This window comes from Phenylobacterium sp. (assembly GCF_041919955.1).
GTDB lineage: Bacteria > Pseudomonadota > Alphaproteobacteria > Caulobacterales > Caulobacteraceae > Phenylobacterium.
Genome location: NZ_JAYRSU010000030.1, coordinates 1 through 41,102, shown reverse-complemented (window position 1 = coordinate 41,102; position 41,102 = coordinate 1). Strand labels below are relative to the sequence as shown.

Genomic DNA, 41,102 nt, shown 5'->3' with positions numbered 1-41,102 from the left:
CGATCGCCGACAAGGCGGGCCTCAACAAGGCGCAGGCGAAAGACGCTCTGGAAGCGTTCATCGACAGCGTCACGGCGTCGCTGAAGGCGGGGCAGGAAGTCCGACTCGTCGGTTTCGGCAGCTTCGTCCCGGTGACCCGCGCCGCCGGCACCGCGCGCAACCCGCGCACGGGCGAGACGGTGAGCCGTCCGGCTTCGAAGACGGCGCGCTTCCGCGTCGGCGAAGGCCTGAAGAGCTCGCTGAACTAAGGACCGCCCTGCGGTACAAGGTTCAAAGGGCGGCCTCCCGACCAGGGAGGTCGCCCTTTTGCATTCTATGAGGGCGGCTAGCTCAGCTGGTCAGAGCACCTGGTTTACACCCAGGGGGTCGGGGGTTCGAACCCCTCGCCGCCCACCAGCCTTCGCCCGTTCCACGGGCTACGGCTCGGCAAGCCCTCTCCAGGGCGAAGGCTGCCGCGCCGAAGCGCAGCGAAGGCGGGCTTCTGGGCTTGAAGGTTTCCACGACCCGTTCCACGGCTACGGCTCGGCAAGCCCTCTCCAGGGCGAAGGCTGCAAGGCCAAAGATCTATGAAGTACGTCTACATCCTGGAATCGATCGCCGAGCCGCAGCGCTTCTATGTCGGCTTGACCGCCGATCTAAGGGTCCGCCTGCATCGCCATAACGCAGGCGAAGTCCCTCACACGTCGAAATTCGCGCCCTGGCGCGTGAAGAGCTATTTCGCCTTCAGCGACGAACAGCGGGCGGTGGAGTTCGAACGCTATCTGAAGACGGCGTCTGGCCGCGCCTTCGCCAAGAAGCGGCTCTGACCCATGCTCCACCGCGCCCTCGGCCGTACCGGCTTCTCCGTTTCCGAGATCGGCTTCGGCTGCGCCAGTTGGTGGGGGCAGAGGGCGTTCGACGAGCGCTCCGCCCTGGGGCTTGTGCACGCCGCGCTCGACCACGGCGTCACCCTATTCGACACCGGCGCGGCCTATTCGGGCGGGCAGGCCGAGCCGCGCCTGGGCCGGGCGCTGAAGGGCCGATCGACCGACGCCCTGGTCATCGCCACCAAGGCCGGCACCTTCCACGACGGCCGACGCGTCCAGCGCGACTTCCGCCCGGCGTCCATCGAGGCCAGCGTCGTCCGCAGCCTGAAGAACCTTGCCCTTGACGCCTTGCCGCTGCTGCAGCTGCACGGCCCGGCGGCGGCCGAGCTGAACGACGAAATGCTGTCGATGCTCGAGGGTCTGAAGCGCCGGGGCCTGGTCCGCGCGCTGGGCGCCAACAGCTTCGATCCGGCGGTGATCGACCACATCGCCGCCCTGCCGGTCTTCGACGTCGTGATGGTGGACTACAACGTCCTGCGGCCGGAGCGGGCGCCCCTGATCGCCCGGGCGGCCGGGCAGGGGAAGGGGGTCCTGGCCGGCATGCCGCTGGCCATGGGCCACATCGCGGGCCTGCGCCTGCGCGCGCCGCGCGACGTCTGGTACGCCCTGCGCGCCCTGAAGAACCACCGCGCCGACCTGGCCCGTGGCCGCCGCTTCGCCTTCCTGCGCGCGCTGCCGGACATGAGCGCCTCCCAGGCCGCGCTCGCCTATGTGCTCGCCGACGCCAATGTCGCCGCCGCCGTGGTCGGCGCCACGCGCATGGCGCACCTGCTGGAAAACCTCGCCACGTCGGGCATGACCCTGGACGCCGCCACGCTCGACCGTATCCGAACCGCCCAGGAGAGCCTCCGGTGACCGACGAAGACTATCTGAGCCAGGCCGTCGCGCTCGCCGACGCCAATGTCCGCGAGGCGGGCGGGCGACCGTTCGGAGCCGTGGTGGTCAAGGGCGGCCAGGTGATCGCCACCGGCGTCAACGAGATCGGCGCGACCGGCGATCCCACCGCCCACGCCGAGCTTACCGCCATGCGAAAGGCCGCCCAGGTCCTGGGAACCCCGCGTCTCGACGGCTGCGTCGTCTACGCCAGCGGCCAGCCGTGCCCGATGTGCCTGGCCGCGATGCACATGACCGGCGTCGCCGCCGCCCGCTTCGCCTATTCCAACGCCCAGGGCGAGCCCTTCGGCCTCTCCACCGCCGCGGTCTACGTCGAGATGACCAAGCCGCTCGAGGCCCAGGCCCTGGACGTTCGTCACACCCCCATGGGCGATCCGGCCATCTACCGCGCCTGGAAGGGCCTGGCGCAAAGCTGACCTTGTCCGGATTCCGAAAAGTGATATCACTTTGAAATCGGATTTTCGGAGGCGCGCCATGAGCGACACCCAGAAGATATCGCAAACCGTCGAGCGGCCGGCGGCGACCGGCGACGGCGGGCTGATGCTGCTTGTGGCCCTGGCCCTGCTGGGCCTTGGCGTCGCCGCCGCCCAGGTCGGCGGGCTTCTTGGCGGGCTCGGCGGCCTGATGATCGCCGCCGGGGTTCTCACGATCACCGGTCTCTATTCGCTGCAACCGAACCAGGCCGCGGCCGTCACCCTGTTCGGCTCCTATGTCGGCACAGACCGAAAGACCGGCCTGCGGTGGGTCTGGCCCTGGTACATGCGCAGGAAGATCTCGCTGCGGGTGCGCAACGTCACGAGCGAGATGCTCAAGGTGAACGACAAGCGCGGCAACCCGATCGAGATCGCCGCCAACGTGGTGTGGCGGGTGTCGGACACGGCCCAGGCCCTGTTCGACGTGGACGACTACGCCTCCTTCGTGAACATCCAGATCGAGACCGGCCTGCGCGAAGTAGCGCGTCAGTACGCCTACGACCATGGCGAAGAGGACGAGCCGACCCTGCGCACCGACGCAGAGATCGTCGGCGAACGCCTGCGCGAGGATCTCCAGGCCCGGATCGCGGTGGCGGGCGTGCGGATCGACGAGGCGCACCTGATGCACCTGGCCTATGCGCCCGAGATCGCCGGGGCGATGCTGAAGCGCCAGCAGGCCGAGGCGGTGCTGGCGGCGCGCGAGAAGATCGTCGCCGGAGCGGTGCGCATGGTCGAGGGCGCCTTGTCGCAACTGGCCGAGCGCGAGGTCGTGGTGCTCGACGACGAGCGCCGGGCGGCCATGGTCTCCAACCTGCTGGTCGTGCTGTGCGCCGACCGCGAGGCCCAGCCCGTGGTCAACACCGGCACGCTCTACGGCTGATCCTTGGCCAGTCCCGGCAAGCGCGCGTTCCTGATGCGGGTCACGCCCGACCTGCTGGACGCGATCGAGCGGCTGGCCGCCGCCGAACTGCGCAGCACCAATGCGCAGGTCGAGATGCTGCTGCGCGAGGCCCTGGCCAGGCGCGGCGTCGCCGTCGCCCCGGGCAAGCGCACCGGCCAGAACCGAACTTAGTTTGGATTCAAAGGCTTATTGTCGCCCGCGCCGGATTGGGTTTTGATCCCTTCAAACGGCGTCGGCGACGGCGGTTCCGCCCGGGTCAGGCGCCGATCACGAGGGAGATCGCGCTATGGCTGACGGCGCCATGAAACTGGCCGACGAGGCGCGGGCGCGCGCCTATTCCATGCCGCTGGACGAGTTCCATCCCGGCGACCCCGAGCTGTTCCGCACCGACACGCACTGGCCGTTCTTCGAGCGCCTGCGCCGCGAGGACCCGGTGCACTGGTGCAGGGACAGCGAGTTCGGCCCCTACTGGTCGGTGACCCGCTACAACGACATCATGGCGGTCGACACCAATCACCAGGTGTTCTCGTCGGCGGCCGCCCTCGGGGGCATCACCATCCGCGACGTGCGGCCGGACCTGCGCCGGCCCAGCTTCATCGCCATGGACCCGCCGAGGCACGACGTGCAGCGCAAGACCGTCAGCCCGGTGGTCTCGCCCGCCAACCTCCAGGTGCTGGAGCCGCTGATCCGCGAGCGCGCCGGCCGCATCCTCGACGCGCTGCCCGTCGGCGAGACCTTCGACTGGGTCGACGCCGTGTCGATCGAGCTGACCACCCAGATGCTGGCCACCCTGTTCGACTATCCATTCGAGCGGCGGCGCGAACTGACCCACTGGTCGGACGTGGCCACCGCCATCCCGATGCCGGGCGGCCTGGTCGAGACCGAAGACGCCAAACAGGCCGAGCTGATGGAATGCCTGGCCAGTTTCACCGAGCTTTGGAACCAGCGCGTCAACGCCCCGCCGGCGGGCGACCTGATCTCCATGCTGGCCCATGGCGAGGCGACGCGGAACATGACCCCTGACGAGTATCTCGGGAACGTCATCCTGCTGATCGTCGGCGGCAACGACACTACCCGGAACTCGATCAGCGGCGGCGTGCTGGCTCTGAACCAGAACCCGGATCAATACGGCAAGCTGCGGGCCAATCCGGCTCTGATCCCCTCCATGGTGTCCGAGATCATCCGCTGGCAGACCCCGCTCGCCCATATGCGACGCACGGCGTTGGAGGATGTCGAGGTCGGCGGCAAGACCATCAAGAAGGGCGACAAGGTCGTCATGTGGTACGTCTCGGGCAACCGCGACGACGACGTCATCGCCGAGCCGAACCGCTTCATCATCGACCGCGAGCGCCCGCGCCAGCACCTGTCCTTCGGCTTCGGCATCCACCGCTGCGTCGGCAACCGCTTGGCCGAACTCCAGCTGAAGATCGTCTGGGAGGAGATCCTGAAGCGCTTCTCGTTCGTTGAGGTGATGGGCGAGCCGCGCCGCGTCCGCTCCAGCTTCGTGAAAGGCTACGAAACCCTGCCCGTGCGGCTGCACGCCCGCTAGTTCCTCTTGGGAGCGGATCGCACAAGCCAGGTGACATCCCGGCTTCGGCGCAGCCGAAGACCGGGACCCATTGCCGCCTGATCTTCGGATGACACCACGGCCCCTTCCTTCTCCCACAAGGGGAGAAGGGCGGGCGCCGCCGCCGCGCGCGCGTTCGCAGCTCCGGCCCCAGCCTGCAAGTCCCTTCCGCGACGGCGCCCTTTTCCTGGAATCTCAGAGGCGTAGTCTCACCTGAAAACGACGAGATAATTCAGGGCGGAGACGAGACATGGCGGGCCAGGTGGACCTCGGGCCTCTCGACCAGGCGTTGGAGACGGCGCATCTGCCCTCGCTCTCCGCGGCCCTGGTGCATCTGACCGGCGACCGGTCCTGGCTGCGGCCCGAATGGCGGCCGACCTATACGCCGCTGTCGAAGGGCGAAACCGGCGTGCCGGAGGTCGAGCAGGCCCGGATGCGCGCCGCCGCCAAGGCCGCGATCACCGACTACCTGACCGGCAATGTCCCGATGGCCGCAACGCCGGGCCCCGATCTGGTCCGCGAGATGATGGGCTTCGTCGCCGGCGCCGACATTCCCGACGGCTATGGCGAGTTCCTGACCGACGAACTGGCCCTCGACGGCCATTCCTCCAAGGATCCCGACTGGTCGCCCGAGCTGAAGACCGTCGCGCGCCGCCTTCATACGCTGGTGATCGGGGCGGGGATGTCGGGCCTGCTGGCGGCCATCCGTCTGGAGCAGGCCGGCGTACCTTTCGAGGTGGTGGAGAAGAACACCGATGTGGGAGGCACCTGGCTGGAGAACACCTATCCCGGCTGCCGGGTGGACTCCTCCAATCACATGTACTCCTACAGCTTCGAGCCCAACCACTTCTGGCCCCAGCACTTTTCCACCCAGCCGGTGCTGCTGAACTACTTCCAGGACGTCGCCGCCCGGCACGACCTCAGGAAGCACATCCGCTTCGGCGTGACCGTCGAGGAGATGGCCTGGGACGAGCGCCGCGCGGTCTGGAAGGTGAAGCTGCAAACCCCCGAGGGACCCCAGCAGGTCGAGGTTAATGCGGTCATCACCGCCGTCGGCCAGCTCAATCGCCCGCGCTATCCCCAGATCACGGGGCGCGAGCGGTTCGCCGGCCCGGCCTTCCACTCGGCCGAATGGCGCCACGACGTCGACCTGACCGGCAAGCGGGTTGCGGTGATCGGCACGGGCGCCAGCGCCTATCAATTCGTGCCGGAGATCGCCGGCAAGGTCGGCCGTCTGACCGTCTTCCAGCGCACCCCGCCGTGGGGCTTCCCGGTGGCGCACTATCACGAGGACGTGCCGGCCGGGATGAACTGGCTCATGGAGCATGTGCCGTTTTACGACAAATGGTACCGGTTCTGGATGTTCTGGATGGTGACCGACGGGCTGCTGCCCATGGTCACCGCCGATCCGGGCTGGAACGGGCCCTCGACCGCGGTCAGCGAGCTCAACCAGGGCTTCCGCGACATGATCGCTATGGCCATTGCGGCCCAGGCGCCGGATCGGCCCGATCTGGTGGAGAAGGTGATCCCCACCTATCCGGTCGGCGGCAAGCGATCGCTGCTCGACAACGGCGTCTGGATGGCCGCCCTGCAGCGGCCCAATGTCGAGCTGGTCACCGAGGGAATCGCCGAGATCACCGAGACCGGCGTCGTCACCGCCGACGGCCAGGCGCGCGACTTCGACGTCATCATCTACGGCACCGGCTTCCACGCCTCGAAATTCCTGTGGCCGATGAAGATCCGCGGGCGCGGCGGCGCCGACCTGCACGAGACCTGGGCCGGCGATCCGCGCGCCTATCTGGGCATGACCACGCCGGGCTTCCCGAATCTCTTCATGATTTACGGGCCGAACACCAACATCGTCGTCAACGGCTCGATCATCTTCTTCTCCGAGTGCAGCGTCCGCTACATCCTTGGCTGCCTGAAGCTGCTGGCGCAGACTGGCGCCGTGGCCATGGAGCCGAAGCGCGAGGTGCACGAGGCTTTCAACACGCGCGTGGATGAAGGCAACCGCCTGATGGCCTGGGGCGCTCCGCAGGTCGCCAGCTGGTACAAGAACGAGGCCGGCCGCGTGACCCAGAACTGGCCCTTCGCCTTGGTCGACTACTGGCGCGCCACCTTGACGCCCGACCCGCAAGACTTCGTACTGACCAAAAGCGCCGAACTCGTCGGCTGACTTTGGGGGAGGGACTATGAGCGAGCTTCAGGGCGGCTGCGCCTGCGGCGCCGTGCGCTATCGGATCGCCGGCGCGCCGGTGGGCGTCGGGGTCTGCCATTGCCGCCAGTGCCAGTACAGTTCCGGCGGCGGGCCAAACTACGTGGCCTTGGTCATGCGCGACGGCTTCGAGGTCACCAAAGGCGCGCCCAAGGCCTTCGCCAGCCCGGGCGGCAGCGGCCAGGACGTGGCCCGGGCTTTTTGTCCCGACTGCGGCACGCCGCTCTATTCCGATCCTGTGGTGTTGCCCTTCGTGGCCGTGAAACTGGGCGGGCTGGACGATCCGTCCGCCCTGTCGCCCGGCATGCACATCTGGACGGTCGATGCGCCAGCCTGGCACCAGATGACGCCGGGCCTGCCGACCTTCGAGCGCGGCCCGCCGGGGTGAGGTCCTGTTTGAGGCGCCCGGTGGCTACGTCGTCGGCCTCGGGCGCATCGGACTCGCGCGGCCGGACATACCTCGCTAGGCCGGGGCTCTCGCCGCGAGGTGATGAGTCTGGAGAATTTCTATGTCGCTGAAGCTCAACGTCGTTGTCTGTTCGACCCGTCCCGGGCGTGTCGGGCTTTCCATCGGCCGCTGGTTCGACGCCTATGCCAAGGCGCACGGCGGCTTCGAAGTCGAGCTGGTCGACCTGGCGGACTTCGCCCTGCCGGTGTTCGACAAGCCGCACCACCCGCGCCTGCGCCAGTACGAACACGCCCACACCAAGGCCTGGAGCGCCAGCGTCGAGTCGGCCGACGCATTCGTGTTCGTCACGCCGGAATACAATTACGGCCCGCCGCCTTCGCTGCTGAACGCGATGAACTATCTGGTGCACGAGTGGCGCGACAAGGTCGCCGGCTTCGTCAGCTATGCGGGAGTCTCGGGCGGCTTGCGCGCCGTCCAGGCCGAGAAGCTGATCATGGCCAATTTCAAGATCATGCCCCTGCCCGAGCAGGTGACGATCCCGATGTTTCCTCAGCACATGGACGCCGAGAAGAACTTCAAGCCGAATGAGATGCACGAGACCTCGGCCAAGGCCATGCTCGACGAACTGGTCCGCTGGGCCAGGGCGCTGAAGGCGATGCGCGCCGGGGCCTAGCTGCGCCGCCGCGCCAGCAGGCGGTCGATGAGCGCGAACACGAGGCCCAGCGCGATGAAGAACGCGCTCATCGCCGCCATGTTGACCAGCACCGCCCCGAATCCCAGGCTCGTTACGTCGAGGAACGGGTAGGGGTAGAAGCCGGTCAGCGGCCCGCGGATCATGGTGTAGACGCCGAACCCCAGCGGGAAGGCCAGCCAGGGGAGCACCGAGCGCCAGCTCAGCGCGCCCCGCGGCGTGAAGGCCAGCCAGTCGATCAGCATCAGCGCCGGCGTCACATAATGCAGCGTGGTGTCGGCGACCCACTGGGCGCCCTGCGGGCTCCAGAGGCGCTGGAGGATGGCGATGTAGGTCGCCGCGGTGACGGTGGTGTAGAGCGTCACCGCCGTGCGCACGCCGGGCCGTGCGAAAAAGCGTCCCAGGCCGCTCTGCGGCGCGGCGAGCGGGGCCGTGAAGGCCAGCGCCGCCAGGAAATTGCTCAGGATCGTGAAGTAACTGACGAAATTGCCGGTCCGTCGCAGCGCTTCGTCCAGCGGCTGACCCTGGATCATCAGCACGTATTGCAGGGCCGGCCCTGCCCAGGCGACCAGCGCCGCGATGGTCCGAAAGGCCCGCATCCCGTTTCCCTCGTCTCCCCGAGCAGAAGAGATCGCTTCGGGCGCGGGATGGTCAAGCCCGGAGGATCGGCGGGTTTGTGGAGGAGGGGGCGGAAAACCTGCCGATAGCGGCGTAAACGCCAGCAACCTGCCGATGGTCGGGTTTTGAGCTATCTGATTGTCTGGAAAGGAAGAAGTGGCGCGAATGACGGGGCTCGAACCCGCGACCTCCGGCGTGACAGGCCGGCGCTCTAACCAACTGAGCTACATCCGCGTGACGGCGACGTCGCCGCGAGGGGCGTCTGATATGACCGACCCTGAATCGTGTCAACGGCCAATCTCGCTCAGCTGTGGATAAACCGTCGCATCCCGCGTTTTTCCTGCGCCTGGCCTTTGTGGCCTGGATGGGGCGGAGAATGGGTATTTTTAGTATTGAGAATTATTATCAATAAAAGCGTTCCATCTGGCGAAGTTCCGTGAGCCTGACTCACGGTCGCAAGCTGCGGAAATCACAGACAATGCGCTCTGCGCGCATTTGCGATACCGCTGGTCGCACCACGCCGTTTGAACCCTGCGCAATGCTGGTCTAGAAGGGCGCGCGACTCCTTCGAGGAATCCATGAACGCCTTTCTTTTGCAGTATCTGCCCATCGTGATCTTCCTTGGGATCGCGACCGTCCTGGGCCTCGCCTTCATCGTGGCCTCTGCGACTCTCTCGCCGCAGGCGCCCGATCCTGAGAAGCTGTCCACCTACGAGTGCGGCTTCAACGCCTTCGACGACGCGCGGATGAAGTTCGACGTCAGGTTCTACCTGGTCTCGATCCTGTTCATCATCTTCGACCTCGAGGTGGCGTTCCTGTTCCCGTGGGCCGTGTCGCTCATGAAGCTGCCCCAGGAGCTGGGACAGTTCGCCTTCTGGTCGATGATGACCTTCCTGGGCGTGCTGACCGTCGGCTTCATCTACGAATGGAAGAAAGGCGCCCTGGAATGGGAGTGATCGTTCCCGCGGGTTCGGCCGGCCGTTCGACGGTCGAAGGCTACGACCCCAAGCTCCATGACCCGTTCTTCGACGGCATTTCCGGTGAGCTGGCCGACAAGGGCTTCATCACTGCGGCCGCCGACGACCTCATCACCTGGGCGCGCACCGGCTCGCTCATGTGGATGACGTTCGGCTTGGCCTGCTGCGCGGTGGAGATGATGCAGGCCTCGATGCCGCGCTACGACCTGGAGCGCTACGGCTTCGCACCGCGTGCGAGCCCGCGCCAGTCGGACGTGATGATCGTCGCCGGCACGCTGTGCAACAAGATGGCCCCGGCGCTGCGCAAGGTCTACGACCAGATGCCTGAGCCGCGCTACGTCATCTCCATGGGTTCGTGCGCCAATGGCGGCGGCTACTATTACTTCTCCTATTCGGTGGTGCGCGGCTGCGACCGCATCGTGCCGGTCGACATCTATGTCCCGGGATGCCCGCCCACGGCTGAGGCGCTGGTCTACGGCGTGCTGCAGCTGCAGAAGAAAATCCGCCGCACGGGGACGATCGAGCGATGAGCTGGCCCGTCACCGAAGACGCTCTGCAAGTCCTGGGCAATGAGATCCTGACCTCGTCGACCGGCGCGATCGCCGGCGCGCACGTGGCCTATGGCGAGCTGACCCTGACCGGGCCGGCGAACCGTATCGTCGAGGCCTTGACCCAGCTTCGCGACCAGTTCGGTTTTCACCAGCTGATCGACCTCTGCGGCGTAGACTATCCGGACCGCGCCCAGCGGTTCGACGTGGTCTACCACCTGCTGTCGATGACCCGGAACGCGCGCGTGCGGCTCAAGGTGCAGACCGACGAGGATACCCCGGTCCCGACTGTGACTGGGGTCTTCCCTTGCGCCGACTGGTACGAGCGCGAGGCGTTCGACATGTACGGGGTCTTCTTCGAAGGCCACCCGGACCTGCGCCGGATCCTCACCGACTACGGCTTCCACGGCCATCCGCTGCGCAAGGACTTCCCGATGACCGGGTATGTCGAGCTGCGCTACGACGACGAGCTCAAGCGCGTGGTGTACGAGCCGGTGAAGTCGGTCGAGTTCCGCAACTGGGACTTCATGAGTCCGTGGGAGGGCGCCGAGTACGTCCTGCCGGGCGACGAAAAAGCGGAGGCTAAGTGATGGCTGACGACGCTTCGAGCCCGGTCACCCTGCCGGAAACCCCGGTCCGCAAGTTCAACATCAACTTCGGCCCGCAGCACCCTGCGGCCCACGGCGTGCTGCGCCTGGTGCTGGAGCTGGACGGCGAGGTCGTCGAACGGGTCGACCCGCACATCGGTCTGCTGCATCGCGGCACCGAAAAGCTGATGGAATACCGGACCTATCTGCAGAACGTCCCGTATTTCGACCGCCTCGACTATGTGGCGCCGATGAACCAGGAACACGCGTTCTGCCTGGCCATCGAGAAGCTGCTGGACATCGAGGTGCCGATCCGCGGCCAGGTTGTCCGGGTGATGTTTTCCGAGATCGGCCGGATCCTGAACCACCTGCTGAATGTCACGACGCAGGCCATGGACGTCGGCGCGCTGACCCCGCCGCTGTGGGGCTTCGAAGAGCGCGAGAAGTTGATGGTGTTCTACGAGCGCGCCTGCGGCGCTCGCCTGCACGCCAACTACTTCCGTCCGGGCGGCGTGCATCAGGATCTGCCTGAGGCGCTGGTCGACGACATCCGCGGCTGGGCGGTGGCGTTCGAGAAGCCGCTGCGCGACATCGACAATCTGATCACCGGCAACCGCATCTTCAAGCAGCGCAACGTCGACATCGGCGTGGTGAGCCGTGAAGCCGCCATTGAGTGGGGCTTCTCCGGCGTGATGGTGCGTGGCTCCGGCATCGCCTGGGATCTGCGCCGCAGCCAGCCTTACGAGTGCTACGACGACTTCGAGTTCGACATTCCGCTCGGCGTCAACGGCGACTGCTACGACCGCTATCTTTGCCGAATGGAAGAGATGCGGCAGAGCGCCAGGATCATCATCCAGTGCGCCGACCGTCTGAAGAAGACGCCGGGCCCCGTGCTGACTGAGGACAACAAGTTCGCGCCGCCGCGGCGTGGCGAGATGAAGCGTTCGATGGAAGCGCTCATCCACCACTTCAAGCTCTACACCGAGGGCTTCCGCACGCCGGAAGGCGAGGTCTACGCGGCCGTCGAGGCCCCGAAGGGAGAGTTCGGCGTGTTCCTCGTGTCGGACGGCTCGAACCGCCCGTACCGCTGCAAGATCCGCGCGCCGGGCTTCCCGCACCTGATGGCGATGGACTGGCTGAACCGCGGCCACATGCTGGCCGACGTGTCGGCCATCCTCGGCTCCCTCGACATCGTGTTCGGGGAGATCGACCGTTGACCTATCAGCCAGGCCTCTCCAACGCCGACGTCGTCACCGGGCAACTGGACGCCTACAACGCCCAGGATCTGGACGCCTTCTGCGCCTACTACGCCGACGACGCGGCGCTGGCCGACTTCAACGGCGCGGTCTTCGCGCAAGGGATCGACGCGATCCGCGAGCGTCACGCCAAGCTGTTCGCCGACTTCCCGCAGAACAAGGCCGTGCGGATCAACCGCGTCGAGGTCGGCCAGGTCGTGATCGACCACGAGGACGTCTTCCGCAGCCCGGACGCCACGCCGTTCCAGGTGGCGGCCATCTACACCATCGCCGGCGGCAAGATCGCCCGCGTCGACTTCGTGAAGTGAGGATCGCTTGAGCGTTCGCCGCCTCTCTCCGAACCAGCCCGCCAGCTTCGAGTTCTCTCCGGAGACCCGGAAGAAGGCGGAGTGGTGGATCTCCAAGTTCCCGGCCGGCCGCCAGCAATCGGCGGTCATTCCGATTCTGTGGCTGGTGCAGAAGCAGGAAGGCTGGGTCTGCGAACCGGCCATCCGTCTGGTCGCCGAGATGCTGGGCATGGCCCAAATCCGGGTGCTGGAGGTCGCGACCTTCTACACCATGTTCATGCTTGAGCCGGTCGGCAGCCACGCCCTGGTTCAGGTCTGCGGCACGACGCCCTGCGCGCTGCGCGGCGCCAACGACCTGATGGCTTACTGCAAAAAGCGGCTTGGGCCGAAGGATCACCTGTCGGCCGACGGCAAGTTCTATTGGCAGGAAGTCGAGTGCCTGGGCGCGTGTTCGAACGCGCCGATGGCCGCGATCAACGACTACTACTACGAGGACCTCACGGTCGAAAGCCTGGGCGAGATCCTCGACGAGTTCGCCGCCGGCAAGCCGCGGGCGCCCGGTTCGGCCATCGGCCGCCAGGGCTCCGCGCCCGAGGGCGGCCCGCTGACGCTGAGCGACGCCTCGCTCTACGACGGCACGCGCGCCAAGCCGGTCAAGTCGCTGCCCAACGCGCCCAAGCCGTCGAAGGGCGCCAAGGAGCCGGCCCAGTGAGCGGAATGAACGCCATCGCGCGCGCCAACGGCGCGGACAAGGGAGTGTAGGGGCCTTGGTCGGTATTCTCGAGGACAAGGACCGCATCTTCACCAACCTCTACGGCCTGCACGACTGGGGTCTGGAGGGAGCGAAGACGCGTGGGGCCTGGAACGGCACCCGTGAAATGCTGAAGCAGACGCCGGAATGGCTCTGCGACCAGATCAAGGCGTCGGGTCTGCGCGGCCGCGGCGGCGCGGGCTTCGGCACCGGCCTGAAGTGGACCTTCATGCCCAAGCAGGAGAGCGAGCGGCCGCACTATCTGGTCGTCAACGCCGACGAGTCCGAGCCGGGCACCTGCAAGGACCGCGAGATCATGCGAAATGATCCGCACCTGCTGATCGAAGGCTGCCTGATCGCGAGCTACGCGATCCGCGCCCACACCTGCTACATCTACATCCGCGGCGAATACGTGCACGAGCGCGAACGCCTGGAGGCGGCGATCCGCCAGGCCTACGAGGCCAAGCTAATCGGCAAGGGCAACGTCCACGGCTGGGATTTCGACCTGCACGTCACTCACGGCGGCGGCGCCTATATCTGCGGCGACGAGACCGCCCTGATGGAAAGCCTGGAAGGCAAGAAGGGCCAGCCGCGCCTGAAGCCGCCGTTCCCGGCCGGCGCCGGCATCTACGGCTGCCCGACCACCATCAACAACGTCGAGTCGATCTCGGTCGTCGGCACGATCCTGCGCCGCGGCGCGGAGTGGTTCGCGGGCTTCGGGCGGCCGAACAACACCGGCACCAAGCTGATGGCCATCTCCGGCCACGTGAATAAGCCGTGCGTCGTCGAAGAGGCGATGTCCATCCCCCTGAAGCAGCTGCTGGAAGACCACTGCGGCGGCATCCGCGGCGGCTGGGGCAATCTGAAGGCCGTGATCCCGGGCGGATCGTCGGTTCGGATGATCCCGGCCCACGAGGCCGAGACCGCGCTGATGGACTTCGACAGCCTGTCGGCGCTGAAGTCGGGCCTCGGCACCGCCGCGGTGATCGTGATGGACCAGTCCACCGACATCGTGAAGGCGATCGCGCGCCTGTCGTACTTCTACAAGCACGAGAGCTGCGGCCAGTGCACGCCATGCCGCGAAGGCACCGGCTGGATGTGGCGGGTCATGGAGCGCATGGTCACCGGCGAAGCCGAGATGCGCGAGATCGACATGCTGCTGGACGTCGCCAGCCAGGTCGAGGGCCACACCATCTGCGGCCTTGGCGATGCGGCCGCCTGGCCGATTCAGGGCCTCTTCCGTCACTTCCGCCACGAGGTGGAAGACCGGATCACTCAATATCGGGCCGGAAGGCCGCATGTGCAGGGTGCGTCCCTGCAGGCGGCGGAGTAACCGCGAATGGCCAAGGCTAAAGTCAACGGCGTCGAGGTCGAGTTCGAACCCGGCATGACCGTCCTGCAAGTGGCGGAAATGGCGGGGGAAGAGATCCCGCGCTTCTGCTACCACGAGCGCCTCAGCATCGCCGGCAACTGCCGCATGTGTCTGGTCGAGGTGAAACCCGGCCCGCCGAAGCCCCAGGCTTCGTGCGCACTGCCGGCGGCCGAAGGCCAGGAGATCTTCACCAACACGCCGATGGTGAAGAAGGCTCGCGAAGGGGTGATGGAGTTCCTGCTCATCAACCACCCTCTCGACTGCCCGATCTGCGACCAGGGCGGCGAGTGCGACCTCCAGGACCAGGCCATGGGCTATGGCCGCGATGACAGCCGCTACGCCGAGAACAAGCGGGCCGTCGAAGAAAAGCACATGGGTCCGCTGATCAAGACGGTCATGACCCGCTGCATCCAATGCACGCGCTGCGTCCGCTTCATCACCGAAGTGGCCGGCGTGCCGGAAATCGGCCTTATCTCCCGTGGCGAAGACGTTGAAATCACGACCTATCTCGACAAGGCCGTGGCGTCCGAGCTGTCGGCCAACGTGATTGACCTCTGCCCGGTCGGCGCGCTCACCTCCAAGCCATACGCCTTCAACGCCCGTCCGTGGGAGCTGAAGAAGACCGAGAGCGTGGACGTGATGGATGCGCTGGGTTCGGCCATCCGCGTCGACAGCCGCGGCCCGGCCGTGCTGCGCGTGCTGCCGCGCCTGAACGAAGAGATCAACGAGGAGTGGATCAGCGACAAGACGCGCTACGCCGTCGACGGGCTCGCGCGGCAGCGCCTCGACCGGCCGTTCATCCGCAAGGGCGGCCGCCTGCAGCCGGCGACCTGGGGCGAGGCCTTCGAGCTGATCGCCCAGAAGGTCAAGGCGACGAGCGGCGATCGCATCGGGGTCATCGCCGGAGATGTCCAGGACGCTGAATCGATGAAGGCGGCCAAGGACCTGTTCACGGCGCTCGGCTCGGCGAACATCGACTGCCGTCAGGACGGCATGGTCCTGGGCGGCGGCCAGCGCGAGAGCTGGCTGATGAACTCGACGATCGCCGGCATCGAAGAGGCCGATGTCATCCTGCTGGTCGGGACCAATCCGCGCCTCGAAGCGCCGGTGTTCAACGCCCGCCTGCGCAAGCGCTGGGGCGCCGGCGCCCTGCGTGTCGGCGTGATCGGCGAGCAGGCCGATCTTACCTACAAGTACGACTATCTCGGCGCCGGGGCTGCGACCCTCTCGGGTCTGACCCGAGCGAAGAGCGACTTCGTCAAGGCGCTGAAGGAAGCCAAGAAGCCGGCGATCATCATCGGTGCGGGCGCTCTGTCGCGCGATGATGGTCAGGCGGTTCTGGCCGCCGCCGCCGCGGTCGCCAAGAGCTTCGGCATGACCTGGAACGTGCTCCACACCGCCGCCTCGCGCGTCGGCGGCCTCGACCTCGGCTTCACGCCGGGCGAGGGCGGCAAGAGCGCCAAAGAGATGGCGCAGAAGGGCGCGCTGGACGTGCTGTTCCTGCTGGGCGCCGATGAGATCGACGCCGCGGGCAGCGACGCCTTCAAGGTCTATCTGGGCACCCACGGCGACGCCGGGGCGCACACGGCGGACGCGGTCCTGCCGGGCGCGGCCTACACCGAGAAGGACGGCATCTACGTCAATACCGAGGGCCGCGTGCAGTTTGGCTACCGCGCTGTGTTTCCCAAGGGAGAGGCGCGCGAGGACTGGTCGGTGTTCCGGGCCCTGTCGGACCGTCTCGGCGCGACCCTGCCTTACGACACCTTGGCTCAACTGCGGGCCAAGCTCTTCGCAGACCATCCGACCTTCGGCCAGATCGACTACGCCCCCGGCGCCGCCGGCGCGGCGGTCGACTTCGCCGCCCTTGGCGCGAAGGGCGACCTCGCCGACGCTCCGTTCGAGAGCGCGGTGAAGACCTTCCACCTGACCAACCCCATCGCGCGCGCCAGCGTGACGATGGCCGAGTGCGCCGCCGTCGCTTCCGGCGCCGCCAAGATCGCGGCGGAGTAGGGGCATGGACGCGAATTCCTTCTGGGCCACCCCGGGCGGCTGGACCCTGATCACCGTCGCCCAGATCATGGCGGTGGTCCTGCCGCTGCTGGTGGCGCTGGCCTTCTTCATGCTCGCCGACCGGAAGATCTGGGCCGGCGTGCAGATGCGCAAAGGGCCGAACGTCGTCGGCCCCTTCGGCCTGCTGCAGTCCTTCGCAGACCTGATCAAGTTCGTGCTGAAGGAAATCGTCATCCCCGACGGGGCGGACAAATTCGTCTTCCTGCTCGCGCCGGTGCTGACCTTCGTCCTGGCCCTGGTCGGCTGGGCGGTGATCCCGTTCGCGCCGGGCTGGGTCGTCTCCGACATCAATGTCGGGGTGCTGTACCTGTTCGCAATCTCGTCACTGGGCGTCTATGGCATCATCATGGGCGGCTGGGCTTCGAACTCGAAGTACCCGTTCCTGGGCTCGCTCCGCTCGGCCGCGCAGATGGTCTCGTACGAAGTCTCGATCGGCTTCGTGATCGTCACCGTGATCCTACTGGCCGGCACCATGAACCTGCAGAAGATCGTCGAGCTCCAGGCCGGCGGCTTCTGGAACTGGAATGTCTTCGGCGGGGGCCTCAAGAACCTGCCCATGGCCCTGGTCATGATCCCGATGGCGGTGATCTTCTTCATCTCGGCCCTGGCCGAGACCAACCGCCCGCCCTTCGACCTGCCGGAAGCCGAGTCCGAACTCGTGGCCGGCTATCAGGTCGAGTACTCGTCCAGCCCCTTCCTGCTCTTCATGATCGGCGAGCTGGTGAACATCGTGCTGATGTGCGCCCTGATCTCGATCATGTTCTTCGGCGGCTGGCAGGCCCCGATCGACCTGCCGTTCGTGCACGACTGGCCGGCGACGGTGCAGAGCTTCTACGGGCTGATGTGGTTCGTGGTGAAGATCTGCTTCTTCTTCTTCCTGTTCGGGATCGTGAAGGCGATCGTGCCGCGCTATCGGTACGACCAGCTGATGCGCCTGGGCTGGAAGGTGTTCCTGCCGACCTCGCTGGTGGCCGTGGCCATCGTCGCGGCCTGGCGGGTCTTCGGACCGGCGGGCGCATGAGGACGCTGATGGCGATGTCCTTGATCCTGACGCTCGGCGCCTGCGCCAGCTCTGCCGGCGGCCCGTCCGTCGCGGGCGGCGTGGCCAGCTACGATGCGCTGAAGAGCGCCCGGCAGGCCTGCCTCGCCAAGGGCGGCGAACTGGTCCGCAGCGAGGAAGGCTCGGGCAAGCGCATGACCGACTACGCCTGCAAGAGAAAGTAACCGCGAGATGATGCAGCGAATTTCACAAGCAGTCAGGGGCGCGGCCCTGATGGACTTCGTCGGGGCCTTCGGCCTCGCCATGAAGTACATGGTCAAGCCGAAAGCGACTGTGCAGTACCCGCACGAGCGCGGCCCGCAGTCGCCGCGCTTCCGGGGCGAGCACGCCTTGCGCCGCTATCCCAACGGGGAAGAGCGCTGCATTGCCTGCAAGCTCTGCGAGGCGATCTGCCCGGCCCAGGCCATCACCATCGAAGCCGAGCCGCGCGACGACGGCAGCCGCCGCACGACCCGCTACGACATCGACATGGTCAAGTGCATCTACTGCGGCCTGTGCCAGGAGGCCTGCCCGGTGGACGCCATTGTCGAGGGCCCGAACATCGAGTTCGCGGTCGAGACGCGCGAAGAGCTCTACTACGACAAGGACCGCCTTCTGGAGAACGGCGACCGCTGGGAACGGCAGATCGCCAAGAACCTGGAACTGGACGCGCCGTACCGCTAACACCGCGGTGCGAATCCTTACCGACGACCACCTTCGTCCGCGCCGGATCCCCGGTGCGGACCGCAAGTAACTAAGGGGCTGAGAAAAGCCGTCATGGCCTTGGCGATCGCATTCTATCTGCTGGCGGCGGTGACCGTGGGCGCAGGGTTCGGGGTGGTTTCCTCCCGAAATCCGGTGCACTCGGTGCTGTTCCTGATCCTCAGCTTCTTCTCGGCCGCAGGCCTCTTCGTGACCATGGGCGCGGAGTTCCTCGCGATGCTGCTGGTCGTCGTCTATGTCGGCGCGGTCGCGGTGCTGTTCCTCTTCGTCGTCATGATGCTCGACGTCGACTTCGCCGCCCTGCGGCAGGGCTTCGCGCGGTACATGCCGCTCGGAGGCCTGGTCGCCGGCATCCTGGCGGTCGAGATGATCGTGGTCGCCACGGCCGCCGCGACCGGCGGGGTTCCGAAGGCCGATGGCCCGCAGGTCCATACCGACGCGAGCAACATCGAGACGATCGGCCGGGTGCTTTACACCGACTACGTCTACTTCTTCCAAGCCGCGGGGCTGGTGCTGCTGGTCGCCATGATCGGCGCCATCGTGCTGACCCTGCGCCACAAGCCGGGCGTGCGCCGCCAGTCGATCGTCGACCAGGTGGCTCGTACGCCGAAGACCGGCATGCGTGTCGTCCAGATCAAGCCGGGGCAGGGGATCGAGCAATGATCATCGGGCTCACCCATTATCTCGCGGTGGCCGCGATCCTGTTCACCATCGGGGTGTTCGGGATCTTCGTGAACCGCAAGAACATCATCGTCATCCTGATGTCGGTCGAGCTGATCCTGCTCGCGGTGAACATCAACCTGGTGGCGTTCTCGGTCTATCTCCACGACGTGGTGGGGCAGATCTACGCCATGTTCGTCCTGACCGTGGCCGCCGCCGAGGCGGCCGTGGGCCTCGCCATTCTTGTCACCTTCTTCCGTAACCGCGGCGACATCGCCGTGGACGACGCCTCGATGATGAAGGGCTGACGGACCAAGACATGACCCCGCAGTCCCTGATCACCATCCTCGTCTTCGCCCCGCTGTTGGGGGCGATCGTCGCCGGCCTGTTCGGCCGCCGCATCGGCAACGTCGCCTCGCAGAGCGTGACGACCGGCCTGCTGCTGCTGGCCGCGGCGCTGTCGTGGACCATCTTCGCCAAGTGGACCTGGGGCGGCCTCGAGCCGTTCACGCTCCAACTGCTGCCGTTCATCAACATCGGCGATTTCCAGTCGAACTGGTCGATCCGGCTCGACGGCCTGTCGGCGGTCATGCTGGTGGTCGTCACCAGCGTCTCCTCGCTCGTCCACGTTTATTCGTGGGGCTACATGGCCGAGGACGACTCCAAGCCGCGCTTCTTCGCCTACCTGTCGCTGTTCACCTTCGCCATGCTGGCCCTGGTGACCGCGGCCGACTTCATGCAGCTGTTCTTCGGCTGGGAAGGCGTGGGCCTGGCGAGCTATCTGCTGATCGGCTTCTGGTTCAAGAAGCCCAGCGCCAACGCGGCCTCGATCAAGGCCTTCGTGGTCAACCGCGTCGGCGACTTCGGCTTCGCGCTCGGCATCATGACCGTTTTCTGGATGTTCGGCTCGATCCAGTTCGCCGAGGTGTTCCCCAAGGTCGCGGCCATGGCCGGCAAGACCTGGTGGTTCGCGGGCGCCTACTGGAGCGCGGTCGACCTGGCCTGCGCGCTGCTGTTCGTCGGCGCCATGGGCAAGTCGGCCCAGTTCTTCCTGCACACCTGGCTGCCCGACGCGATGGAAGGCCCGACCCCGGTGTCGGCGCTGATCCACGCCGCGACCATGGTGACCGCGGGCGTATACATGGTCTGCCTGCTCTCGCCGATGTTCGAATACGCGCCGGTCGCAAAGCAGATCGTGACCATGATCGGCGCGGTCACGGCCCTCTTCGCCGCGACCGTCGGCCTCGCTCAGAACGACATCAAGCGGGTCATCGCCTATTCGACCTGCTCGCAGCTCGGCTACATGTTCTTCGCCGCGGGCGTCGGCGCCTACCAGGCGGCCATGTTCCACCTGTTCACTCACGCCTTCTTCAAGGCGCTGCTGTTCCTGGGCGCCGGCTCGGTGATTCACGGCATGCACCACGAGCAGGACATGCGGCGCATGGGCGGCCTGTGGAAGTACCTGCCGGTCACCTATGCGGTCATGACCATCGGCACCCTGGCCATCACCGGCTTCGGTCTGCCGAACCTGCACCTCGGCTTCGCCGGCTTCTATTCGAAGGACACCATCATCGAGAGCGCCTTCGCGGCGGGTCACGAGTTCGGCGGTCCTGCTTACTTCGCCTTCGTGGTCGGCGTCTTCGCCGCCGGCCTGACGGCCTTCTACTCGTGGCGGCTGGCCTTCATGACCTTCCACGGCACGGCCAAATGGGGCCATCACGACGACCATGCGCACGGCCATGACGATCACGCCCACGCCGACGGCGCCCACGCGGACGCGCACGGCCACGACGACCATGGTCACGGCCACGATCACAAGCCGCACGAGAGCCCGTGGGTGATGCTGCTGCCGCTGCTGCTGCTCGCCTTCGGCGCGGTCGCCGCCGGCTTCGTCTTCGTCGACCACTTCGTGGGCGAGGGCTGGAAGGAGTTCTGGCGCGGTGCGATCTTCAACGGCGCGAACAACCACGTGCTGGAGCACGCCCACCATTCGCCGACCTGGGTGAAGTGGGCTCCGTTGGTGGTCTCTGCGCTCGGCTTCGTCGGCGCCTTCTACGTCTACATCATGCGTGAAGGCCTCGGCGCGGCGATCGCCGCGCGGAAGGGCCCGCTGTGGACCTTCCTCTACAACAAGTGGTTCTTCGACGAGATCTATGACGCCACCTTCGTGCGGGCGACCAAGTTCCTGGGCGACCTGTTCTGGAAGGGGGGCGACCAGAAGATCATCGACGGTCTCGGCCCCAACGGGGTTGCGGCCACGTCCTATGCGGTCGGCCGCGGCGCCGGGCGGCTGCAGAGCGGCTATGTCTACCACTATGCATTCGTGATGCTGCTCGGCGTGGCGGGACTGTTGTCCTATGCGCTCTGGGCCTGGGCTTAAGGGGAGGGGGACGATCCCATGACCGGTATTCTCTCCCTGACGACCTTCACGCCGTTGATCGGCGTGGCGGCCATCCTGTTGCTCCGCGCCTCGCGGCCGTCGGACGATCCCAAGGCCGTGAACGCGGTCAAATGGATCGCGTTCGTCACCACTTTGGCGACCTTCGGCCTCTCGCTGCTGCTGGTCGGCCAGTACGATCCGTCGAACCCGGGCTTCCAGTTCCTGGAAGACCATGCCTGGTTCGCGGGCCTGCACTACCGCATGGGCGTGGACGGCATCTCGATCCTGTTCGTGCTGCTGACCGCGTTCCTCATGCCGATCTGTATCGCGGCGTCGTGGAACTCGATCGAAAAGCGCGTACCGGAATACATGGTCGCGTTCCTGGTGCTCGAGACCCTGGTCATCGGCGTGTTCTGCGCGCTCGACCTGGTGCTGTTCTACCTGTTCTTCGAGTTCGGTCTGGTTCCGATGTTCCTGATCATCGGCATCTGGGGCGGCAAGAACCGGGTCTACGCGGCCTACAAGTTCTTCCTCTACACCCTGCTCGGCTCGGTGCTGATGCTGGCGGCGATCCTGGTGATGATCGGCGTGGCCGGCACCTCGTCGATCCCCGAACTGATGACCTACAAGTTCGACGCCCACTTGCAGACCTGGCTGTGGCTGGCCTTCTTCGCCTCGTTCGCGGTGAAGATGCCAATGTGGCCGGTCCACACCTGGCTTCCCGACGCTCACGTCGAGGCGCCGACCGCCGGCTCGGTCATCCTGGCGGGCATCCTGCTGAAGATGGGCGGCTACGGCTTCCTGCGCTTCTCGCTGCCGATGTTCCCGATCGCGTCGGACTACTTCACGCCGCTGGTCTTCGCCCTCAGCGTGATTGCGGTGGTCTACACCTCGCTGGTCGCCTTCCGTCAGACCGACATCAAGAAGCTGATCGCCTATTCGTCCGTCGCGCACATGGGCTTCGTGACCATGGGCATCTTCGCCGGCAACGACGTCGGCGTGCAGGGCGCGATCTTCCAGATGCTGAGCCACGGGGTGATCTCGGGCGCGCTCTTCCTCTGCGTCGGGGTGGTCTACGACCGCATGCACACCCGCGAGATCGCCTTCTACGGCGGCCTGGTGAACCGTATGCCCTGGTACGCAGCGACCTTCATGCTCTTCACCATGGGCAATGTCGGCCTGCCGGGCACCTCGGGCTTCATCGGTGAAATCACCACCATGACCGGCGCCTATCATGTCTCCACCTGGACGGCGGTCGTCGCGGCCTCGGGGGTGATCTTCTCGGCGGTCTACGCCTTGACCCTCTACCGTCGCGTGGTGTTTGGCGAGATGACCAATCCAAAGCTGGCCGACATCACCGATCTGGACTGGCGCGAGGTGGCGATCTTCGCGCCCCTCATCGCCATGACCCTGTACCTCGGCGTCTATCCGGCCGCCGTCTTCGATCTGACCCAAGCTTCGGTCGACAGCCTCGCTGCGGCCTACAAAGCGGCCATCGGCGGGTGAGGACCTAAAAGTCACATGACCTTTTCTCAAGACCTCGCGCTCGCCGCGCCTGAACTGATCCTCGCCGTCGGCGCGCTCGGCCTGCTGGTGATCGGCGCCTTCGCGCCGCGCGCCACCACGGCCCTGATGCTGGCCTCGATCGCCGCGCTGCTGGTGGCCGCCTGGGCCGCGGCCGTCGGCCCGATCGGTCGCGGCTTCTCCGGCGGCATGATCTCCGACAACGCCTCGGCCTTCGCCAAGGTGGCGATCTACATCGCCAGCGCCATCGCCATTCTGCTCGGCCAGAAGTGGTTCGAGCGCAAGGCGATCCGCAACTTCGAGTTCCCAATCCTGGTGCTGCTGGCGGCGCTCGGCATGGGTATGATGGCCTCGGCCGGTGACCTGATCTCGCTCTATATGGGCGTCGAGCTGCACTCGTTGGCGCTCTACGTCCTGGCCGCGATGCACCGCGACAACGCCAAGGCGTCGGAAGCGGGCCTGAAGTACTTCGTGCTCGGCGCGCTCTCCTCGGGCCTGCTGCTCTACGGCGCCTCGCTGGTCTACGGCTTCGCCGGCTCGACCAAGTTCGACGAGATCGCGGTCGTGGTTCAGTCGGGCGCGGGCACCGGCGTGCTGTTCGGCCTGGTGTTCGTGATCTGCGGTCTGGCCTTCAAGGTCTCCGCCGCGCCGTTCCACATGTGGACCCCGGACGTCTACGAGGGCGCCCCGACCCCGGTCGTGGCCTTCTTCGCAGGCGCGCCGAAGCTGGCGGCCATGGTGCTGCTGGCCCGCGTCCTTTCGGAAGGTTTCGAGGGCGCGGCCGCACAATGGCGCCAGGTGCTGGTGCTCATCGCGCTGCTGTCGATCTTCGTCGGCGCATTCGCGGGCCTGGCGCAGAAGAACCTCAAGCGCCTGTGGGCCTATTCGTCGATCGCCAATGTCGGTTACGCGGTGCTGGGCTTGGCGGCGGGCAACGCCGAGGGCGTGCAGGCCATGCTGGTCTTCATGGTGCTCTACATGATCGACGTGACCGGCTTCTTCGCCTGCCTGACCGCACTGTCGCGCGAAGGTCGGGCGATGGAGACTATCGAGGACATGGCCGGGCTCTTCAAGGAGCGCCCGGGTCTGGCCCTGGCCATGACGGCGTTCTCGCTGTCGGCGCTGGGCCTGCCGCCGTTCTCGGGCTTCTGGGCGAAGTTTTATGTCTTCAAGGCGGCGTTGAACGTCGGTGAGCCGATGATCGTCACCGCCGCCGTGCTCGGCCTGGTCGGCAGCGTGGTCGCGGCCTTCTACTACCTGCGCCTGATCAAGGTGATGTGGTTCGACCCGGCTCCGGGCCGGGTCGACAAGGCGCCGGGCGAGGCTCAGGCCGTGGCGATAGGCGCGGCTGTATTCTCCTTCCCCGTCGTGCTGGGCGCGCTGATCTTCATCGATCCGCTGGCGAAGGCCGCGGCGGCCGCGTTCGGGCTCGCCTCCTAGGTGGCCGGCCACCCGCCGGTCGAAGCCTACGACGAACTGGACTCCACCAACGCCGAGGCGCGGCGACGCGCTGAGGCAGGGGAGGCCGGCCCCGTCTGGATCACGGCGCTGACGCAGACCGCGGGCCACGGCCGGCGTGGACGACCCTGGACGACCAGCACCGGCAACCTGGCCGCCACGCTGCTGATGACCACCGACAAGCCGCCAGTCGAAGCCGCCCAACTGTCGTTCGTGGCGGCCCTGGCCGCGGCGGAACTGGCGCTGACCTGCATCGGCCCCGGCGCGGCCCGTCTGAAGTGGCCCAACGACGTGATGGTGCACGGCCGCAAGGCGGTGGGCATCCTTATTGAATCCGGGACGCGCGCCGACGGGACCATCTGGCTGGCGGTCGGGATCGGCATCAACCTCGCCGAAGCGCCGACCGACGTCGAGCGGCCCGCCACATCCTTCGCCGAGCATATGGCCAGTCCGCCGCCCGCGCCGCTGGATGCGCTGGAGATTCTGGCCGCCCGCTTCGAGCACTGGCGCACGCTGTGGGCCGAAGAGGGCTTTGCGCCGATCGCCCGCGGCTGGACGGAGAACGCCCAGGGCCTGGGCCAGCCCTGCGAAGCGCGGCTGCCGAACCAGACGCTGCGGGGGATCGCCGAGGGCCTGGATCCCGACGGAGCGCTGCGGCTGCGTCTGGACGACGGGGCGGTGATGCGGATAACGGCGGGCGACGTCTTCTTTGGAGGTCCAGATGCTGCTGGCCATTGAGCAAGGCAACACCAACACCCTGTTCGCGGTCCATGACGGCGAGGCCTGGATCGCTCAGTGGCGCGCGGCGACCGACTCCAGCCGCACCGCTGACGAATACGCCGTGTGGCTCTCGCAACTGCTGCACATGGCCGGACTGCAGTTCGGCGTGCTGGACGCGTGCATCATCTCCAGCGTGGTGCCGCAGTCGATCTTCAACCTGCGCAACCTGGCCCGCCGGTACCTGCACGTGGAGCCTCTGGTCATCGGCGAGAACGCCGACCTCGGCATCCAGGTGCGGATCGACAAGCCGTCCGAGGCGGGGGCCGACCGCCTGGTCAATGCGCTCGGCGCGCACATCGTCTATCCGGGCGATCTGATCGTCATCGACAGCGGCACCGCCACCACCTTCGACGTGATCGCCGCGGACGGCGGTTTCGAGGGGGGTGTCATCGCGCCCGGCATCAACCTATCTATGGAAGCGTTGCACAGCGCGGCGGCGAAGCTGCCGCGCGTGGCCATCCAGAAACCGCAGAAGGTCGTCGGCACCGACACGGTCGGGGCGATGCAGTCGGGGGTGTTCTGGGGCTATGTCGCCCTCATCGAAGGGCTGATCGCCCGCATCAAGGCCGAACGCAGCAAACCGATGACGGTCATCGCAACCGGCGGCGTCGCTTCGCTGTTCCATGGGGCGACCCTGTCCATCGACCACTTCGACCCGGATTTGACGATCCGCGGTCTTCTCGAAATTCACCGCCGGAACACGGCGGCAAGGACGTAATGAAAGCAAAAGACCAAGACGAGCTCGTCTTCCTGCCTCTCGGCGGGTCGAACGAGATCGGCATGAATTTCAACCTCTACGGCTACGGCCCGGCGCATGCGCGCAAGTGGATCGTGGTCGACTTGGGGGTCACCTTCGGCGACCAGACGACGCCTGGCGTCGAGATCATCCTGCCGGACCCCGAATTCATCCGCGACTACGCGAAGGACATCGTCGGCATCGTGCTGACCCACGCGCATGAGGACCACATCGGCGCGGTGTCCTGGCTGTGGCCGCAACTGCGCGCACCGCTCTATGCGACCCCGTTCACCGCCTTCCTGCTGCGCGAAAAACTGCGCGAGAACGAGGAGTGCGCCGAGGCGGAGATCACCGAGATCCCGCTGAGCGGCAAGGTTCAGCTGGGGCCGTTCGAGGTCGAGTTGATCACTCTGACGCACTCGATCCCCGAGCCGAACGGGCTGGCGATCCGCACGCCGCTGGGCACGGTGCTGCACACCGGCGACTGGAAAATCGATCCCGATCCCGTCTTGGGCTCCACGACCGACGACGCAGCCATTAAGGCCCTCGGCGACGAAGGCGTCCTGGCCATGGTCTGCGATTCCACGAACGTCTTCGTGGACGGCGAGTCCGGCTCCGAAGCCGATGTTAAGGAAGCCCTGGCCGGCCTGATCGGCGGGCTCTCGGGCAAGGTGGCGGTCGCCTGTTTCGCGTCGAACGTGGCGCGCATGGACAGCGTGATCCGCGCGGCGGAAGCCGCCGGGCGCGGCGTCTGCCTGGTGGGCCGCTCGATGCATCGCATGGCCGCGGCCGCCAAATCGGTCGGTCTTCTGGAAGGCGTGCGGGAGTTCCTGTCCGAACAACAGGCCAGCTCGCTGCCTGAGAACGAGGTGCTGTTCCTCTGCACCGGAAGCCAGGGCGAGCCGCGCGCGGCGCTGTCGCGCATCGCCGACGGCTCGCATCCGCATGTGAAGCTGGGGGCGGGGGACGCCTGCGTCTTCTCCTCGCGGGTCATCCCAGGCAACGAGATCCCGATCCGCAACCTGCAGAACCGGCTCGCCGACCGCGGGGTGCGCCTCTACACCGAGCGCGACCATCCTGGCATCCACGTCTCGGGGCACCCGTGCCGGGACGAACTGGCGCAGATGTACGCCTGGGCGCGGCCGCAGATCGCCGTGCCGACCCATGGCGAGCGCCGCCACCTGCTGGAACACGCCGCCTTCGCCAAGGACCTGCAGATTCCGCAGTCGATCGCGCCGCGCAATGGCGACATGGTGCGTCTGGCGCCGGGCCGCGCGGAGATTGTCGACGAGGTTCCGGCCGGCCGGATCTATGTGGACGCCGGGGTGCTGACGCCCGAGAACGGCGACGCCCTGCGCGAGCGCCGCCACGCCGCCTACAACGGCGTGTTGGCGGTCAGCGTGGTGCTGGACGGTCGCGGCAAGATCGCCGCCGGGCCGCAGGTCCGCGCGCTGGGTCTGCCGGCGGACGAGGACTATCCGATGGACGAGGTGCTGGAAGACCTGGCCAAGGAGGCGGGCCAAGCCCTGGGCCGCCTGCAGGGCGAGGAGCGCGAGTTCGACGAAGAGGTCGAGACCGTGATGTCGCGCGCCGTAAAGAAGGCCAGCCAGCGCATCTGGGGCAAGCGTCCGGTCGTGGAAACCACGGTCCTGCGGATCTGAAGCCTTCCCCGGCGTGATCTCGCGCGGGCGCGCGAGCGGGTCTATACCGGTCGCATGATCGGAAGACTGAACCACGTCGGGGTCGCCACCCCCTCCATCGCCGAGTCCGTGAAGCTCTATCGCGACGTGCTGGGCGCGACCAATATCACCGAAACCAAGGCCATGCCGGAGCAGGGCGTCTATGTCTGCTTCGTCGACCTGCCTAACAGCCAGATCGAACTGATCGAGCCTCTGGGCGAGGATTCGCCGCTGGTCGGCTTCCTCGCCAAGAACCCGGCCGGCGGTCAGCACCACGTCTGTTTCGAAGTCGCCGACATCATCGCCGCGCGCGACGAGATGCGGGCCAAGGGCGCGACGGTGCTGGGCACGGGCGAGCCGCGGATCGGCGCGCACGGCACGCCGGTGATCTTCGTCCATCCGAAGAACATGGGCGGGGTGCTGGTCGAGCTGATGGAAAGCCCGAAGGACGCGCACTAGTCGCGGCGCGGTCATCTGCGGCGTTGATATCGGCGCGCTCTTGAGAGTAGGGAGCGGGAGAGGCGTCGTTCCGGCGCCTGGTTTCGGCTCTCGCGAGGAACGCCGCACATGAGCGTCTTCACTGGCATTGCGATCTATCTGACCATCTGGTGGACGGTGCTGTTCTCGGTCCTGCCTATCGGCGTCACCAGCCACGCCGAGGCGGGGATCGACAAGGGCGACGGCGGCGATCCGGGCGCGCCGGTCGACCCGAAGCTCAAGAAGAAGTTCATGACCACCACGATCATCTCGACCGTGCTGTGGGTGATCCTGTTCCTGGTGCTGCACTTCAAGATCATTCAATTGCCCGAGGTGCCGGCCAGCTGGCGATAGCCGATTAGGCGCCGCCGCGTCGATTTCGCACAGGTTTTGAGCGGCCGCCGGAAAGGTGTGGCCCTGCGGCGAACACCACGCGTCGGGCCGGCGTAACCTGCGTTACGTGTGAGCCAGACACCGGCGGAACCTTGGTCCGCTCGTGGCGTTTTCCCCGACACTTGAAGGCCGCCCAGGACTGGGCGGCCTTCTTTTCGCTTAGCTTTCATTGCAAAGCTGACGAACCGGGCTATCACGACGCGAGATCAGCGGGACGCTTCCTAAAAGCATGCATCGCAGCTTCTTCCCCCTTTCGGCCGGAGCGGTCCGGGCTTGAGCACGCAGAGCGCCAACGGGGCCTTGAACGGGCGCGCCCCGCCTTTCGGACAATGGGAACGCTCCGTCGCCGCCCGGTATCTGCGCGCCAAGCGCAGCCAGGGCGGGGTGGCGCTGATATCGATCATCTCGTTCATCGGCATCATGCTGGCCGTGGCGGTGCTGATCATCGTCATGAGCGTGATGAATGGCTTCCGGGCCGAGCTGTTGGGCCGGATCCTCGGCTTTAGCGGACACCTCTACGTGACCGGCGGGGTGCTGACAGATCCCAACCGCGACGCCGTGGTGAAGCGGCTCGCCGATCTTCCGGGCGTCATCCAGGTGACGCCGGTTGTCGAGGCCCAGGCCATGGCATTGGGCGCCGGCCAGATCAGCGGCGCCATCGTGCGGGGCGTGACGCCGGCCGACCTGAAGGCGACCAAGATCGTCTCCGGCAACATTACGCGTGGAACCATGGCCGGTTTCGGCGAGGGGGAGTACGGCGGCGACATGATCCTGGTCGGCGACCGGCTGGCCCAGACCCTGGGCCTCGGACCGGGTGACGAGCTCAGCCTGGTCTCACCGACCGGAGGGGCGACGGCGTTCGGCGCCACGCCCCTGCGCAAGACCTACACCATCGCCGGCACCTTCACGGTCGGCATGAGCGAGTACGACCAGGCCTTCATCTACATGCCGCTCGAGCAGGCCCAACTGTTCTTCGGCCGCGAGACCGGCGTCGACTATCTGGAAATGAAGATCGCCGATCCGGACAAGGCGACCGCGATGAAAGGCGACGTGGCGCGGGTCGCCGGCGGCGCGGCCCTGGTTACGGACTGGACGGAGAAGAACGCCGCGTATTGGGGCGCGCTCAAGGTCGAGCGCAACGTCATGCGCCTGATCCTGATGATGCTGGTCGCGATCGCGGCCATGAACATCATCTCCGGGCTGGTCATGCTGGTGAAGAACAAGGGCCGGGACATCGCCATCCTGCGCACCATGGGGGCGGGGCAGGGCTCGATCCTGCGGATATTCTTCATGGCCGGCGCCTCGGTCGGGGTGCTGGGCACCTTGGCGGGCCTCGCGATCGGATCGCTGTTCTGCATCTACATCGGCGAGATCCAGCAGTTCGTGGAGTGGGTCACCGGCGCCCAGGTCTTCAATTCAGACGTCTACTTCCTGACCCGCATTCCCGCGAAGATCGACTGGCGAGAGGTGGGGATCATCACCTTCTGGGCGCTGGCCATGTCGTTCCTGGCGACGCTGCCGCCCGCCTGGCGCGCCTCGCGCCTCGATCCGGTGGAGGCCCTTCGCTATGAGTGATCCGGTCCTCTCGATCCGCGGCCTGCGCCGGACTTACAAGAGCGGCGACAAGACCCTGACGGTGTTGAACGGCGTCGACATCGACGTGCGCCCAGGCGAGATCGTCGGACTGATCGGCCCGTCCGGCTCGGGCAAGTCCTCGCTGCTGCACGCGGCCGGGCTGCTGGAACACCCCGACGCGGGCCAGATCGTCGTCGAGGGGCGCGACTGCTCCAACCTGAGCGACCGTCAGCGCACGCGCGTACGGCTGGCCACGATCGGCTTCGTCTACCAGGCCCATCACCTGTTGGCGGAGTTCACCGCGCTCGACAACGTCGCCCTGCCGCAGATGATCGCGGGACGCGCACGCAAGGCGGCGCGGTCGCGCGCGGCGAGTCTTCTGTCGAACCTTGGCTTGGCCGAACGGGTCGATCATCAGCCAGCCCAGATGTCCGGCGGCGAGCAGCAGCGGGTGGCCATCGCCCGCGCCCTGGCCAACGCGCCTCGGTTGCTGCTGGCCGACGAGCCGACCGGCAATCTGGACCCCCATACCTCGGCCTCGGTGTTCGAGAGCCTCTATGCCCTGGCGCGCCAGGAGGGCGTCGCGGCCCTGGTCGCGACACACAACCTCGAACTGGCCAGGCATATGGATCGGGTCGTCGCCCTGAAAGACGGCCATCTGGAGGAGCAGCGGCTCTAGCTGGCCGCTCGTCCCAAGCGAACTTCAACGAGCGACAAGCGGTTCGAAGCGCCGCGACCTGCGCTGCGAATCCAAACCGCTTGACGGTGAGAACAAAACAAGAAATAAGAACAAGAACGGAACATCCACAACGAGGACGCCGCAGATGGTTCGCTTGGCTCGGGAATCGCTGGCCTTTGTATCGGTCGCAGGGTTTGTCTGGATGATGTGCGCCGTGGCCCAGTTGGCCGCCTGACATGCGGAGGTGATTAGGTGAGCGAGACGGCGGTGAGCGAAGGGTTCGTCCACCTGCGGGTCCGCTCGGCCTATTCACTGCTGGAGGGCGCGATCAAGGCCGAGAAGGTCAGCGGTCTAGCGAAGGCGGCGGAGATGCCGGCGGTGGCCCTGACAGATCGGGCCAATCTCTACGGCGCGCTGGAATTCTCGGTGACCTCCAAGGACGCCGGCGTCCAGCCCATTGTCGGTTGCGCCTTGCCCGTGACCGGAATCGGCGGCGGCCAGAGCGAGCGGTGGGCCAAGATCCCCACCATCGTGCTGCTGGCCCAGAGCGAGGCGGGCTATCTGAATCTCAGCGAGCTGTCTTCGCTCTGCTACCTGGAATCCGACGGTTCGGAAGATGTGTCGGTCCCCTGGTCGAAGGTGGCCGAGCACGCGGATGGCCTGATCCTGCTGTCGGGCGGGGTCGATGGGCCGGTCGATCCGCTGTTCGCGGCCGGCAAGACCGCCGAGGGAGATGCGGCCCTGGCCGAAATGGCGCGGGCGTTCGGCGACCGCTTCTACATCGAACTGCAGCGGCACGGCCTGCCGGCCCAAGCGGCGGCGGAGGGCGGTCTCGTCGCCTACGCCTACGAGCACGACATCCCGCTGGTCGCCACCAACGACGTCTATTTCGCCAAGCCGTCGATGTACGAGGCGCATGAGGCGCTCCTGTGCATCGCCGACGGCGCCTTTATCAGTCAGGACGAGCGGCGGCGGGTGACGCCCGAGCACTGGTTCAAGCCGGCCGCCGACATGCGCGCGTTGTTCGCCGACCTGCCGGAAGCCTGCGACAACACCCTGGATATCGCGCGGCGCTGCGCCTTCATGGTCAAGAAGCGCAATCCGATCCTGCCGCGCTTCGACACCGGCGCCGGCCGCTCAGAGGCCGACGAACTGGCGCACCAGGCCCGAGAGGGGCTGAAGATGCGCATCGCGGCTGGCCAGGCAGGCGCCCTGCCGGTCGAGGACTACGAGGCGCGGCTGGAGCGCGAGATCGGGATCATCAGCCAGATGGGGTTCCCTGGCTACTTCCTGATCGTTTCGGACTTCATCAAGTGGGCCAAGGCTCACGATATCCCGGTCGGACCGGGGCGGGGGTCGGGCGCCGGCTCTCTGGTGGCCTACGCCCTGACGATCACCGACCTGGATCCGCTCCGCTACGGTCTGCTGTTCGAGCGCTTTCTGAATCCGGAGCGGGTCTCGATGCCCGACTTCGATATCGACTTCTGCCAAGAGCGCCGCGAAGAAGTCATCAGCTACGTCCAGCAGCATTACGGCCGCGACCGCGTGGCGCAGATCATCACCTTCGGCACCCTGCAGGCGCGCGCCGTGCTGCGCGATGTCGGCCGGGTGCTGCAGCTGCCGCTGGGTCTGGTCGACCGCCTGGCCAAGATGGTGCCGGCCAATCCAGCCAACCCGGTGACCCTGGCGAAGGCCATCGAGATCGAGCCGCGCCTGCAGCAGGCCAAGGAAGAGGACGAGGCGGTCAAGCAGCTGCTCGAAACGGCGCTGCAACTGGAAGGTCTCTACCGGAACGCCTCGACCCACGCCGCCGGGGTGGTGATTGGGGACCGGCCCCTGACCGAGCTAACGCCGCTCTATCGCGATCCGCGGTCCGAGCTGCCGGCCACCCAGTTCAACATGAAGTGGGTCGAGAGCGCGGGCTTGGTGAAGTTCGACTTCCTCGGCCTGAAGACGCTGACGGTCATCGACCGGGCGCTGAAGTTCATGCGCAAGCGCGGCGAGCACATCGACTTCTCGACCGTCGCCCTTGATGACGAGGGCGCCTACGAAGTGATGTCCAGCGGGGGCACCGTGGGGGTGTTCCAGCTGGAAGGCCAGGGCATGCGCGACACCCTGCGTCAGTTGCGGCCGGGTTCGCTGGAAGACGTCACCGCCGTGGTGTCGCTCTACCGGCCGGGTCCGATGGACAACATCCCGGCCTTCATCGACTGCAAGTTCGGCCGGCGCGAGATCGACTACATGCACCCGAGCCTGGAGCCGGTGCTGAAGGAGACCTACGGCATCATCGTCTACCAGGAACAGGTGATGCAGATCGCCCAGATCCTGGCTGGCTACAGCCTCGGCGAAGCGGACCTGCTGCGCCGGGCGATGGGCAAGAAGAAGAAAGAGGAGATGGACCAGCAGCGCGCGCGGTTCGTCTCGGGCGCGGAGGCCAAGGGCGTACCAGGCCAGCAAGCTGGCGCGATCTTTGATCTCGTGGACAAGTTCGCGGGCTACGGTTTCAACAAGAGCCACGCGGCCGCCTATGCCTATGTCTCGTACCAGACGGCCTGGCTGAAGGCGAATGCGCCCGTCGAGTTCTTCGCCGCGTCGATGAGCCTCGATATCTCCAACACCGACAAGCTGGCGGTCTTCTACCAGGACGCCAAGCGCTTCGGGGTGAAGGTGCGCAGCCCGGACGTGAACCTCTGCGCAGCCGACTTCGAGGTCGAGAACGGCGAAGTGCTGTACGCGCTGGGCGGCATCCGCAACGTGGGCCTGCAGGCCATGGAGCACGTCGTGGAGGTTCGCAAGGAAGGCGGCCCGTTCCGGGACATCTTTGACTTCGTCGAGCGCGTCGACCCAAAGCAGGTCAACAAGCGAGCCTTCGAGACCCTGGCGCGTGCCGGTGCGTTCGACAGCCTGGGCATGGACCGCGCACAGCTGGTCGCGGCCGCCGACGTCCTTGTCGGTTACGGTCAGACGATCGCCGCGGATCGGGCCTCGTCGCAAGGCTCGCTGTTCGGGGGCGACCAGGCCGAGGCGCAGCGGCCGCGCATACCGAAGGCTGACCCTTGGACGCCGGTCCAGCGACTCGACGAGGAGCTGGCGGCGGTGGGCTTCTACCTGTCGGGCCACCCCCTGGACGACATGGTCGCGGCGCTGCGCCGCCGCCGCACCGATCTTCTGGCCGACGTGATCCCCAAGGCCGAGGCGGGGGCCGAGGCCTTCCGCATGGCCGGGGTGGTGCGCCGCAAGCAGGAACGCGCCTCGCAATCGAGCGGCGAGAAGTTCGCATTTGTGACGCTGTCCGACCCGACCGGAGAGTATGAGGTGCTGTTCCCGCCTGAATCGCTGCGCAAGTGCCGAGATTTGCTCGAGCCAGGCAAGGCGGTGGCGATCAAGGTCCGCGCCAAGGCTCGTGACGGCGAAGTGCGGTTCTTCGGCGACGACGCGGAGCCTGTGGACAAGGCTGTGGAGAACGCCGTGGCCGGGTTGCGCGTCCACGTCGCGCCGCGCAGCGCAGAGATTGAGGCGCTGAAGCGCCGGCTTGAGAATGTCGGCAACCCGCGGGGCGGGGAGATCATCCTGGTGGCCAATGTCGAGCGCGGCCGCGAGGTGGAGCTGAAGCTGCCGGGCCGCTTTACCCTGGATGCGTCCGTGCGCGGCGCCTTGAAGACGGCCCCGGGAGTGATGTTCGTCGAGGACATCTGACATGCTGGGACATGTGTCCTTCGGCGTGAAGGATCTGGCCAGGGCGCGGGCCTTCTACGACGCAGTCCTTGCACCGATCGGTTGGGTGCGGCTGTGGGAGGGGAAGGGCTTGGGGTATGGCCCGCCGGGCGGCGGCGAAAAGCTCAATCTGTTCCAGCACGACGACGCCCGGCCGCCGGGACCGGGCTTTCACCTGGCGTTCGATGCGCCGGACCGTGCGGCGGTGAACGCCTTTCATAGCGCGGCGCTGGCCAATGGCGGGAAGGACTGCGGGCCGCCCGGCCTGCGCCCGCACTACGGGCCAGACTATTACGCGGCCTTCGTGGTCGATCCGGATGGCCATCGGCTGGAAGCCGTGCGCCAGTAGGCTTCAGCGCTTGTAGAAGTCGACATAACCACGAGGCTTAGGCGGATCCGAATAGACGCTGGACCCTTGATAGGGCCGATAGGGCTTGAACGTCGGCGGGTCTGGCATCCGCGGGGGCTCGGGTGCGCGTGGCGGCGGGGGCGTGGCGATGGTGTAGGACGGCTGGCGCCGCAGCGTGGGCTCCGCGGGCGGGGGCGCATAGAAAGGACGTGGCGCAGGCGGCGTTGCCCCGAACGTTCCCGTCGAAGGCCGCAGCGGGCCGGCGTGCGGTTGAAGCGGCCCTGGGGCCAGGAGGGCTAAGCCGATCGCCATGATAGGTGTCATGTTCCCCTCCGATGCAGCTTATGGATGAGCGAGAACGCTGTCCCGTGCAAGCGCCTCTCGGCGTCGGGGCTTGCATTTGCGTGCGTAAGCCCCTATTTGGCCCCGCATTCCACACGCAGGTGTTTGGCGACGGATGGGGAGACATCCCACCGTATCCATTCCGGTCCCCAGAGATGGGGGTTTGCCTGCGGAGGTTAACCGGAAAAAGGACGAAAAGCCGATGGCGCTTCCTGAATTCTCCATGCGTCAGCTCCTGGAAGCTGGCGCCCACTTCGGCCACCAGACCCATCGCTGGAACCCGAAGATGGACCGCTACATCTTCGGTTCGCGGTCGAACATCCACATCATCGACCTGTCGCAGTCGATTCCGCTGCTGCACCAAGCCCTGGTGAAGGTGCGCGAAGTCGCCGCCTCGGGCGGTCGCGTGCTGTTCGTCGGCACCAAGCGCCAGGCTTCCGAGCCGGTGGCCATCGCCGCCAAGCGCAGCGCCCAGTACTACGTGAACCACCGTTGGCTGGGCGGCACGCTCACCAACTGGCGCACCGTGTCTGGCTCGATCGCGCGCCTGCGTGAGCTGGAAGGCCTGCTGGACGGCGAAGGCCAGGGGCGGGGCAAGAAGGAACTGCTGCAGATGACGCGCGAGCGCGACAAGCTCGAGCTGTCGCTGGGCGGCATCAAGGACATGGGCGGCATTCCGGACCTGATGTTCGTGATCGACACCAACAAGGAAGCGATCGCGATCCAGGAAGCCCGCAAGCTGAACATCCCGGTCATCGCGATCCTGGACACCAACTGCGATCCGGACGGCATCACCTATCCGATCCCGGGCAACGACGACGCCGCCCGCGCGATCCAGCTGTACTGCGATCTGATGGCCGACGCCGTCCTCGACGGCCTGGCCGCGGGCCAATCGGCCGCCGGCGTGGACCTGGGCGCTTCGGTGGCCCCGGTCGAGCCGACCCTGGCCCGAGAGCTTTCGCCGGAGCCGCAAGCGGCCCCGGCCGTCGAGGCCCCCGCCGCCGAGGCTTCGGCCGAGGACCAACAACAAGCCTAAGAACGCTCCGGCGTTCCGCAGCTTGACGTCAAACGATCATGGCCGGGCCCTATCAGGGTCCGGTCAAACCCATTCTGACTGATAAGGAGCTGACCATGGCGGAGATCACCGCTGCGCTGGTCAAGGACCTGCGCGAAAAGTCCGGCGCTGGCATGATGGACTGCAAGAAGGCCTTGCAGGAAAACAACGGCGACATGGAAGCGGCCGTCGATTGGCTGCGCACCAAGGGCCTCTCGAAGGCTGCGAAGAAGTCTGACCGCGCCGCGGCCGAAGGCCTGGTGGCCGGCAAGCTCAGCGCGGACGGCAAGACCGGCGTGCTGGTCGAGCTGAACGCCGAGACCGACTTCGTGTCGAAGAACGAGCTGTTCCAGAACGCCGCCCGCGACTTCGCGGACGTCGGCCTGACCATCGAAGGCGTTGACGCCATCACCGCGGCCAAGACGGCCAAGGGCGAGGTCGTCAGCGACGTGATCACCAACCTGATCGCGACCATCGGCGAGAACATGCGTCTGCGTCGTTCGGCCCGTCTGTCGGTCGAGCAAGGCGCCGTGGCCCTCTACCTGCACAACGCGCAGGGCGAAGGCGTCGGCCGTCTGGGCGTGCTCGTGGCTCTGGAAGGCGCTGGCGATCAGGCCGTGCTGAAAGAAGTCGGGCGCAAGATCGCTCTGCACGTCGCCGGCACCCCGACTCCGCCGCTGGCTCTGAACGAGGGCGATCTCGATCCGGCCGCCGTCGAGAAGGAAAAGAAGTTCCTGACCGACCAGGCGCTGGAATCGGGCAAGCCGCTGGCCGTCGTCGAGAAGATGATCGAAGGCCGGATCCGCAAGTGGCAGGAAGAAGTGGTTCTGCTCAAGCAGCCCTTCGTCATGAACCCGGATCAGACCATCGAGCAACTGATCGCCGAAACCGCCAAGGAAACGGGCGCGCCGGTGGCCGTGAAGGCGTTCGTGCGCTTCGCCCTGGGTGAAGGCGTGGAAAAGAAGGTCGATGACTTCGCCGCGGAAGTGGCGTCGATGACCGGCCAGGGCTGATTTCAGCCCGAAGCAACGGCCCAGGGGCGCCGTGCGTTCGACGCGCACGGCGCCCTTGGTTTATGTAGTAACAGCCAGATTCTCGACGGAACCCGCCGATGCCCGACGCACAGCCCCGCTACAAGAAAATCCTCTTGAAGATGTCGGGCGAGGTGCTGATGGGCGACTCGCTGTTCGGCATCGACACCAAGACGATCGAGGCCGTCGCCGAGGACATCAAGGAAGTGGTCGATCACGGGATCGAGCTCTGCCTGGTGATCGGGGGCGGCAACATCTTCCGCGGCGTATCGCTGGCCGGGAAGGGCATGGACCGCGCCAACGCCGATTACATGGGCATGCTGGCCACCGTGATGAACGCCCTGGCGCTGCAGGGCGCGCTCGAGAAGATCGGCGTCTACACCCGCGTGCAGTCGGCCATCCCGATGGAAGCGGTCTGCGAACCCTACATCCGCCGCCGCGCCCTGCGGCACCTGGAGAAAGGCCGGGTGGTGATCTTCGCCGCTGGCCTGGGCGCCCCGTTCTTCACGACCGATACGCCCGCGGCCCTGCGTACGGCCGAGATGGGGTGCGACGCGCTCTTCAAGGGCACCAGCGTGGATGGCGTCTACACCGCCGATCCGAAGAAGGATCCGAGCGCGCAGCGCTACGAGACCCTCAGCTATCAGGAGGTCCTGGCCAAGGACCTGCGGGTGATGGACGCCTCGGCCATCGCCCTGATGCGTGACAACAAGATCCCGATCGTGGTCTTTTCGATCCGCGAGCGGGGCAACTTCCTCAAGGTTTTGAAGGGGCAGGGCGTCTTTACGACCATCGCCTGACGCTTCACGAGAGTTACACGAGAAATCCAGGAGAAATCGCCATGGCTGCTGGGGAAAAGCCGGTTCTGTCGAAATACCGGGACCGCATGGACAAGGCGTTCGCCGCGCTGAAGGAAGAGTTCGCCAGCCTGCGCACAGGCCGCGCTTCGGCCAGCCTGCTGGACCAGGTGATGGTCGAGGCCTACGGCTCGACCGTGCCGATCAACCAGGTCGGCGCCGTCAGCGTGCCCGAGCCGCGCTCGATCAGCGTCAACATCTGGGACCGCGGTCTGGTTGTCTCGGTCGAGAAGGCCATCCGCAATTCCGGCCTGGGCCTGAACCCGGTCGTCGATGGCCAGAGCCTGCGAATCCCGATCCCGCCGCTCACCGAGGAGCGCCGCAAGGAGATCGCCAAGATGGCGGGCAAGTACGCCGAGCAACAGAAGGTGGCCATTCGCAACGTCCGCCGCGACGCCAACGACGACCTGAAGAAGGCCGAGAAGGACAGCGTCATCACCCAGGACGAGCTGCACCGTATGGAAGGCGAGGTGCAGAAGTTTACCGACGAGACGATCAAGCGCGTCGACGAAGCCTTGAAAACCAAAGAACAAGAGATCATGCAGATTTAGTCCGCCGATCTCGGTTGAGGACGAACGGGAACCCGATGGCCGCTAGCGATCAACAGCAGGCCGCGCCGCACGCGCCACTGCACGTGGCGATCGTGATGGACGGCAATGGCCGCTGGGCCAAACGTCGCGGCCTGCCGCGGCAGGTGGGCCACCCCAAGGGGGTGGATGCGATCCGCCGCGTGGTCGAGGCGGCGCCCGCCCAGGGCGTCCGCTGGCTGACCCTTTACGCCTTCTCGACCGAGAACTGGCGCCGGCCGGCCGGCGAGGTCGCCGAGGTCATGCGGCTGCTGAAACTCTATGTGAACTCCGACCTCGAGAAGCTGGCGCGGGAAGGCGTGAAGGTGCGCATCCTCGGCCGTCGCGCCGGCCTGCCGCCGGATGTCGCCGAGATCGTCGAGCGCGCCGAGCGCCAGACCGCGCATAACGACCGCTTCTTCCTGCAGGTTGCGTTCAACTACGGCGGCCGTGCGGACATCGTCGACGCGGCCAAGGCCCTGGCCGCCGAGGTCGCCGCTGGCCGCCTTTCGCCCGATGCGATCACGGAAGATCAGCTGGGCGCGGTGCTGTCGACGGGCGGCGTTCCGGATCCGGACCTGGTGATCCGCACCAGCGGCGAACAGCGCCTCTCCAATTTCCTGTTGTGGGAGAGCGCGTATTCGGAGCTCGTCTTCCAGGACGTGCTCTGGCCCGACTACGGCGCCGACCATCTGCGGGCGGCCATCGAAGAGTTTCACAAGCGCGAGCGGCGCTACGGCGGCGCCGTGGCCGATAATGTCCTTGCCACAGGCTAGACGCTTCGACTGGTCCAATCTGGGCATCCGCGTCGCCTCGGCCACGGTTCTCGTGCCCGCGGTCCTCGGCGCGGTCTGGTTCGCCGACATGCCGGGGCTGCGCTGGCTGTTCCTCGTGCTCGTCGCCGTCGCAGTGGCCCTGCTCGCCATCGAGTGGGGCGCAATGACCGCGCCGAACGCGCCGGTGCGGGTCTCCACGGCCCTGACTGTCGCGGTGTTGGCGGCCGCCTTTCTCGCCTTCCAGCATCATATGGTGCTGGCCTGGGGTGCGGTGGCGCTCGGGGCTCTTGCTGCTGCGCTGGTGGCGCGCGGGGTGTCGGAGCGGCCCACCAACGCGGCCTTTGGCGTGATCTACCTGGCGATTCCGGTCGTCTGCATCATCTGGTTGCGCGGGATGCCTGAGGGGCGTCAGTGGACGGTGCTGCTGTTCGCCGTGGCCTGGGCCGCGGACATCGCCGCGTTTGCGGTCGGCAGCGCGCTCAAGGGCCCCAAGCTCTGGCCTCGGTTCTCGCCCAACAAGACCTGGTCTGGCTTCTTCGGGGGGTTGGCCGCGGCGGCCGGGGCGGGAGCGGCCATGGCGGCCTTCAGCGCCATCGTGCTCAGCGTGCAGGCAGGCGCTCTGATCGGGCTGGTGGCGGGCCTGGCGACCATGGCGGGCGACCTCTGGGAATCCATGCTCAAGCGCCGCTTCGGCGTGAAGGATTCGGGCGACCTGATTCCCGGTCACGGCGGCCTGCTGGACCGCGTCGACGGGCTGATGTTCGCCGCCGTAGTGCTGGCCGTGGCCCGGCTCATCAATCATTGGGGATGGGCGCATTGACCTTGCCTCGCCGCGTCAGCGTTCTGGGATCGACCGGTTCGGTCGGCGTCTCCACCCTCGATCTGCTCGACAAGGCGCGCGCGGAAGTCGAGGTCGCCGCGCTCACCGCAGGTCGAAATGTCGAGCGGCTGGCCGAGCAAGCCCTACGCTGGCGCCCCAAGCTCGCGGTCATCGAGGATGAGGCCAAGCTCGCCGAACTGCGCGACCGGCTGAGGGGCTCGGGAGTGGCGACCGCCGCCGGCGCCAGCGCCGTCGCCGAGGCGGCCGCCGGCGAGGCCCAATGGGTGATGTCGGCGATCGTCGGCTTTGCGGGCCTTGCCCCCACCATGGCCGCGGCGAAGGCCGGCGCCATCGTCGCCCTGGCGAACAAGGAGAGCCTGGTCTGCGCCGGCCCCTCGCTGCTGCGTACGGCGAAGTTCGCCGGCGGAGCGGTGATACCCGTCGATTCCGAGCATTCGGCGATCTTCCAGGTGCTGGATCCGATGAACGCCCAGCATGTGGCGCGCCTGATCCTCACCGCGTCCGGCGGCCCGTTCCGCACCTGGAGCCTGGAGCAGATGGCGCATGCGACGCCGGAGCAAGCGGTCGCCCATCCGAAATGGGACATGGGCGTGAAGATCTCGATCGATTCCGCGACCATGATGAACAAGGGCCTCGAGATGATCGAGGCCGCCTATCTCTTCTCGATGCCGGCCGAGCGCGTCGACGTGCTGGTCCATCCGCAGTCGATCGTTCACAGCCTCGTCGAATATGCCGACGGCTCGACCCTGGCCCAGCTCGGCCCACCGGACATGCGGACTCCGATCGCCTGCGCTTTCGCCTGGCCAGATCGCCTGCCGTGGCCCGCGCCGAAGCTCGATCTGGCCGCCGCGGGGCAACTAACCTTCGAAGAACCGGACCTGCGCCGTTTTCCCGCCTTGAAGATCGCCAAAGAAGCATTGGCGGCCGGTGGGGCCGCGCCTGCGGTGATGAACGCCGCCAACGAGGTCGCCGTGGCCGCCTTCCTTG

The 41,102-nt window shown here is 66.7% G+C and carries 44 protein-coding genes and 2 tRNA genes; 44 read left to right on the top strand and 2 right to left on the bottom strand.

Features of this window, described 5'->3' with window-relative positions; translation table 11 throughout:
- Positions 1–2 precede the first annotated feature (2 nt).
- The 11 genes from ACE3T2_RS19300 (at position 3) to ACE3T2_RS19250 (ending at position 7,998) form a co-directional block, all read left to right on the top strand.
- Complete coding sequence (locus ACE3T2_RS19300) at positions 3–248, top strand: HU family DNA-binding protein (RefSeq protein WP_374578112.1); 246 nt, start codon at positions 3–5, stop codon at positions 246–248.
- Between the two features lie 71 nt (positions 249–319).
- Positions 320–396, top strand: a tRNA-Val gene (locus ACE3T2_RS19295).
- A 170-nt stretch (positions 397–566) separates the two neighbouring features.
- A complete protein-coding gene (locus ACE3T2_RS19290) occupies positions 567–806 on the top strand; it encodes a GIY-YIG nuclease family protein (RefSeq protein WP_374660352.1) in 240 nt (79 codons plus the stop codon).
- A 3-nt stretch (positions 807–809) separates the two neighbouring features.
- A complete protein-coding gene (locus ACE3T2_RS19285) occupies positions 810–1,721 on the top strand; it encodes an aldo/keto reductase (RefSeq protein ID WP_374660350.1) in 912 nt (303 codons plus the stop codon).
- Complete coding sequence (locus ACE3T2_RS19280; RefSeq protein WP_374660348.1) at positions 1,718–2,176, top strand: nucleoside deaminase; 459 nt, start codon at positions 1,718–1,720, stop codon at positions 2,174–2,176. Before ACE3T2_RS19285 ends, ACE3T2_RS19280 begins: the two co-directional genes overlap by 4 nt.
- Positions 2,177–2,234: 58 nt before the next feature.
- Complete coding sequence (locus ACE3T2_RS19275; protein ID WP_374660346.1) at positions 2,235–3,113, top strand: SPFH domain-containing protein; 879 nt, start codon at positions 2,235–2,237, stop codon at positions 3,111–3,113.
- A gap of 3 nt (positions 3,114–3,116) precedes the next feature.
- A complete protein-coding gene (locus ACE3T2_RS19270; protein WP_374660344.1) occupies positions 3,117–3,305 on the top strand; it encodes a hypothetical protein in 189 nt (62 codons plus the stop codon).
- Positions 3,306–3,420: 115 nt separating this feature from the next.
- Positions 3,421–4,683 (top strand): cytochrome P450, encoded by a 1,263-nt coding sequence (locus ACE3T2_RS19265; protein WP_374660342.1) that lies wholly within the window; start codon positions 3,421–3,423, stop codon positions 4,681–4,683.
- Between the two features lie 268 nt (positions 4,684–4,951).
- Positions 4,952–6,877, top strand: coding sequence for a flavin-containing monooxygenase (locus ACE3T2_RS19260; RefSeq protein WP_374660340.1), 1,926 nt, complete (start codon positions 4,952–4,954; stop codon positions 6,875–6,877).
- A gap of 16 nt (positions 6,878–6,893) precedes the next feature.
- On the top strand, positions 6,894–7,304 hold the full coding sequence (locus ACE3T2_RS19255; protein ID WP_374660338.1) for a GFA family protein: 411 nt from the start codon (positions 6,894–6,896) through the stop codon (positions 7,302–7,304).
- A 121-nt stretch (positions 7,305–7,425) separates the two neighbouring features.
- Positions 7,426–7,998: an NADPH-dependent FMN reductase gene (locus ACE3T2_RS19250; RefSeq protein ID WP_374660336.1), complete on the top strand. Its 573-nt coding sequence runs from the start codon at positions 7,426–7,428 to the stop codon at positions 7,996–7,998.
- Here the strand turns inward: ACE3T2_RS19250 and ACE3T2_RS19245 are convergent.
- Positions 7,995–8,615: a Pr6Pr family membrane protein gene (locus tag ACE3T2_RS19245; RefSeq protein ID WP_374660334.1), complete on the bottom strand. Its 621-nt coding sequence runs from the start codon at positions 8,613–8,615 to the stop codon at positions 7,995–7,997. The two genes, ACE3T2_RS19250 and ACE3T2_RS19245, sit on opposite strands and share 4 nt — an antisense overlap.
- Positions 8,616–8,791: 176 nt before the next feature.
- Positions 8,792–8,868, bottom strand: a tRNA-Asp gene (locus ACE3T2_RS19240).
- Between the two features lie 344 nt (positions 8,869–9,212).
- Between ACE3T2_RS19240 and ACE3T2_RS19235 the strand changes: the two genes are divergently transcribed.
- From ACE3T2_RS19235 to dxr, 33 genes are all read left to right on the top strand, one after another.
- Positions 9,213–9,590, top strand: coding sequence for an NADH-quinone oxidoreductase subunit A (locus tag ACE3T2_RS19235; protein ID WP_374532734.1), 378 nt, complete (start codon positions 9,213–9,215; stop codon positions 9,588–9,590).
- On the top strand, positions 9,560–10,141 hold the full coding sequence (locus tag ACE3T2_RS19230; RefSeq protein ID WP_374660332.1) for an NADH-quinone oxidoreductase subunit B family protein: 582 nt from the start codon (positions 9,560–9,562) through the stop codon (positions 10,139–10,141). Before ACE3T2_RS19235 ends, ACE3T2_RS19230 begins: the two co-directional genes overlap by 31 nt.
- Positions 10,138–10,749 carry an NADH-quinone oxidoreductase subunit C gene (locus ACE3T2_RS19225; RefSeq protein ID WP_374660330.1) on the top strand — a complete coding sequence of 204 codons (612 nt, stop codon included), beginning with the start codon at positions 10,138–10,140 and terminating at the stop codon, positions 10,747–10,749. Before ACE3T2_RS19230 ends, ACE3T2_RS19225 begins: the two co-directional genes overlap by 4 nt.
- Positions 10,749–11,963 carry an NADH-quinone oxidoreductase subunit D gene (locus ACE3T2_RS19220; protein WP_374660328.1) on the top strand — a complete coding sequence of 405 codons (1,215 nt, stop codon included), beginning with the start codon at positions 10,749–10,751 and terminating at the stop codon, positions 11,961–11,963. The genes ACE3T2_RS19225 and ACE3T2_RS19220 overlap by 1 nt, the downstream gene beginning before the upstream one ends.
- Complete coding sequence (locus ACE3T2_RS19215; RefSeq protein WP_374660326.1) at positions 11,960–12,310, top strand: nuclear transport factor 2 family protein; 351 nt, start codon at positions 11,960–11,962, stop codon at positions 12,308–12,310. Before ACE3T2_RS19220 ends, ACE3T2_RS19215 begins: the two co-directional genes overlap by 4 nt.
- A gap of 7 nt (positions 12,311–12,317) precedes the next feature.
- On the top strand, positions 12,318–13,001 hold the full coding sequence (nuoE, locus tag ACE3T2_RS19210) for an NADH-quinone oxidoreductase subunit NuoE (protein WP_374660324.1): 684 nt from the start codon (positions 12,318–12,320) through the stop codon (positions 12,999–13,001).
- Positions 13,002–13,056: 55 nt separating this feature from the next.
- A complete protein-coding gene (gene nuoF, locus ACE3T2_RS19205; RefSeq protein WP_374660322.1) occupies positions 13,057–14,373 on the top strand; it encodes an NADH-quinone oxidoreductase subunit NuoF in 1,317 nt (438 codons plus the stop codon).
- Between the two features lie 6 nt (positions 14,374–14,379).
- Positions 14,380–16,422: an NADH-quinone oxidoreductase subunit NuoG gene (nuoG, locus tag ACE3T2_RS19200; RefSeq protein WP_374660320.1), complete on the top strand. Its 2,043-nt coding sequence runs from the start codon at positions 14,380–14,382 to the stop codon at positions 16,420–16,422.
- Positions 16,423–16,426: 4 nt separating this feature from the next.
- Complete coding sequence (gene nuoH, locus ACE3T2_RS19195) at positions 16,427–17,503, top strand: NADH-quinone oxidoreductase subunit NuoH (RefSeq protein ID WP_374660318.1); 1,077 nt, start codon at positions 16,427–16,429, stop codon at positions 17,501–17,503.
- Between the two features lie 8 nt (positions 17,504–17,511).
- Positions 17,512–17,706: a hypothetical protein gene (locus tag ACE3T2_RS19190; RefSeq protein WP_374660316.1), complete on the top strand. Its 195-nt coding sequence runs from the start codon at positions 17,512–17,514 to the stop codon at positions 17,704–17,706.
- Between the two features lie 7 nt (positions 17,707–17,713).
- Entirely contained in the window at positions 17,714–18,205 is a 492-nt protein-coding gene (gene nuoI / locus ACE3T2_RS19185; protein ID WP_374660314.1) for an NADH-quinone oxidoreductase subunit NuoI, read from the top strand.
- Positions 18,206–18,298: 93 nt separating this feature from the next.
- Positions 18,299–18,907: an NADH-quinone oxidoreductase subunit J gene (locus ACE3T2_RS19180; protein WP_374660312.1), complete on the top strand. Its 609-nt coding sequence runs from the start codon at positions 18,299–18,301 to the stop codon at positions 18,905–18,907.
- Positions 18,907–19,212 (top strand): NADH-quinone oxidoreductase subunit NuoK, encoded by a 306-nt coding sequence (gene nuoK / locus ACE3T2_RS19175; RefSeq protein WP_374660354.1) that lies wholly within the window; start codon positions 18,907–18,909, stop codon positions 19,210–19,212. Before ACE3T2_RS19180 ends, nuoK begins: the two co-directional genes overlap by 1 nt.
- Positions 19,213–19,223: 11 nt before the next feature.
- A complete protein-coding gene (nuoL, locus tag ACE3T2_RS19170; RefSeq protein ID WP_374660310.1) occupies positions 19,224–21,284 on the top strand; it encodes an NADH-quinone oxidoreductase subunit L in 2,061 nt (686 codons plus the stop codon).
- Positions 21,285–21,302: 18 nt separating this feature from the next.
- Positions 21,303–22,790 (top strand): NADH-quinone oxidoreductase subunit M, encoded by a 1,488-nt coding sequence (locus ACE3T2_RS19165; protein ID WP_374660308.1) that lies wholly within the window; start codon positions 21,303–21,305, stop codon positions 22,788–22,790.
- A 15-nt stretch (positions 22,791–22,805) separates the two neighbouring features.
- Entirely contained in the window at positions 22,806–24,248 is a 1,443-nt protein-coding gene (nuoN, locus tag ACE3T2_RS19160; RefSeq protein ID WP_374660306.1) for an NADH-quinone oxidoreductase subunit NuoN, read from the top strand.
- Positions 24,249–25,004 (top strand): biotin--[acetyl-CoA-carboxylase] ligase, encoded by a 756-nt coding sequence (locus tag ACE3T2_RS19155; RefSeq protein WP_374660304.1) that lies wholly within the window; start codon positions 24,249–24,251, stop codon positions 25,002–25,004.
- Positions 24,988–25,764, top strand: coding sequence for a type III pantothenate kinase (locus ACE3T2_RS19150; protein WP_374660302.1), 777 nt, complete (start codon positions 24,988–24,990; stop codon positions 25,762–25,764). Before ACE3T2_RS19155 ends, ACE3T2_RS19150 begins: the two co-directional genes overlap by 17 nt.
- On the top strand, positions 25,764–27,443 hold the full coding sequence (locus ACE3T2_RS19145; protein ID WP_374660300.1) for a ribonuclease J: 1,680 nt from the start codon (positions 25,764–25,766) through the stop codon (positions 27,441–27,443). The genes ACE3T2_RS19150 and ACE3T2_RS19145 overlap by 1 nt, the downstream gene beginning before the upstream one ends.
- Before the next feature lie 54 nt (positions 27,444–27,497).
- Positions 27,498–27,920: a methylmalonyl-CoA epimerase gene (mce, locus tag ACE3T2_RS19140; protein WP_374660298.1), complete on the top strand. Its 423-nt coding sequence runs from the start codon at positions 27,498–27,500 to the stop codon at positions 27,918–27,920.
- Between the two features lie 108 nt (positions 27,921–28,028).
- Positions 28,029–28,292 carry a DUF1467 family protein gene (locus ACE3T2_RS19135; RefSeq protein ID WP_374660296.1) on the top strand — a complete coding sequence of 88 codons (264 nt, stop codon included), beginning with the start codon at positions 28,029–28,031 and terminating at the stop codon, positions 28,290–28,292.
- Positions 28,293–28,604: 312 nt separating this feature from the next.
- Positions 28,605–29,906: a lipoprotein-releasing ABC transporter permease subunit gene (locus tag ACE3T2_RS19130; protein WP_374660294.1), complete on the top strand. Its 1,302-nt coding sequence runs from the start codon at positions 28,605–28,607 to the stop codon at positions 29,904–29,906.
- A complete protein-coding gene (locus ACE3T2_RS19125) occupies positions 29,899–30,585 on the top strand; it encodes an ABC transporter ATP-binding protein (RefSeq protein WP_374660292.1) in 687 nt (228 codons plus the stop codon). Before ACE3T2_RS19130 ends, ACE3T2_RS19125 begins: the two co-directional genes overlap by 8 nt.
- Positions 30,586–30,730: 145 nt before the next feature.
- A complete protein-coding gene (sidA, locus tag ACE3T2_RS19120; protein WP_082531887.1) occupies positions 30,731–30,820 on the top strand; it encodes a cell division inhibitor SidA in 90 nt (29 codons plus the stop codon).
- 17 nt (positions 30,821–30,837) lie between these two features.
- Positions 30,838–34,281, top strand: a complete 3,444-nt coding sequence (gene dnaE, locus ACE3T2_RS19115) for a DNA polymerase III subunit alpha (protein WP_374660290.1) — start codon at positions 30,838–30,840, stop codon at positions 34,279–34,281.
- A 1-nt stretch (position 34,282) separates the two neighbouring features.
- Positions 34,283–34,648, top strand: a complete 366-nt coding sequence (locus tag ACE3T2_RS19110) for a VOC family protein (protein WP_374660288.1) — start codon at positions 34,283–34,285, stop codon at positions 34,646–34,648.
- Positions 34,649–35,192: 544 nt separating this feature from the next.
- Positions 35,193–36,026 carry a 30S ribosomal protein S2 gene (gene rpsB, locus ACE3T2_RS19105; protein WP_374660286.1) on the top strand — a complete coding sequence of 278 codons (834 nt, stop codon included), beginning with the start codon at positions 35,193–35,195 and terminating at the stop codon, positions 36,024–36,026.
- Positions 36,027–36,121: 95 nt separating this feature from the next.
- Positions 36,122–37,057 (top strand): translation elongation factor Ts, encoded by a 936-nt coding sequence (gene tsf / locus ACE3T2_RS19100; protein ID WP_374660284.1) that lies wholly within the window; start codon positions 36,122–36,124, stop codon positions 37,055–37,057.
- 98 nt (positions 37,058–37,155) lie between these two features.
- Positions 37,156–37,875, top strand: coding sequence for a UMP kinase (pyrH, locus tag ACE3T2_RS19095; RefSeq protein ID WP_374660282.1), 720 nt, complete (start codon positions 37,156–37,158; stop codon positions 37,873–37,875).
- A 41-nt stretch (positions 37,876–37,916) separates the two neighbouring features.
- Complete coding sequence (frr, locus tag ACE3T2_RS19090) at positions 37,917–38,483, top strand: ribosome recycling factor (RefSeq protein WP_374660280.1); 567 nt, start codon at positions 37,917–37,919, stop codon at positions 38,481–38,483.
- A gap of 35 nt (positions 38,484–38,518) precedes the next feature.
- Positions 38,519–39,274 carry an isoprenyl transferase gene (locus ACE3T2_RS19085; protein WP_374660278.1) on the top strand — a complete coding sequence of 252 codons (756 nt, stop codon included), beginning with the start codon at positions 38,519–38,521 and terminating at the stop codon, positions 39,272–39,274.
- Entirely contained in the window at positions 39,255–40,094 is an 840-nt protein-coding gene (locus ACE3T2_RS19080; protein ID WP_374660276.1) for a phosphatidate cytidylyltransferase, read from the top strand. The genes ACE3T2_RS19085 and ACE3T2_RS19080 overlap by 20 nt, the downstream gene beginning before the upstream one ends.
- Positions 40,082–41,102: 1-deoxy-D-xylulose-5-phosphate reductoisomerase (gene dxr, locus ACE3T2_RS19075; RefSeq protein WP_374660274.1), on the top strand; the 1,021-nt coding region annotated here is incomplete at its 3' end. The genes ACE3T2_RS19080 and dxr, both read left to right, overlap by 13 nt.

Excerpts from the sequence above, each read along its gene's own strand:
- ACE3T2_RS19290 (WP_374660352.1), top strand. The coding sequence starts at position 567 with ATGAAGTACGTCTACATCCTGGAATCGATCGCCGAGCCGCAGCGCTTC.
- ACE3T2_RS19285 (WP_374660350.1), top strand. The coding sequence starts at position 810 with ATGCTCCACCGCGCCCTCGGCCGTACCGGCTTCTCCGTTTCCGAGATC.
- ACE3T2_RS19275 (WP_374660346.1), top strand. The coding sequence starts at position 2,235 with ATGAGCGACACCCAGAAGATATCGCAAACCGTCGAGCGGCCGGCGGCG.
- ACE3T2_RS19265 (WP_374660342.1), top strand. The coding sequence starts at position 3,421 with ATGGCTGACGGCGCCATGAAACTGGCCGACGAGGCGCGGGCGCGCGCC.
- ACE3T2_RS19260 (WP_374660340.1), top strand. The coding sequence starts at position 4,952 with ATGGCGGGCCAGGTGGACCTCGGGCCTCTCGACCAGGCGTTGGAGACG.
- ACE3T2_RS19255 (WP_374660338.1), top strand. The coding sequence starts at position 6,894 with ATGAGCGAGCTTCAGGGCGGCTGCGCCTGCGGCGCCGTGCGCTATCGG.
- ACE3T2_RS19250 (WP_374660336.1), top strand. The coding sequence starts at position 7,426 with ATGTCGCTGAAGCTCAACGTCGTTGTCTGTTCGACCCGTCCCGGGCGT.
- ACE3T2_RS19245 (WP_374660334.1), bottom strand. The coding sequence starts at position 8,615 with ATGCGGGCCTTTCGGACCATCGCGGCGCTGGTCGCCTGGGCAGGGCCG.
- ACE3T2_RS19235 (WP_374532734.1), top strand. The coding sequence starts at position 9,213 with ATGAACGCCTTTCTTTTGCAGTATCTGCCCATCGTGATCTTCCTTGGG.
- ACE3T2_RS19230 (WP_374660332.1), top strand. The coding sequence starts at position 9,560 with ATGGAAGAAAGGCGCCCTGGAATGGGAGTGATCGTTCCCGCGGGTTCG.
- ACE3T2_RS19225 (WP_374660330.1), top strand. The coding sequence starts at position 10,138 with ATGAGCTGGCCCGTCACCGAAGACGCTCTGCAAGTCCTGGGCAATGAG.
- ACE3T2_RS19220 (WP_374660328.1), top strand. The coding sequence starts at position 10,749 with ATGGCTGACGACGCTTCGAGCCCGGTCACCCTGCCGGAAACCCCGGTC.
- nuoG (WP_374660320.1), top strand. The coding sequence starts at position 14,380 with ATGGCCAAGGCTAAAGTCAACGGCGTCGAGGTCGAGTTCGAACCCGGC.
- nuoH (WP_374660318.1), top strand. The coding sequence starts at position 16,427 with ATGGACGCGAATTCCTTCTGGGCCACCCCGGGCGGCTGGACCCTGATC.
- ACE3T2_RS19190 (WP_374660316.1), top strand. The coding sequence starts at position 17,512 with ATGGCGATGTCCTTGATCCTGACGCTCGGCGCCTGCGCCAGCTCTGCC.
- nuoI (WP_374660314.1), top strand. The coding sequence starts at position 17,714 with ATGATGCAGCGAATTTCACAAGCAGTCAGGGGCGCGGCCCTGATGGAC.
- ACE3T2_RS19180 (WP_374660312.1), top strand. The coding sequence starts at position 18,299 with ATGGCCTTGGCGATCGCATTCTATCTGCTGGCGGCGGTGACCGTGGGC.
- nuoL (WP_374660310.1), top strand. The coding sequence starts at position 19,224 with ATGACCCCGCAGTCCCTGATCACCATCCTCGTCTTCGCCCCGCTGTTG.
- ACE3T2_RS19165 (WP_374660308.1), top strand. The coding sequence starts at position 21,303 with ATGACCGGTATTCTCTCCCTGACGACCTTCACGCCGTTGATCGGCGTG.
- nuoN (WP_374660306.1), top strand. The coding sequence starts at position 22,806 with ATGACCTTTTCTCAAGACCTCGCGCTCGCCGCGCCTGAACTGATCCTC.
- ACE3T2_RS19150 (WP_374660302.1), top strand. The coding sequence starts at position 24,988 with ATGCTGCTGGCCATTGAGCAAGGCAACACCAACACCCTGTTCGCGGTC.
- ACE3T2_RS19145 (WP_374660300.1), top strand. The coding sequence starts at position 25,764 with ATGAAAGCAAAAGACCAAGACGAGCTCGTCTTCCTGCCTCTCGGCGGG.
- mce (WP_374660298.1), top strand. The coding sequence starts at position 27,498 with ATGATCGGAAGACTGAACCACGTCGGGGTCGCCACCCCCTCCATCGCC.
- ACE3T2_RS19135 (WP_374660296.1), top strand. The coding sequence starts at position 28,029 with ATGAGCGTCTTCACTGGCATTGCGATCTATCTGACCATCTGGTGGACG.
- ACE3T2_RS19125 (WP_374660292.1), top strand. The coding sequence starts at position 29,899 with ATGAGTGATCCGGTCCTCTCGATCCGCGGCCTGCGCCGGACTTACAAG.
- sidA (WP_082531887.1), top strand. The coding sequence starts at position 30,731 with ATGGTTCGCTTGGCTCGGGAATCGCTGGCCTTTGTATCGGTCGCAGGG.
- ACE3T2_RS19110 (WP_374660288.1), top strand. The coding sequence starts at position 34,283 with ATGCTGGGACATGTGTCCTTCGGCGTGAAGGATCTGGCCAGGGCGCGG.
- rpsB (WP_374660286.1), top strand. The coding sequence starts at position 35,193 with ATGGCGCTTCCTGAATTCTCCATGCGTCAGCTCCTGGAAGCTGGCGCC.
- tsf (WP_374660284.1), top strand. The coding sequence starts at position 36,122 with ATGGCGGAGATCACCGCTGCGCTGGTCAAGGACCTGCGCGAAAAGTCC.
- pyrH (WP_374660282.1), top strand. The coding sequence starts at position 37,156 with ATGCCCGACGCACAGCCCCGCTACAAGAAAATCCTCTTGAAGATGTCG.
- frr (WP_374660280.1), top strand. The coding sequence starts at position 37,917 with ATGGCTGCTGGGGAAAAGCCGGTTCTGTCGAAATACCGGGACCGCATG.
- ACE3T2_RS19085 (WP_374660278.1), top strand. The coding sequence starts at position 38,519 with ATGGCCGCTAGCGATCAACAGCAGGCCGCGCCGCACGCGCCACTGCAC.
- ACE3T2_RS19080 (WP_374660276.1), top strand. The coding sequence starts at position 39,255 with ATGTCCTTGCCACAGGCTAGACGCTTCGACTGGTCCAATCTGGGCATC.